This is a genomic window from Thalassobacterium sedimentorum, assembly GCF_031127905.1.
In the GTDB taxonomy this organism is placed as follows: Bacteria; Verrucomicrobiota; Verrucomicrobiia; order Opitutales; family Coraliomargaritaceae; genus Thalassobacterium; species Thalassobacterium sedimentorum.
The window spans coordinates 1-57671 of record NZ_JARXIC010000017.1; the positions used below are offsets into that span (position 1 = coordinate 1).

The window sequence follows — 57671 nt, forward strand, 5'->3', positions numbered from 1 at the left end:
AAACTTTGTTTCGGGGAGCGATCGGCATCGCCCCGGTTCCTAGAACCGAGGTTACAAAAGATATATCTATTAGGACCAAACTTTTTTCGAATTGGTATTAGATTATAGTATTTTTGCAAGATCAGCACTTTGAACATCAAGATGCCATCCAGTGGCTTGCGCCCTCCCTTCGAACGATCCTTGAAGTTTAAATGCTCCTTGAGCACTGACTTAAAGCATGACCAGTCAATGCTCTCGTTGAGTTCATCAAGAGCCGTTGGCCGCTGTTTCAACTTATTCACGCGATCAAGATATCCGAACGAACCTACTTCATTATGCATGACAGAATATATAGTAACGCAATAAAGACTAGACAATTAGAGTTTCAAATAGTTTTTAAATGCCCCCATACCAATTCTAAGAATGCATGATCTCGTAGACAGTCCGAAAGGTAGCCTAATATCCTAACGGTTATTTGTTTTTAGCCTCTATCCAACGGCTCATGAATTCGGTGCTACGATGCTGATGATGACACAGCATCTGCCCAACGAAATTGCGCGCTCGTCGTGCTGTTTTTTGATCGTATGCCTGTAAAAGAATATCCATTAAACGAGGCTGCCAATAGGGTAGATAAAAACGCTCATTGCAGAGCAAATATTGCTCCTGTTGACAACTGGCCCACGCCTGCGAATCAAGGTTCAGCTTGATCGCGGCCTTAGCGAAAGCAACCGCCTCATCCTGAGCTCCATTCGGGACCGCACAAATACCCTCCGCTGCGATCGCCGTCATCACTGTCGGTGTCCCCGACTGAAAGCCATCAAATACCTTCCCCTTCAAGCCGGCACCATAACGCAGCGGAGCAAGATTCACACGATACTCTGCCATCGTAGCGAGTGCATCAATGGCTCGACCTTTATAATGAAAACCATCCTTAGGCGCGTGAAGCTCAGGACCATAACGCTCACCATATGAACCGTAAAAGTGTAACTCTGCAGCAGGTAGAGCCGTACGAATCAACGGCCAGATCGCCTGTCGACACCAGCGTAGCGCATCCACATTGGGTGCATGTAAGAAACTACCAATCATTATGAAGTTTGAACGAGCTTCAAAATTGGGCACAGGTCTGGATAATGATAATGCAAAAGGCCAATACCCAAGCTGATAATCAGCAACTGAAAATTCTTGGCTCAACAACTCCATTTCATACTCAGAGATCATCAATGTCAGATCTGAGCGATAAATCGCCGCAATTTCGCGCAAAGCAGTTTCATTCCTAAGCTGTATGCTTTCGCCAGTTTTAAGTGCCCGCTCACGAGCCACACGTAAACAATGTAAATCACTGGTATCCAAAACGCGCAAGGTATTAGGGCAACACCGGGCAACCCTCCAACCGAACTGTTCCTCCGTCATAAAACGGTCAAATATCACCACATCAGGGGCCAAGGCCTGAATCCATGTATCGAAGCCAGCATCATTGACTGCGATACGATGTGCCTGAACCCCAAGCTGCTCAAGATCCAAAGCATGTGCCCCCGGCTGTGCGGCCGAAGCGAAATGCACCTGCCATCCCCCAAGCTGCAAGGCATTCATTAAATCCTGAGTGCGACGCCCAGCAGCGGTCGAACTAGGCTCCGGCCAAACTTTACCAACGATGAGACAGTCCACAATCTATGATTTAGCGGACGATGCCGCCACTGCTGAGGAAAATTCCCTTCAAATTCATTTCCAACTGACTCGGGTTCGGAGAATGACTCATAGCGTTCGCCTTAGTGACTTTCCCCTCTTTGACCAAACGATATAAATCCTGATTAAAGGTCTTCGAACCAGTATCCTCGCTGGCTTCAATTACTGCTTCGATTTTTGTAAAATCCCCATCAATAATGATCTTACGTGCCAGGGTATCGAGAATGAAAGACTCAGACACTGGATAACGCCCGCCACCTTCAAGAGCGGGTAACAACTTTTGCGTGATTGTACCCAGCAGCGACGAAGCAATCTGTCGCTGCAAGGCAACCTTGCGCTCTTGCGGAAAAAACTCAAATAGACGCTGAATCGCCTGCTGTGCACTGGACGCATGCAAAGTGCCAAACACCAAGTGCCCGGTCTCCGCAGCTTGCAAAGCAGTTTCAAAAGTGGACTTATCCCGCATCTCACCCACCAGTATCACATCCGGATCCTGACGTAGTACGGCACGCATACCATCCGCAAAACTGGGACAATCAATGCCAACTTCACGCTGATTAATAATCGATTTGATATCGGTATATGTATACTCAATAGGGTCTTCGAGTGTCACGATGTGCTTATCAAAGTTCATATTGATATAATTCACCATGGCTGCCAGCGTGGAACTCTTCCCCGACCCCGTCGCCCCACACAAGATCACAATGCCATTCTTCTCGCGACACAGTTTCGACAGGACATCGCCATCAATATTCAACTCTGCAAAAGTCGGCGGATGGTCACTTACGTGACGCATCACAATACTCGGCAGACCACGCTGTAGAAATCCATTCACCCGAAAACGGCCAATATTCTCAACTCGATAAGAGTAGTCAACCTGTCGATCACTCGACCAATTACCAAAAAATTGCTCAGGCACACTCTGCTCGATGAACTCACGGATGTCCTCAGGCGGAATGGGGTCCATCTCCACTGATTCCAAGCGGCCACTTAAACGTAAAAAAGCCGGCTTATTTGATTTGATATGTATATCACTGGCGCCATTTTCGACTGCGAGATTAAGAAGACCGTGAATTGTTTCGAGAACTGCCATATTATTTTATCTGGTAGGGAATAATTTTTCTGTTGAATATACAGAACCTTATGCACGTGCTAGAGTGAATCAGCCGCTTGCTGTCGATTTACATTATTTTTTGAAGCCTCTATGAAGACAAATCAATTCTCAGGTGTTTTTACTGCACTCGCCACGCCTATGCTAGCGGGCAAGGTCGCTTATGCTGACTTGGAAAAACTCATCGCCCATCAACTCGCCGGTGGTATCGACGGACTGGTCTCCGTTGGCACGACTGGAGAGTCACCCACACTTGATCACGCTGAGCACATCGAAGTGATTCAGGCCACCGTGCAAGCGGCGGCAGGCAAGGTACCTGTATATGCGGGAACTGGCTCCAACTCAACCAGTGAAGCCGTCATGCTCACCCAACGTGCCGACAAAGCCGGCGCCGATGGTTTTCTAGTTGTGGCTCCCTATTATAACAAGCCAAGTCAGGCGGGTCTGCTACAGCATTTTAGCAAAATTGCTGAATCCACAGAGAAGCCCATCATTCTCTACTCAATTCCATCTCGCTGCGGCATTGAAATATCTGTCGATGTAACGGCACGCCTATATGAAAAATATCCTCATGTCTGCTGCATGAAAGCCGCTGAAGGCTCTTGTGACAAGGTCACCGAGTACGTGCGTGCCCTGGGACCGGACTACGCGGTGATGAGTGGTGACGATGCATTGACCCTCCCCTTCATGTCAGCAGGAGCCACCGGAGTGATCAGTGTCGCCTCTAACCTAATCGTATCTCCACTGGTGGAAATGGTCAAAGCGGCGAACAAGAATGATTACATCAGCGCACGCGAAACTTTCCTAAAATACTATCCTTTCTTCAAAGCAATTTTTACAGAGCCCAACCCCGTGCCGATCAAGTATGCCCTCAAGCAAGCAGGCATCATCGAATCCGACGAAGTCCGACTCCCACTGAGCCAAATCACCAATGAGACCTGCGCATTACTTCAACCTTTACTCGCCGAACTAGCTCTTCTCAACGCATAAACAATCATGCCACTCAAACTACTTCTAAACGGCTCACGCGGACGCATGGGTATCGCCATCACCGCAGTTGCGAAAGATAACAACGCAGAAATCGCCGCTGCGTGCGACGCAGGCGACGACCCACGCTCAAACATCGACGCCTGCGAAGCGATCATCGAATTCAGCTTTCACGAAGTCACTGCAGGCATCGCCCAGCTTGCGGTCGAAAAAAAACTGCCACTGGTCATCGGGACCACCGGACACACAGCGGAAGAAAAAGCACAGATCTTAGACACTGTCAGCGGCAAGATTCCCGTCGTCTGGGCAGGCAACTACTCTGTTGGCGTGAATACCCTCAACTACTTAACACGCAAAGCAGCAGCCATTCTCGGCGAACAGTACGAACCCGAGGTATTGGAGATGCACCACCATCACAAAAAAGATGCCCCCAGCGGCACCGCAGAACGACTCATCGAAATCCTTAAAGATAGCTACGCGCTCAACAACGATCAAGTCGTGCATGGGCGCGAAGGCTTGGTCGGTGCACGTCCTCGCAAGGAGATCGGCGTGCATGCCATTCGCGGTGGCGACATTGTAGGCGAGCACACGGTCTATTTCTGCGGCGACGGCGAGCGTATCGAGCTCACTCACCGCGCAACAGATCGCAAAATCTTTGCCCAGGGCGCTGTTCGCGCAGCTCAGTGGGCAGTGGGCAAAGCTCCCGGAGTTTATAATATGGAAGATGTGCTGGGCCTGAACGACTAGCGCCGTTGGCGCAGAGATCCATGGCTCCCCCTTGAGTTGCAATACGAACAAATACACTATTCCCGGCCTCAAAGTTGGCGTTCAAAGTTGGGCGTTCAACCTTCAACATCATGATCGCACGACTCAAAGGCACCCTACTTGAATCCACTCCACTGCTAGTCGTTCTAGAAGCAGGTGGTGTTGGCTACGAAGTTCACATCCCAATCACCACCGCAGAGAAATTGCCCAATATCGGTGGCGAATGCAGCCTATTTATTCACTGTGTCTACCGCGAAGACAGTGCTACACTGTATGGCTTCGCCACACGTGAGGATAGAGACTTCTACCGCTTACTCATTGAAAAAGTATCCGGAATTGGCCCCAAGATTGGCATCAGTATGCTAAGCCGCATGTCCACCGACTTATTACGCAGTGCCATCGCCAGTTCTGACGTTGCACTGCTATCGAAGTGCCCCGGTATCGGTAAGAAAACAGCCGAACGACTAGTCATTGAACTCAAAGATAAAGTTAGACTCGTGGCCTCTGCGACGTCAGCAGCAAGGGATGCCCCCATTGCAACAACAGAACCCAGCGCTTTTCAAGACGCCGTTGGCAGCTTAATGACCCTCGGTTATAAAGCCGCAGACGCCGATAAACTCGTGCGCAAAGCAGTTTCAAAGCTTGATAGCAATGCCACAACAGAAGCTCTGCTAAAAGAAGCACTCAAGTAAGCACAATAGAAGCACTCATGTAAGCACAATCAACAGCTGATTAGCTGCTCCGAAATTAGAATGCCCCCCGATATGATTTAAAAATAATTTTTGCACGAATTGAGTGCCTCGCTCACTTTCGGTTCGCCAGCGAGGTCACAGGACTCACAGTAAGAACGACTGTGATGACACTTACGGCAAACTCATTTAAACGCAGGCTCGGGCTTTTTCTAATCATCGGGCTAGGCCTACTCTGCGTGGCGACTGTGAGCCTATGCATGGGGAGCATACATTTCACACTCCCGGAGGTCTTTAAGGCAATCCTTGGTAGCGACAGTATGCCTCCAGTACATCGCCAGATCATTCTAGACTTTCGCCTGCCCCAAATACTCACAGCATTACTTGCAGGTGCTGCACTCGGAACGGCTGGATTACTCATGCAAACAGTGTTCCGCAATCCGCTCGCAGACCCATTTGTGCTTGGTGTCAATTCAGGGGCCAGCCTCGGCGTTGCCATCGTATTGCTCGCAATTGGTCCGGTTGGCCTAAGCCTTACCGACGGTCTTGGCAACTCAGGACAAATGATTCTCATCCTGGCCTCCAGTGGAGGCGCCGCCCTCACCTTGTTTGTTGTCTTACTGCTCTCAAGACGGGTTGACATCATGTCGGTCTTAATCATCGGATTAATGATCAGCTACACAATCGGAGCACTCGTCAGTATACTGATGTTCTTCAGCATGGCTGAGCGCTTACAATCCTTTATTAATTGGTCATTCGGTGACTATGGAAATGTCAGCTGGGTACAGATGCGATTCTTTGCTCCGGCTATTGTCGGCAGTATTGCGCTCACTTTACTATTCATCAAACCCTTGGACGCGCTGCTACTTGGTGAGCGTTATGCCGAAAGTATTGGTACCCGAGCGAAGCAGGTGCGTTTTTTTGTTCTACTCGGCGCTTCAGTCCTAGCAGGCACAGTTACAGGATTTTGTGGTCCGATCGGCTTTCTTGGAATCGCAGCGCCACATCTAAGTCGCTACCTATTTCAATCCAGTCAACACCACATACTTATCCCTGCTTCTATCCTGATAGGTGCGCTGCTCTCAGTATCAGCCGACTTTCTGGCGCGTGGACCTGGACTGGACTTCGTGCTACCCCTCAATGCGATTACCGCCTTGGTAGGAGCTCCGGTCATTATCATGGCACTGGTCAAACAACGTAAATTGAAACGCCTATTTTAAATGAAATCAAAGGCACAACTTATCGCCCAAGAACTTAGTATTGGCTACTATCAAGGAAGCGAAGCCACCACTGTGGCAGCCAGCCTCAACTGTTCTCTACGCGGAGGCGAGTTCGTCTGCCTCCTCGGCCCCAACGGCGCCGGCAAGTCGACTTTGATTCGAACACTCGCAGGAATGCAAGCCCCGCTGGCTGGTGACTTAAACCTATCCGGCATCGCCTTGAAAAATATTTCCCCACGTGAGCGCGCCCGCGCCGTGAGCGTAGTGCTCACGGAAACTCTCGCCACGGGTATGATGGATGTTTACTCAATGGTGTCCCTAGGACGCCATCCCTACTCGGGCTGGTTTGGAGGCCTCTCTCAACGAGATCACGAACGCATAAAATGGGCACTCACAGCAGTCGGTGCACTGCCTCTGGCTCAGCGACAAGTCGCCGAATTGAGCGATGGTGAACGACAAAAAGTATCTATTGCACGGGCCTTAGCTCAAGAAGCTAAATTGATGCTACTAGATGAGCCCACCGCCTTCCTGGATCTACCACGGCGTGTAGAGTTGATGTCGATCCTGCGCAATTTAGCGCAGCGTGAGAATTTAGCCTTACTCCTATCAACCCACGATCTAGACCTAGCGCTTCGCTTCGCCGATAGACTGTGGTTGATGACGCCAGCGGGGGAACTCATACAAGGAGCACCGGAAGCGCTCGCTCTGAATGGTCAATTTGCCCAGGTATTTGCAAATGACAACTTAGACTGGGATGCGGGATCAGGCAGTTTTCGCACCCACCCAATCGCCTGCCTGAACGTTTGGCTCGAAGGTGAAGGTTTAATACGCACCTGGACACAGCGCGCGCTGGAACGACTCGGATTTGGCATCGCGAAAGAACGCACTGAAGCTGTCTTTAGCCTCAGAGTTCATCCTCAATGTTGGGAAGTGACCTTTCAGGATGAAATGCAGACATTTTCCGACATTGAGTTACTGATCGAATGGATATGTACTCAAGACTGGCTCGAATCAAAGCCAGCGCTATGTGGCTAAGGATTTGCTGGCGTTATATTATACCGCCAAAATTGTTGTTCACTTTCCAGAATGGGAACACGTAAACGCAACTCCTGTACGGCACCATCCTCACTGGGGAGGTCGATGCTCGACATCAATTCAGGTATCACATTCTGCCATGCGGTCGTATTTGAGAGCTCCGTGTTTGTTTCAACCTTCAGCTCAATTAAAGCACGCCGATCCACTTGCACAGTGAGCAGGTATGACTCACCTGATGCATCGATTTCAAATCCATTTCGACGAACGGAATCCGCACGGTTCGGATCCGTGCCTGCAGCATATTCTGCTAGATCGCTGGCACCGTCCCGGTCACTATCAGAAGAACCATCTCCTACGAGGTTATGCAAGGCTTGCCATTCAACGAAATCAAGAGCTGCCAAACGATCTCCGTCGTTCACAACTTCAAAACGTATGCTGACATCCGTAGCGGGTGCATAGGTCACACCAGCGCTTTCACCACCGGTTTGGCTGGCACGCAGGGTAACTGTTCCAACTTCAGAACCACTGGAAAAAAGATGCGTCCATTCCGTCACTAGCGAATTTTCCGGCCCATCATCGATGTATAAACGAACTGGCATTCCACTGCTGGCATATGCATTCACTTGAACATTCAAGGCTCCTACCAATTGATTTGCTAGAGGCATCATATAAATATGCTGTAACTCGTCCGCGACTGTAAAAGCGCGACTCACTGGTGTTGCGGCAGCATAAGTCGCATCCCCACTCTGCTCAGCCTTCACGACCACTGGCCCTAAGCCTGTCATCGTCAAAATAGAGCCAGCTAGTGTCGCATTTCCAGAGACAACTGTATATACCACCGGCAAGCCACTACTTGCCGTCGCAGCCAATTCAAGTGTTCCCTTGGCTAACCGCTGATTCGCAATCTCAGGAAAATCAATACTCTGCACTAAACCAGCGGGATCAACTTGGTTAAATACCGCAACCGCATCTAGATCAAAACCAGCACTACCGACTGTCGGAAAGGGATCGTATAGTACAAATCCAGCACCAGTCGACGGATCTCGTAGAGCGGAAACCTGACTGCCATCCCCCACGACATCGACAATACGTACATACTGAATCTGATTAAAATCAACAAACTCGTAATTCGCCACTAAAGCATCGCTATAGGATATAGGAAAAATACTATCATCGTTCACTGCGGTCGTATAGGCCGCCTTAATTTCAGCTAAATCAAATGGAGTGCCATAGCCTGCTCGATATTTTCCAGCAAAGCCATGCACCTTATTTGCATCGACGATGCCAAAGCCTCCCACCGCACTCGGCGTTTGAGAAAAATTGGGAAACCTGACAAAGTGGACTCCATCCGATGAGATTTCCACCCAGGCCAATTCTAAAAAACTATCACTAAAACTATTCTCAAATACAGCAAAGTCAGCTCCGCTACCGTCCATTATAGGCTGTTGAAATTCAAGCGTAATACTCCCCCCACGTCCCAGGCATACAATCTCATAGGATGTCCCCTGAGCCGCCCCCAGGCCTTTGGTGCTATCTTGCCAAACTGCATCCACATTCGTCCCTGGAGAATAATCGTAGACGCCAGTGGCCCACGCGACAATCGATACATCGTCTTTGGATACTGCGGTGGTTGTCTCTGTTCCAACAGCTCCAGGATAAGGATAATCTGGTGGAAAATCAAAAACAAGTGCATCAGCGTAGCCAGATGGAACGGCGACATACACCAGTAAGGCAAATATAAGATACAATTCTTTCATATTAAAAATGAACATTCATCCCCACAACAAAGCTTCTACCCGCAGCTGGATAATAACCGCCTTGGTAAGCAGACGACACATACTGATGATCCAACAGATTGTTGACGCGTAGGAATAGCTTACAGAATTGCTTCAACTCGTAAGCAATTTGCGTATCATAGGTCACATAGGCGGGTAGCCGTTCACCTGAATTCTCGTAGTCGTTACCGACATAGCGATCGCCCATATAGTTCATCACGAGTGAAACACGTAAAGGTTTAAATGGCTGAAACCATGCTTGCGACACGCTATTAAATTTAGCCACGAGAGGCACCCGATTGCCGGCCACATCGCCATAATCCAAGCGTGCATCCACCCACGACCACTGCGTCGAAGCTCCCCAATTCTCACCTGTGTAGCGTAGCATCCAATCAGCCCCTACGCGACGGGTGGCTCCAATGTTTGTATTCAGATTCACCACATCGTCATACACGATCTCGTTATCTATGCTAAGGTGGAAGAGTGTCACTGAAGCCTCCCAACGATCTGTGAAATATTTTAGACCACTTTCAAAATTATCACCGACTTCCGGCTCGAGATCATCATTGAGTGGTTTACTCAGTGGGAAGCCTTGATAGGCTGCAACTTCATCCAAGACCGGATAGCGATACACACGATCGTAGCCCAACCACAGGCTGAGTGTTTCACTTACTCGATAGTTCAACGAAAGTTCAGCAGCCCAACCATCTTTAGTCAGTTCATCCCGATACGATTCCTCCTCCACAAGATCTGCAGGATACTTAAAATTGGGATTCGGGTTGAAAGGATCCGTTAAAATGGGATCGTAGGGGCTAAGCTGCGACTCATCGAATTTACGATAGTCATAATCAGTGGTGGCACGTTCATAGCGCAGGCCACCACTCATTTGCAATGGAGAGCTCAATTCATGCTGAGCAAAAAGATACGCGCCACTAGTCCACCGGGACAGAGCTGCATCCGCTTTCACATACTGACGCGAGTCATCCGTAAAACTGAGAAAATCAATCGTATCATATAGGACATCGAAACCTAACACAATAAAGCTAGTCGCATTTCCCAGCTTAAATTTAGGTGTCAAGCTGAAGCCTTGTTGATCGTTATCCCCATAAATACCGTCAAGCTCCCAAACGAGATCGCGACGATTATAGCCTCCATGTGTTTCCAATTCCCCCCAATCGCGTTGAGCCAACCAACTGAAGGTGTATCGATAATTTTCGGATTCACTGTATTGTTCCCCTCCTTGTGATTGAGTGGGATCATCTTCAAACTCAGTCAGCGTCAAGGGCCCCGGAAATTCGACATAGCCTTCATTATAAGCAAAACTGGAACTCAACTCATCGTTTTCACCTAAAAAATAACCGAAGCTAAGCTTCCCACCACGCGAGCGGCTGAGCGATTGATCGCGATAGCCCTCGTCGCGCTGATCATTCACATTTAAACGATAATAGAAATCTCCCACACTCCCAGCCTGTGAAGCATCCAAATTCTGATAACCAAAACTTCCGGTAAATGCGGATAAGGAAGCGCGATCGTCTCCACCTTTGCGGGTAGTAATCTTAATGACACCTGACAGGGCATGATTCCCGTAGAGCACATTCTGCCCACCTCGCAGGACTTCGACTGACTCAATATCACGTAAAGAAAGTTGCTGCCACTCGATATTGCCCATGTCTGCCCGGTTGACCTTAATACCATCTACCAGGATCAGCACCCGCATACCACTGCCCTCACCAAACCCTCGCATCGCCACTTCTCCTTCGTTGCCCTTACCATTGAAGCTGCGAAAAACTAAATTTGCTTCGCTTTGTAAAAGATCAGGCAAGCTACGTGCCGCAGAATTTTCAATCGCCTCACGATCGACTGTAACAACGTCGGCCGGCACACTCAGGCTGCCGGAATCAAAGTGCCAGGCAGTAACCGTATATTCGGGCAAAGAGTACACGGAGCTAGGCTCCAGCGAAGACTCAGCAAGCGTATAAAGGCAGCCCAGACAGGCCGCTAAAATATATTTAATTAAAGACACAGTTCCAGCGACAAAGCCGCCGCTAGTGTAACCAGCGGCGACTGCTGCCCAATAAATGTCAACTAGCGACGATTACGTCGGCAAATTACGAAGAGAGCCAGTACTCCTGCAAACAATGCAAAGCGACTTGGTTCAGGTACCGCATAGAAATCATCCATTGCAAAATACGCAGGTGTATTCATGCCATATGTGCCCACATCAGACGAAGTCAGTTCAAACTGTAACGAGGCCACATTGCTGCCCAGGCTAGTTAAATCAACGAGATCCCAATCATCTAAGATGTAATCCTGAGAATTATCTTCAAAACGATAATCTGCTAAATAATGATCTACGGTACCGACCTCATTCATATCCGAATCAAAACCTCGAATCGTCAGTAAAAACCAATCCTCATCGTCCCCACTGACACCACCAAATGCTTTAGCAAATTGATCGCCATCGATCATCGACAGCGCTGCATAGGTGGTATTCGTCACCCGCATATACTGTGGGGCGCGACTACTGGCATCCAACTCCATCGTCGGCGCATTATTAAACGGCTGAAAGTATATACCGTAAGCAGCATCGCCGTACCCACTGCCGGAATACGCACTATATTGATTTGTAAAGCCCGACGTCGTGGTGTCACTCGTCGTCGAATACGACCACCCTTCCCAATAGCCACCAGGATTGGTATTAATAAATGTCACGCCTCCACTGGTAAAAGACCCAGCGCCGTCACTACCATTATAATAAACGCCACCTTCGGCATAGCTTGTAGCTGGTGGCGTCGTTAGCGCCACGTCGCTAAAGTCCACATTAATATTTGCGAGTCCATGCGATACTCCCAGCATCGTAAGGCCACTCAGTACAATCGTATTTATTTTCATCTGTCTTCTAATTTGATATGATTTTCAACGCCGACGTCCTCGTGGCAAAAACCGCACCTCGACGTTCGTCTCTAGTAGCTTTCTAGCTAAAACAACGATCTAGCAATCACTAATTGATTATCGAGAATCAATCTCAACACGTATTAGAAAAGCGCGACGATTAAATTCGCAATGCTAATACCAATTCGTAAAAAGTTTGAAGCTCATCGAGGTATTCTTCGCAACTTCGGTTCTCAGAGCCGGGGAGATGCTGATCGCCCCCGAAACTTAGTTTCGAGGCTGTCTTTCAGATCGTCTACTCGAGCATGTATTCTTAGAATTGGTATATTAGAGGCTTAACAACAGTTGGGGCACTTGCCCGAGTAGATAATTTCCCCTCCGCTGATCTTAAAGCCAGCGGGTGCCTGAATCTTGGGTAATTGCATTTTAACTGGTAAATCATAAACACGCTCACACACGCGACAAATGAAATGTGGGTGCTCAGAGGCAGCCGGTAGTTCATAACGTTTAGGCTGACCTGGAAATTCAACGCCGATTACGTAAAAATCGGCAGTCATCTCACGAATCGCGCGATCCACAGTCGCAGAGCCAAGACGATCAATCTGCTGTCGGCCTAGACGCAAAATTTCGTCACGCGTTAAAGGACGTCCTGCTTCTCTTAAGACGTCCAAAATGACTTCGCGTTGGCGGGTATGAATCATGCTAATTAAAATTTCCAAAGCATACCGAGCTTAGCGCTACGGCCAGCTCCCGGATAAAGTACATCCACATCAAATGCAGTGGAAACATATTTTTTATCAAGAAGATTATCGACGGTAACAAAAAGCTCCATCTGCTCATTCACTCGAATTCGTGCACTCAAATCAACAAGAATGTAATCGGACAACGCACCTGAGGTATTTGCAAAATCCCCTCCAATATACAGATCATGGGTATAGGTGGCTCCTGCACTCAGCCGTATACTCTCATTCGCTTGGTAGTGTAGCCAATAACGTATCTTATGTTCAGGAACGAGTGGAATGGCAGACCCATCAAATACGCCGTCACCAATCTCTGCATTCACCCAACTATAATCAAAACGCGCACTCAGCGCCTCATTGATTTGCCAGTTCAAGTAAAGGTCGGCCCCCAAACGGTTTGTTTCGTCTAGGTTCATATTCGTGTAATTGGCATAAATAATCTCATCCTGCATCCATTGCTGATAAACACGTCCACCAACGCTCACGTCACGAATCGACCAGTCGGCTCCCAACTCCAATTCATAACCATTTTCTGCATTCAACTCTGGGTTAAAAGAGAGCGAGGGAAAATACACCAAGATCTCGTCAGTCGCTGGATAACGATAGAAACGCCGCACAGTGCCATATATCCGGCCCGTTGCTTCATATTGTCTGATCGCTCCCAAAGACCATGCATATTGATCGTCCTCGACTTGCGCGAGGTCCACTCCACCATTTACACCATCCGTTGCGACCTCCTCATAACGCGCACTCGCAGTTAGCATCCAGTTCTCGGTCAGTGAGTAGCTGACCGAACCAAAGCCAGCAAAAGTTTCACGCGCATACTCAGAGTCCCCATAAGTTGTGCTCACATCCACGGCATCATCATAGTAGTCCACACCGACCACGGCAGTCACTGAATCCATCGAAAAAGTGAGGCTCGGACTAATAGAAAATATGCTATACTCCGAAGTGAGTTCAAAAGGAAAACTGGGAGTCGGCCCCGAATAATCGTAATAAATCGCATACACCTCCCGATCAGTGTAGCCGCTATCTACTGCAAATGACAAGGTGTCCGTCAGATACAAATCAAGTCCTGCGCGATAATAGACAATTTGTTCCTCACCGAAATTTTCGTATTCTTTGGAAAAAGTAGGATCGGCTGAAAACTCGGCACGTGTCAGTGGCCCCGGTAAACCGTACTCACTGTCTACGGCATTCACAGCAACATAAGCGTCCAACCAATCACTGCCCATCCAGGACAGCTTCACTCCTCCAGCATTCGCTTCGTATTGGCTATTATCTCGATACCCATCGGTCTCGTCATGTTGAGCATGAACCGAATAACCAAGCCCTCCAGTGCGACCTGAATAAGACATTTGAGCATTATAACTATCAAAGCTTCCCCCACTCACCTGAAACTGCCCGGAAGCATTCTCAGTTGGGCGGCGTGTGTTAATTTTAATCACACCCCCCACAGCATTATTGCCGTATAGCGCAGATTGCCCCCCATGTATCACTTCCACCGATTCCACCAATCCCAAGGGAATCGAGAGCCAATTTATTTGCGCGAGATCAGCAGTATTGAGACGTTGCCCGTCCAGTATAATCAGCACCCGTTGGCCACTGTTCTCACCAAAGCCTCCCATGGAAACTTCAGATTGGGCCGAATTTCCCGATGTCGAACGAAAGTGAATATTCGCTTCATGACGAAGCAGTTGCACAAGGTCCGTCGCCCCTGAATTTGCAATAGTTTCGGCATCGATCAATTGTACTCGTGACGCGATATTCGTGTCGACATCCATAAATCGTGGAGCTGAGACCAAAGTGCTTGCCAAAATATCCACTGGCTCGGGCGATGCCAACTCCTCTGCTATTAGTAGTGGCGACAGCAGAGAACTCGAAACAGTCGACAGCACTGCAATAGGTAAAAATATTTTTCGGGTCAGGGTGTATTCCATACACCTGTTGAAAAACCAATAAATCGGCTCTGCAAGATATTTTAATTACAGAGAATCAATCTCAATAAGTAGTTTTGTCAAAACCAAGTCAATCTTAGCAACAGCGTGCTGAGCGCATTGATCGCGACTGATTCTCTATCGCCGCATAAAAGTAGCTAAATCTACCCGAGCACCAGATGCATCCCCCAAAAAGCGCCTAATTCTGGGGCAAATTATGTAGTGGCCACAAAAACATCTTTGGCCACCTGAACGTTATCAGCGCGCACCACACGCTTATTGCCATCAGCCAACACTAAAACCTTAGGCTTCCATGTTTTAGCTTCCGCCTGGTCAAACTGCGCAAATGACATGATCACCAGCAAATCCCCCAACTCTCCCTTGTGAGCGGCAGCACCATTTAAGGAGATCGTATGCGAGCCTTTGGGCGCCTCAATCGCATAGGTCTCTAAGCGTTCACCATTGGCAATATTCGCAACCAGGATCTTTTCATAGGGAACGAGGCCGATCTGTTCCATCAATGCCGAGTCAATAGCAAGGCTGCCTTCATAGTGAAGGGCTCTGTCGGTAACTTCTGCACGGAGCAGTTTGGACTTTAATAGCGTGACTTGCATGTAAATAGTATGTTGGCGATTGATCGGATTGTCAAAAAGTTCGGCACATTGGAGGGTTTGAGAGCATTTGACAATTTCATTTTTAGCGACTCACCGCGAAACAGAACCTCCGATTCTCCCCTCCCTCAGAACAAGGTTCCCGGCAACAAAGATTCAGTCATTCTACCTTAGTGGCGAGCAGCACAACTAAAACTCAAACTACAGCTATAGCGCCACGCGAGTGAGATCCGGATAACTACCAAGCCATTTAACCAACGGACAGTGTCCCTCGAGATCGGCCAAGGCAGCCTGCACATTAGCATCCTGATAATGACCGATAAAATCTATAAAGAAAAAGTAATCCCATGCCTTTTTCCGACTCGGACGCGACTCAATTTTACTCAGATTAATACCTCGAGAGGCAAACGCGCGTAATGTTTTTTCCAATGCTCCGCATTCATCCCGCAGAGAAATCACCAAACTGGTCTTGTCATGCCCGTCCCCCAGCGGCTTAGCCCGCGTCTTTCCAACAACCAGAAACCGCGTCACATTTCCATCACGATCTTGAATGCCACGCGCCTGAATTTTAACGTCATAACGCTGTGCAGACAACGCGCTACCAACTGCAGCTACATGCTTATTCGCCTTCGCCGCTCGAACAGCTTCGGCAGTACTCACAAAATCAACTAACTCCGCATCGGGCAAGTTACGTCGCAACCACTCACGACACTGCCCTAAAGCCTGATCTTTCGAACGCACCTCCTTAATCTGCTCCAAGGGCGACTGTGAAATCAAGCAATGCTCGATCGGCATATAAACTTGTGAGCAAATATGCAGATCAGATTCAACCAACATATCCATCGAATGAAAAACGGCGCCCTCAGTCGAATTCTCTATTGGTACCACACCATAATCTGCCGCACCACACTCAACTTCGGCAAAGACATCATGAATCGTCTTCATAGCTCGATAATCCAAACTCACTCCGAAATTACTAATCGCCGCCTGATGCGTATAGGTCGCCTCCGGGCCGAGATAGGCAATCACCAACTTTTTTTCTAAAGCAATAGAGCCAGAGATCACTTCGCGATAGACCGCCCTCAAAGTATCATTCTTAATCGGCCCTGGATTGAGCGCCGACACCTTGGCCATGACCTGTGCCTCACGTGTGGGATCATAATAATCCGCACCGTTGGCATGCTTTATTTTCCCAATTTCGCTGGCATGCTTCACACGTTGACTCAATAATTCTACAATCCGTAAATCAAGTGTATCAACTTGCGCAGCCTCTGCAGCTTGCGCGGCGGGATCCAGACCAGCCAGCATCAGCGCATTATAAATCGCCTGCAACGTCGCATCAGACAAGGGCCCCGGATTAAATTTAGCCACCTTCGCAAGCACCGTTGCCTCGTCGGCCCCGCCATCTATCAGCACTCGCTGATTAAGTAACTCCACAACCTGGCGGTCGATCGTATCAATCGCATCGCGATTTTGTAGTAATTTAGCACTGATATCTTCAGACATTATAATGACGGTTTTTCACCCAAATCGGGCTGTGACAGCAATTCTGATTCAGACGCTGCATCGCTTTCAACATTTTCTTTTTGCCAGTCCAGTTCCACAAATTTCTCATCCAACGGCAGTTCGTCCGACTTAGGCTCCTTCGAAAGCCCGACATGTTCATCAGAAATCACCTCTGGCTCCGCCTCACTGCGACGCATCCATTCGTCAATCTGATGATTACTTAAAACATCCGACGCCGGCAAGGCACTCAATTCACGAATCCCGGTAAACTCTAAAAATTTATCGGTGGTGCCATACTGAATCGGACGCCCGGGTAATTCCGCACGTCCAGTCACCAACACCAGTTCCAGCTCAATTAACTTATGTAGCGCGCTGTCTACCGAAACCCCACGGATCGCCTCCATCTCGGCACGGGTCACAGGTTGCCGATAGGCGATAATAGACAAGGTTTCAAGTGCAGCCGGACTCAGGCGCATCGGGCGGGGCGCCCCACGTAAAAGACGCACAAACTCAGCAAACTGAGGTGCAGTCACAATCTGATAGCCATTGGGCCCCTCCAGCAATCGGTAGGCCTTATCTTCTAGCTCCGCCTCTTTGCTTAACGAAGTTAAAGCCTCTTTTACCTGTGCTTGCGTCACTAAACCAGGCCCAGCGGGCATCGTTAACAAATCTTCTGTATCTCCCTGCCCCGCTGCCAAGCTCTCGTTGGCCTCTGTCATTTCCTGATGATAACGAACAAATACCTTAACAATATCCTTAAGTGTAATCGCTTCTGCAGTCGAAAGCAGCAAGGCCTCGAGGGTCTTTTTCAGGTTGAAATCCATATAATGAGTGCAACTAGATTGGATAATATCGTCAGTTTAAAGTAAAAAGGGTATTGTCGTTTGTTCGGCTATTCATTGAATTCTCCACTTTTCTGCAACGAGAAAGACCTTACATCTACATTTAATTTGAAATTTTATTATGGCTGACACAACAAATCGCCCACACTCATCCATCGTCGTTGACGGTCACGACCGTGCACCTGCTCGCTCAATGCTTCGTGCAGTCGGCTTTAAAGATGATGACTTTAAGAAGCCTCAAATTGGTATCGCAGGTTCCCCCAGCGACTTGACGCCTTGCAATATGCACCTTGGCGAACTTGCGGAACACGCAACAGTCGGCGTCAATAATGCCGGCGGCAAAGCCGTGAACTTCAGCACCATCACCGTTTCGGATGGCATCAGCATGGGCACCAAGGGCATGCGTTATAGCCTAGTCTCGCGGGATGTGATCGCTGACTCAATCGAAACAGTCGTCGCCGCAGAAGGCTTCGACGGTCTGGTGGCAATTGGCGGCTGCGATAAAAATATGCCGGGCTGCATGATCGCGATCGCCCGCCTGAATCGCCCCGCCGTCTTTGTTTACGGGGGCACCATTCTTCCTGGTCTGATGCCACACGATGAGGAAGAACAGCGTAACCCGATGGATATCGTTTCCGTCTTCGAGGCTGTCGGCAAACACGCCAAAGGTGAACTGACAGACGAAGAGCTCAAAGAGGTCGAAAAGTATGCCATCCCGGGAGCGGGTTCTTGTGGTGGTATGTATACCGCCAATACCATGGCCAGTGCCATCGAAGCGCTGGGCATGAGCCTTCCCGGCAGTAGCGCTCAAGTCGCCATCGGCGAGCCCAAGCGCAAGGACTGCGAAATGGCGGGTGCTGCCGTGCTTAAGCTACTCGAAAATGGCATCAAGCCACGTGACATCATGACGCGCAAGGCCTTCGAGAATGCCATCACCACCTGCTTGGCTCTTGGCGGCTCAACAAATCTGATCCTACACATGCTTGCCATCGCACACTCAGCAGATGTCAAACTCAGCATCGATGATTTCAAAGAAATCGGCGAGCGCGTGCCCTTGCTCGCCGATTTAAAACCATTTGGTAAGTATAATATGAGTCACCTGGTCCGTATCGGCGGCATCCGCCCCATGATGAAAATGCTACTCGACCGAGGCATGCTTCATGGTGACTGCCTGACGGTGACCGGCGAGACCATCGCAGAGTCTCTCAAAGACGTGCAACCTTACGCCAGCTACCCTGACGAGCAAGATATCATCCGCCCCTTCGATCAACCAATCAAAGAAACCACGCACCTGCGCATCCTGCGCGGCAACCTCGCCCCCGGAGGTGCCGTCGGCAAAATCACTGGTAAGGAAGGTCTCTACTTCAAGGGTGTCGCCAAAGTGTATGAAGGTGAAGAAGAGGCTCTCATTGGCATCTTACGCGGCGATGTAGTCGCGGGTGATGTCGTTGTGATTCGTAACGAAGGCCCCGTCGGTGGCCCCGGCATGCGCGAGATGCTCTCGCCCACAAGCGCTGTCGCAGGGCGTGGCCTGATCAAGGAAGTCGCACTCATCACCGATGGTCGCTTCTCCGGAGGCAGCCATGGCTTTGACGTCGGTCACATCACGCCCGAAGCCGCGAAGGGCGGCCCCATCGGTATCGTCAAGAGCGGTGACCTCATCGAAATCGACGCCGTTAAGAATACAATGGATCTACTGATTGACGACGCTGAATACGAAGCTCGCATGGCGGCCTTCGAGCCCACTGGTGCAGGCTCGAAGCGCGGCGTCCTGGGGAAATATGCTGCCACCGTTGCCACCGCATCCGATGGTGCTGTCACCGATAAAGATTTGTAAGCACCCGCAGAACGCTTAATTTCCAATTCAAAATTCAAAATTAACAAAGCCATGTCCTGGGATCGATTCACACAACACTATCTAAACATCAACGAGCTCGATTTTGCGATCGATATTAGCCGCATCGATTTCGGCGACAACTTTCTCACGGAGATGGAGCCACGCATGCAAGCGGCTTTCACCGCCATGCAAGAGCTGGAAGCCGGTGCGATCGCAAACCCCGACGAAGGTCGCATGGTGGGGCACTACTGGCTACGCAACCCGGCACTGGCCCCGCAAGCGGAATTAACCGCCGAGATTGAAGCCTGCGTTAGCAAAATTAAGAAGATCGCAGCCGACGTGCACAGCGGTGCGATTCAAGGCGCCTCAGGTGCATTCAAAAATCTACTGGTCATCGGGATCGGCGGCTCCGCGCTCGGCCCACAATTCGTAGCCGACGCTCTCGGAGGCCCGAAGACTGATAAGGTCAAACTCTACTTCTTCGACAACACCGATCCCAATGGCTTGGACCGCACACTCGACGCGCTAGAGGGCCAACTTGGCGAAACCCTCTCCGTCGTCATCTCCAAGTCCGGCGGCACTCCCGAGACACGTAACGGCATGCTCGAAGCCACCGCCGCCTACACAGCAGCCGGCCTGGATTTCGGCCGACACGCCATCGCCATCACCGGTGAAGGTAGCAAGCTACACCAAGTTTCCAAAGACAATAACTGGCTCGACTTCCTGCCCATGTGGGACTGGGTCGGCGGGCGCACTTCGGAGCTCGCCGCCGTGGGACTCTTCCCCGCGGCGATTCAAGGCCTCGACATCGACCGTATGCTCGCAGGTGCCAAGGCCATGGATGAAGTCACACGCTCCACCGACACCGCTAGCAACCCCGCCGCCCTACTCGCGCTGATGTGGTATTTTGCCACCGACGCCAAAGGTGCCAAGGATATGGTCGTGCTTCCTTACAAAGATCGCCTGATGCTATTTTCGAAATATTTGCAGCAACTTGTCATGGAGTCGCTCGGCAAAGAACTCGACCTCGATGGCAAAGTCGTGCACCAGGGTATCGCCGTTTATGGCAACAAAGGTTCCACCGACCAACACGCCTATGTGCAGCAACTGCGTGAGGGCGTACATAACTTCTTTGCCACTTTCATCGAAGTACTTAAAGATCGCGACGGCGATTCCATCGAAGTCGAATCCGGCACGACATCGGGCGACTTCCTACAAGGCTTTTTCCTAGGCACTCGTGATGCGCTCTATGACAATGGTCGTCAGTCGATCACAATCACCATTCGCGAAGTTACCCCCGAAGCCGTCGGTCAATTGATCGCCCTGTTTGAACGTGCAGTTGGGCTCTACGCCAGCCTGATCAATATCAACGCATACCACCAACCCGGCGTCGAAGCTGGCAAGAAAGCTGCTGCCACCGTTCTCGAGATTGAGCAACAAGTCATCGCTTACCTCCAAAAGCATGCTGGCAACAAATTCGATGCGGTTACAATTGCGCAAAACTTGAACCTTGAAGCACAGACTGAATTAATCTTTAAACTCCTCAATCGTCTTGCCGCTAACCAGCGCGGACTCTCCATCGAGACCAAGACCCCGATTGATCAGTCACTTTTTTATTCTGAATAATCTACCAAACATCCCCACACAAACAAATGAATAGTCTATCCATGATACTTCGCATTCTCGCTATCGTTGCCGCACTTGCAGCTGGTGCCCTCTTCTACTTGGGCAAAGGCAAGCTCGCAGAACAACAAATTTCTCTGAATGAAGCAGAACAAGCAACTGCAGCTGCACAAGCCGAATTAACGACCGTCAACCAACAAATCGGCAAACTTGAAGGCAGCCTAAAAAGTGAGCGCGAAGCATTAGCGGAAGAAAAACGCAAGCTCGAGAGCATTCGCTCTGAAATGTATACGGCCAGGCAAGAAGTCAGCCGCACGCAACAACAACTCAATGAAAATAAAAAGGCTATTCAAGCCTTGGAAGACACCAGTAAAAGCCTACGTGCCGAACTCCTAAACTCTGAAAAGACCTTAACTGCAACCAACAAGGAAGGTGAACTCGCACAATTGAACCAACGCATTGCCGAGCTGGAAAAGGCAAATGCTGAGCTCAAAGAATCTCTGGCCAAGGCAGAAGCCCGCGTAACTGAAGTGACCAGTCAAGAAGTATCCTCTAAGGCCGCAACGATCAGCAACAGTGTATCTTCCGTCACAGAAAGTGGCAGCGGCTATACCAGCACATTTCAACCAAGTCCCTCGCAACCACTACCGACAGCTTCACTCGGCGCTCAAACCGCCATTCAATCCTTAAGCTCTAAAAATGGTTTAATCGTATTGAGCAACAGCCCGGAACTAGGCCTCAGCCCAGGTATAACAGTGAGCGTTATTAAAGACATGAAGGATCTAGGTCAAATTCAGGTCATTCAGCTTTCTAAAGATTTAGTCATCGCCAATATCCTGCCAGGAGCTAAAACGCGACAAATGGCCGAAGGTACTATCGTCAGCCTGCTCCACTAATATAACGACAACACAATATAACTAAATAGAGAACCTAAAGCCTTCTAAGCGCTTGTAACTAATTATCGAATGTATCGCCGCATTACAATCCTCCTCGCACTGGCCTTTTGGGCACTTTCTATGACTGGCTGCTTCGACAGCAACCCAGACGAACAATCCGTACCTTGGAGTCGTCCAGCAGACTGGGAGCAAGGCGCACCCGGCTTCGGCGGAGGTTACTAGATAGTCGCCCCCTCAAATTTCAAAAAAAACTCCATCCATAACGGATGGAGTTTTTTTTAGGCAGTGCCTTCCGGGGCAGGCACTGCCTGTCCCGGAAGCAATCACGATACGATCTCACACGTACGATCTCACTAGGCCGAATTAAGCCGAATTAGGCCTCCATTGCAGCAGAATCAGCATATTCACCCAAATTACGGAATCGCTGATACCGATCCTCAAGAAGTTTTTCAGTGCTCTTCTTCTGCAGCTTAGCAAGTGAATCAACAATCGCTGTCTTTAAATTTTGGGCTGCTACTGCATAATCACGATGCGCCCCCCCCATTGGTTCATCAATCACACGATCAACCACTCCAAATTTTGCGAGATACTCAGGGCTAAATTTAAGGGCATCCGCCGCCTGCGGTGCCGCAGCGCGGTCTTTCCATAGAATCGCCGCACAACCCTCCGGAGAAATCACTGAATAGTAACCATTCTCCAGAATCATAACCTCATCGGCCACCGCCATGCCTAAGGCACCGCCACTGCCACCTTCACCAATCACAATAGTCACTATCGGTACTTTTAAGGCACTCATATCACGGATGTTCACAGCAATCGCCTCAGCTACATGTCGTTCTTCAGCTCCAATACCAGGATAGGCGCCAGGTGTATCCACAAACGTCACCACTGGCATCCCAAACTTTTCCGCCATCTCCATCAAGCGCATGGCTTTGCGATAGCCTTCCGGATGCGGACAACCAAAATTCCGTTTCAAATTCTCGCGTGTATTGCGCCCCTTCTGCTGGCCTAAGACCATGACAGATTCCCCATTCAGAAAAGCGGGTCCCCCCACAATTGCCGCATCCTCACGAAAGCGACGATCCCCGTGCAACTCCTCGAAATCAGTAAAGATCATGTCAATATAATCGAGCGAATACGGACGCTTCGGATGGCGCGAAAGTTGCACGCGCTGCCAAGGCGTTAAGTTGGAGTAAATCTCCATCTTGGTTTTATCGATCTTGGCCTCAATAGCCTCAATCTCACTCGTCACATCCACCTTGGACTCCTTCGAGACCTGGTTGAGTGTGATCAATTGTTTTTCAAGCTCGCGCAGCGGCTTTTCAAATTCCAGCGTATAAGTAACGTCTTCCATGTGTATCAGGATTTAGGTGTTAAGATTCCGAGCTGTCAATGCCTCTAAATATCATCCTGCTGTGGCGGCGACTTCAACTCATCCTTCCACCCAAGCATGCGTGCCTGTGCTCCAAAGTGCTCCGCTCGATCCTTATCTCCACGCTCGACCCAAATGCGGGAGAGACTGGTATTAATATGAATATCATCTGGACATAGCGCGTGCGCCCGTTCGCCTGCTTGTAATGCGGCATCATAATCCCCTTCCGCGAAATAAATCTCGGTTAAGGCATGCCAGACGCCAAAACAATCGGCATGCGCCTCAGACAGTGCTGTCAGCTTGGAAATCGCTCCCACACCGTCACCCAAGGTGAAATCCAGTGTGGCGTCATCTATTTGATCTTGAAGAGAAGTGTCGCTCATAGTCGCTTTTGTGTTGCTCTAGTAGTGAGCCTGTTTTGTCTAGCGAAGAGAGATACCGCACTTATGGCCGACCCGCAAATCGAAAAGCTTCTAATTGTTCAAGACCGCGACGTCGCGGTGCAAAAAATTGAACAAGAACTCGCCCGCATCCCTCAAGAGCGTAGTGCTCTTGAGGCGAACATAACCGCTGAAACAGCCAATATTGAAGCAGCAAAACAGGCGCTCAAAGAAAAAGAGGTTGAACGCAACGAGCTGGATACTGAAGTCAAGGCCAAGGAAAGCGCCATTGCCAGATTCCGCACTCAGCAACTGGAGGTTAAAAAGAACGATGAATATCGCGCCCTGACCACCCAGATTGAGCAAGCTGAAAACGAGATTTTAGAACTCGAAGAACGTGAAATTGAACTCATGCTAGAGATTGACACCACTCGTGAAACTTTTGAAAAGGAAAAGGCCACGATTGAAGCCCGTATTGCCGAGCAAAGAGTGCAAATTTCTCAACTAGGTGATCGAGAAACCAATTTAAAAGCCTCGGTCAAAGAGGCTCAAGCTGCGGAGCAAATTGCACGCAAGGACACATCAGAGCAGTACCTCGCTCACTACGACAGAGTCAAAAAACTCTGCAAGCGCCCCCCTTACGTCGCACGCATCGAGGCTCACAAATGTGGCGGCTGCCACCTACGGGTATCCAATGAAGTGTCCAGTGGTGCACTCGTCGCCGGTGAGCCACACTTCTGCGATCAATGCGCCCGAATCGTGTACGCTTAAAGAGCCTCATTGTCTTAGCGGTGATTTCAGCTTAGACAAGCTGCTGCTGGTTCTTAGTGTATCAGGAATTTAATCAAACAAGACACCATATCCGTAGTGCCGAAGCCTCGGCCACTCCCCTGAAACTCAAAATACGCATTGAGACTATAGATATAATCACCTCAGCCTGTCAGCAGACTAGCCAGCGTCAACCAAACGCCGATGCCGATTAACAAGGCTGCTGTGACCCAGAGCAATTTCTTCTGCACGGCTTGTAAGCCGCCCAGCAGTGCGCTGGCCTTGCGGGTGCTGAAGACGATGACCAGCGCGATGATCCCGACCGGGAGCGAAGTGCCCAAACCGTAAAGCAAGACCGGCACGGGAGGCAGGGACGATTCCAGTGACAGTGGAATGAGTGAGCCGAAAAACAGGGCTGCGGAGACGGGGCAAAATGAAAGGGCAAAGATCGCACCGATCATGAATTCGCCCAGCAGTCCCCAGCGGGACAAGCGTTCGGTGGTGGCGGCACTGCCGAGCTTTAATTCGAAGGGCAAGGGCAACCAACCGACTATCGCCATCCCCGTCAAGATGAGTAAGGGACCGATAAAGGGGCCGATTCCGTTACGCAGAAACGCCGACAGCCCGGGCATGGAGCTGAGCCCTCCCAAGAGGATAAGCGCCAAGGCCAGATAAACAATCATCCTGCCGAGGGTATAAGCAAGCGCGCCCAGCACTGCGTATCTTTGATTACCGACCTTTCGGCTGAGCATTGAGATGGCGGCCACATTGGTCGCCAAAGGACAGGGGCTGACCGAGGTCACGATCCCGAGCCAAAGCGCGGTGAAGCTGGATATCAATAAAGCCATAACCTTGGATTAGATTGTTTTCGGTAGCACTTCGCGGATACCGGCATCGAGATAATCCTTAAAACTCTCGGGCTCATTTAAGTAGGTCCACACATCGTCCATGCGCTGCCAGCGGACTTGTTTCGAATCGGCTGATTCTTTGGCGATGACCACGGTTTTAAAGGAGAGCTCATAGTCTTCGACGTAGTGCTTGTTTTCCGGGCGGTCGATGTTGTGCGTTTCAAACACCAGTGCGCCGTCAGCGAGCGCATCGGCAAAGCGCTCGTTTAAGGTTTCACGCGTGAGGGCTTCGATCTTTTTACAGGAGATGCAACGCACGTCGGAGGTAAAATAAGTGACCGTAATGCGTTCGGATCGCACCGGCGCTGAAGCGACTGCATCCTCGGCGGCCGTGACTGTCGGCTCAGGGCTGACAGACGGCGCCGGCTGCAGTTTTTGGTAAATACCCGCGCCTATGCCCAGGAGAACCAGCAATAAAAGTAAGCTTTGTAGAATACGTTTCATGGCAGCACTATTGGAGCATTTGTTTTAAATCTTCCGCAGACGGAACCTTGCCTGCGACTTTGACCACTCCGTCCACTACCATGGCAGGGGTGATCATGACGCCGAAATCAGCAAAGCGCATCATATCGGTGACCTTCTCGATGGTATACTCGATACCGAGTTCGCTGGCAGCCGCTTCGGCCGCTACGGTGAGTTGATTGCATTTGGCACATCCCGTGCCGAGGATTTGTATTTGTTTCATAATATGTCCTGTTTGAGTTGCGGATGACTAAGAAAAAAGGAAGCCGTAGATCCAGCCGCTGAGGGTGGCCATGGTCACCACCAAGCTAACGTAGACGGTGGTCTTCTTGGGCCCGATGATGGAGTTGATCACCAGCATGTTGGGCAGACTCAGCGCGGGGCCCGCCAGTAGCAGCGCCAACGCAGGACCGCTGCCCATACCGTTGCCAAGCAGGCCTTGCAGAATCGGGATTTCAGTGAGCGTTGCGAAATACATGAAGGCGCCCGCTAAGGAGGCAAACAGGTTGGCTCCCAGTGAGTTGCCTCCGACCGACTGGCTGATCCACTCCGAAGGGATCAATCCCTCCGCGCCTGGCCGACCGAGTAAGAGTCCTGCCACCAACACCCCACCCAGTAAGAGCGGCATGATTTGTTTGGTATAAGACCAGGTCTGCTCAAACCATTCCCCCGTCTCACCTTTTTGGCCCGCAGTCATCCAAACCAGTCCCAGCACCCCGGTGAACACCGCCCAAGTCGCATGTCCCTGCGTGAGTATCGCAACCAGAGCGACCGCAGCAATAGTAAGGCAGACACGGAGACCCGAGACATGCATCCAACGCCAGAGCATCCACATAAACAGCAAGGCAAAGGCCGAACTCAACCACCACTTGATCGCATAGACCGCGCCAAAGAAGCCGGCATCGTTCGCGCCTCCCCAATTGGCAAAAACCAAAATGGCCACCATACTGGCAAAGAAGGCAGCCGTCTGCCAGAGCGGGCGCGCCGCCTCGTCGTCCGGCATGGCTACTGCCGCGGCCGCTTTTTGCTGCTCCTCCTTGCGAAAGAAGAAAGCCATCAATAAACCGATCAGCACACTAAAGCTCACCGCGCCAATCGCCCGGGCCAATCCAATCTGTGCGCCCAATACCTTGGCAGTGAGGATGATGGCCAGCGCGTTGATCGCAGGCCCGGAATAAAGAAAGGCCGTGGCTGGCCCCAGCCCCGCGCCCATACGATAAATCCCCGCAAACAAGGGAAGCACCGTACAGGAACAAACCGCAAGGATGGTGCCCGAAATCGCACCGAAGCCATAAGCCAGCGGTTTGGGGGCCTTCGGCCCCAAGTAGCGCATCACTGATGACTGCGAGACAAAGGCCGCGATGCCGCCCGCTATCCAAAATGCCGGCAAAAGACAAAGCACGACGTGCTCACGCGCATACCACTTGGTCAAAGCCAAGGCTTCCGTGACGGAGTGATCAAAGCGAGCACTACCCACCGGAAGAAAGTAAAAGACCAGAAAGATCGCGCCCAAATAGGCGGCGATTTTATATTCAGTTTTAGCATTCATATTACTATTACGCGAAATAGCGAAATAATGGATTAAAAAAAGTTTCAGTTCTCCATGCTGTGGCAAGCGCAGTCCGGTTGGACCCTTTCGGCATCCTGCTCCAGGCAAGCGATGAACTGACTCACGCAGGGCAGACTCAGTCTGTAGAAAACCTGCAGGCCGCGTTTTTCATCGGTCACAATGCCCGCCTCCTTGAGCACCGAGAGATGACGCGATACTGTCGACCAGCCCAGGTCCACACTTTCGACCAAATCGCAGACACATTTCTCGCCCTCGCCTAAGAGTTTGACGAACTGCACCCGAGCCGGATGGCCTAAAGCTTTGAACACATCTGAGGTGGAATTTGACATTGCACTACATTAATTTCGCAAGAATGCGAAATAGTCAAGTTACATTTTAAATTTTGCGAGTAATCTCAGAATTTTATTAGATGATCCGAAAGGCTAGCCTCCTGCTTTGCTCTGCAAGCGATGTCGGAGCAATCGAAACTAAGTTGCGGGGCCTATGAGCCTCTCCCCGGTTCTGAGAACCGAGGCCACCCAAGAGAGCTCTAAATCTCAGCATCACTAAAAAAGGCCGCCCTTGCGGACGGCCTTTAAAGTGGTGGTGAGAGCCGGATTGGTTTTGCGACGCAAAATCTCTGCGAGATCCCCCTCCGGGGGCCCCATCTCCAGTCGCTGCGCTCCTTTCGTCGAACCAGCGCTGGTTCTTCATCCGTTCTCACCACTAAAAAAGGCCGCCCTTGCGGACGGCCTTTAAAGTGGTGGTGAGAGCCGGATTCGAACCATCTCGCAGAATAAGACAAACACTTGTAAGTCAACGAATAGCAAAACAATCGAACCCCCTCGGACTGATATAGGGACTGATTATGCCTTAAACCGCGTTGTCAGTGCATGGGATAGCCTGCCTCATTCGCTGAAGGCTGCAATTCTGCTTATCGTTGAATCATCGGAACAGAAAGGCTCCGATGTCTAACCTCGAAAATGAAACAGGTGTGCAGGTCCGTCCCTACACTGCGCCCTCTTGGGTAACGCCTCGCGGTGTGATTCTGAAGCAACGAGAAATCGAGCGTAAAGGCCTGCCAGTGTTTAAGCACTGCCTATTCATCACGCTAACAATCCCCGACTCTGTATCATCGCCGAAGAAAGCTTACGAGATCGGCAAAGACCGTTTGCGGCGTTTCCTCGCTCGGTTCCGCAAGGCAATCGGGCATGACTTCCCTTGGGCTTGGAAACTGGAATTTCAAGAAAACGGCTATCCGCATTGGCATCTAATAATCGGTTACAAGAAACGGATTCCTAAGAACGTCTTCCGCGATGTCTGCGGCTCAATCTCTCAATGGTGGGGATTAGGCATGACTAACATTCAAAGGCTCCGTCGCAAAGAATTCAGCTACCTATTCAAATACGTGTCAAAAATCGCCTCGGGCGATGGCGACGAAGAAGCGGGTGTTTGCCTGCCTGCGTGGGTGCTTGACTACAAGACAGTCAGAAAGGACGGGCGCCCTTCTGCTGGTATTCGCTTTTGGCAAACTGGCGGCGGTTTCTACACGAAGCAAAAAGAGCCGAAGAAGCAGGAACAGACAGAGCAACAAAGCTCACGCGTTCCCTACACTCTGCGCGAACAAATTCAACTCTGGTCACGAAAGGCTGTCGCCTACCGAAAGGATTTTTTCGGCAACTATGCCGCCTCGAAATATTTCTACTTCAAGCGCCCTTTTGGGCAATCCGCGCAAGCGATCATTTTACAGCTTCTCAATGCCCAGGTGGCACCCATTGAGAATGCTTTAGTATTCAGGTGCCATCTAAACCAACTAAAGAAAGAGATACCAGAATGGACACTAAACAAGATAAGGCAGCTACTGCCACCACAACACTACCAGTTAAACCAACAGACGGTTTGTTTCTCCGTGGACTAGTCGTCGCTGTCGAAAAGCTCGAGCGAAAATGGGAAAATGAAGAATACAAACAGCTGAAAGTAACCATCGTTGACGGCACCAACACTTTCTTCTTCATTGCCACCGACAAGAAAGCCCCTCTGCCCCCTGTGCTAGCATTTACGCGTGTTTGCGTGCGTGTGGACTGGGCGAGTAAGGAAAAGGGTGTAATGACGGTGCGCGGCGATCTCAGCGACGAATAGCTGCTAGCAAGGTGCGCAGCACCGTCCAAAGGCCATCGCGCCCAGCGATATAGAGCGAAGCTCGTAGCCCCGTAAGTGAATGCTCATTCGCAAAGCGATGCTGAAACGTCTGTTCGCTTCGGCCTGCTAACCTGATCCCCCTTCTAAAGCCAATACAGTAATTAGCAGAGAATCCGTTTGGCCGTAGGCCATCAAAAGAATCAATGCAGTAAAGGGCACTTCGACTGATAGAGCAGTTTGAGGTGCCTTTTTTTGTGCAAGTAGATGCAGAGAATCGAAAGCGTGGCATAGGCGGAGGCTCCGCGAGGAGCCCCGCCTATGCCACGCTTTCCTTTCCTTGATTAAGATTAATATAAGTGACAGCTTAGCTCATTCACATAGTTAGTAGCTATAATATGAAAGATTACTTAAGTGGCGTTTAACTGAATTCACTAAATCAATACTATCGATGAAACAACCGCTAACAGATGAACAAGAAAAGCTAATCAGAAAGATTTATTCATTAGCCTGTGAATCGGGGATTTCAGTATTGGGCGAAGCTCCTGATATTGAAAAATTCCGAAACTCTCCATTGATGATGAAAGATTACACACGAGCGAAACACAAAGGTTTCCAGAAAGCTCAGCTTATCATCGGTGAGGAGCTAATCAAGATTGAGAAAGCTGGAAAAGCCGAGAAATACTACGAATGCTTGTTACGTAAATTAGCAGACACTATAGCATGGCAGCTAATTAGTTATCATGGCCACATCGCCAGAAGATTATACAAAAAACAAAAGTCTCCCACGTTATCCACCTCAAACTATGAATCCTTAGTAAAGGCATCTAAATACGTCATAAAAGAGAATCTCAAGTTTGCGTTAATCTCAGACTTAACGTCTTTCATACAAGTTGGTGATTTATTAATAGTAGATCCTTTAAATGGCAAAGGGTTATCATTTGCAGAAGTAAAAGAAGGACAGGTTAATGATGAAATCATCAATCTGATACATGACACTGATGGTGACTCAAATGATAAACTAAAGGCGTTTATCTCAAAACGTGGAAAAAGTGGCCTCAGCCAACTTAACAGAGTTATGCGCCAAGCACAAAGGATGGATTCTACAAAAAATATTATAAACGATGATCACGGCGTAGATTCTGATACCGGTATGGAAATACGAATTAATGCCAAAGAAATTGAAGTTGAGAATCTCTCTCAAAAGATTGAGCATTCGACGGAAATAGCAAGAACCAGAGGCTGGGCGACAGACATCATTGATGATTGTATGTTTATTGGAAGCTACACAGGTAAAATGCGACATTTGAGTAAATCAGTTTTTGATGTATGGTTTCATGGTTCAGGAGGCAACCAGGAGGATCCGAATTACCACTTAGCTTTATCAATATCTAGCCCGACCAGCACACCAATTTTTGCTCACTTAGGATTTAAGAATGAGACGAAATTTGACCTTATTCAGCATCGGACAATTACTCGTGTAGCTTTACACATTGACAGCTTTATGGAGCTAAGCGAAAGCATCGGACTTAAGATGAGATGGGGAACGAGGAGAGAAATCGGAAAATTCGCCCCCTATATTGGGAATATGAAACGGAATGGACGCCCACTGGTTGCAGAAATTGGTGATACCAGAATCCCAATAAGCGATGCCCTATTAACGCGTATAACATTTGACCTGATGACGCCTCGCTCATTTCTCACAAGTCTACTCTCAGTACACAAAGAAGTCCGCAAAGATAGTTAACCTACAATTATATCTACTCAGACCTCCTCTAAGGAGGTTTTTTTTGTGCCTGGACGCGACTGTAAATGCCAACTGTAAAACCATTCAGTAATAAATTGACAAGTTCATCCGTAAAACTAGTATGTAAATCATGAGTAACTACAACGCACACGAAGACCCAAACAATAATGTTCCTACAGAGATCGAGGACGAAGAAACAGAGGCAACACCTCTTAGCCCAGCTGAGCTTCTAGACAAAGCGATGGATTTAATGCCTGGAAGAGAGCTACTTCCTTACTTATCGACGATAATTTACCTACGAAAATACAGAGATTACAGCTGGCGAGGAATCGCTTCATGGCTAGCCGTCAATGGTAACATTAAATCTAGTCACACAACCGTGTGCAACTTCTACAAGCACATAATGGAAAGCCACTTACAAGGACAAGACGAAGCTTACGCTCGGGAGTGCTTTGAAGAAGTAGAAGCACGCTATCACACCCAAGACCAATAGAAGCCATGACTGAACAACTCCACAGTATGAAAAGCGTAGCTAATCGTATCAGTCTTTCGGTTCGTGAGGTTTATCGTCTAATCGCAAAAGGCGAACTTCCAAAACCCGTAAAAGTTGGTAGAGCTTCACGCCTATTTGAGAGCGACATTCAAACATACCTTGAACGCTTAAAAGCTAATCGAAATTGATACTATGAGAGTCGACAAACGCAAACGCCGCAAGGCTGGGAAACTCGTTGAAGACCCCTGCTACAGTGGATTCTTTCGGCTACCTTGGGAATTCAAAGAGCGAAGCGTTTCGTTACAGACTCCCGACAAGCAGACCGCCGAAAAATGGCTAAAGGAATACATCACGGTTCAACACCGTATCCATGCAGGTGAGGAAGTGCCCTCTTACCTCTGGGGCGCTCCAAAGAAAGAACTCCCTGCCCTACTCGCGGAATACCTCGAAAGCCTGCAATCAAAAGAGCGTGGGCAAAAACACATTGACGGCGTGCGCGTCCATATCGAACGACTCATAGACGAATGCGACTGGCGAACAGCTGACGCAATCTCACAGCGTTCATTTGAGAACTGGCTCGCAAGCGATCCTAAAGCCATGCGCACAGGCCAAGCTCTTTCAGCGAAGACCAAAAAGGAATACCAGAGCGACGCCCAAGCCTTCACAACTTGGCTTGTGCATTGCCGCGTGCTGAAAGACAATCCACTTGAATTCCTCAAGCCTATCACGACGAAGGGTAAAGAAACAAAACGGCGCGGCTACTGGTCGCCCGAAATCCTGCGCAAATTCTTAGCGGTTCCACCTGGTGGCGCTGTAGATTATCGCTCTGCGGTCTTCTTACTATTCAAGACGTCTATTCGCAAAAGCTCTTTGCAGCATCTTCAATGGTCTGACGTGCATATAGACATAGAGCGCCCCTACATCGAGTTACAAGCCAGCAACAACAAGACGAAAGAGCGCTTGATTCGTCACATCGACAAGGAAACTCAAAGCTTCCTGCTTTCGATGCGTCCTACAGGCTTCAAAGCCTCCGATACGGTCTTAGACTACAAGATCCCAAACTCTACACGCTTACGCAAAGACCTTGAAGCCTTAGGCATCGTATATCGGACTGAAATAGGTGATTTAGACTTCCACGCTTTGCGCCATACCTCGGCAACAATGTTTGCGGCGAATGGTGCACCTGTCGCCATACGTCAAAAGCTGCTAGGCCACAAGACAAGCGCCATGACAGACCGTTACACGATTGATAACGGCATCAATGTTGCGGCTGAATTGGACAAAATGCCGCCTCTATATGAGGGCAAATCGTGGACTGGTATTTGGACTGGTTTTACAGACTTTTCGGGTCATTTGGAGTCACAAGCAGACACAAACGCCAACAAAGCTCAATCGGCCGCTAGCCCGCTTCCTGTCACGTCTAGACACGAAGAAGCCCCCCCGTTCCCGGAGGGGCTTGCTTGTAATAATGGTGGTGAGAGCCGGATTCGAACCAGCGAACTCAAAGAGAACAGATTTACAGTCTGCGTGCTTTAGCCACTTGCATATCTCACCAAAAGTGAAGAAGTGGTGGACAGTAGGACTAAGTTTCACTTTGCCAAGTATTTTTTTAAAAAATTTATTCGCGCATCTCTATGAGTTTTTTATAGATCTGATTCACGCTGTGCAGAACTCTTTGCACGGCTTTTTCTTTTTCAGAAATCATACCGATGCCACGCGAATCATTCAGCCTTAACAATCTTCCTAATTGGATGCGCGGTCGTTTTAATGACGGCCAACGATTCCTAATGCTATGTATCTGCGCCGGAGTCCTTTGTGGCTTGGTGGGAGTCAGCTTTCACTTGGCCATCACCTTTACTTTTGAGCATATGTTCGCCCTGTATGAGGGCCTAGGCTTCTGGACGATTCCAGCGATGATCTTCTCGCCAGCTCTGGCGGGACTGTTGGTGGGCTTGATGATCCGCTACGTCTCCCCCACTGCAAGTGGCTCGGGGATTCCACAAACGAAGGCGGCTTATTACCAAAATTTCGGCATCATTAAAACGCCGGAGGCTTTCTGGCGTTTTATTATCGGCACGATCTCTGTTGGTTTCGGAAATAGTCTGGGGCGTGAAGGACCGACGGTTCATATTTGTAGCGCGATCTCATCCAAATTAGGCCGCATCTTCGGTTTGGGTAAACTGCGCATCCAATCCATGGTGCCCGTGGGAATGGGCGCAGGCATTTCAGCGGCGTTTAACGCCCCGATCTCGGCGATCACTTTTGTGTTTGAGGAGCTCTTTGATAATAACTTCAGCAGCAAGGCGCTGGGCGGCATTCTGATTGCCGTGGTGGTCGCAGCGGTGGTGGAACGCAGCTTGATCGGCGACCACAGCGCCCTACATGCCACGCGTGAAGTATTTGAAACGTCTTGGTGGATGCTGGTCTGCTTAGCGATCGGGCCAGCGGCCGGCTTATTAGGCCACTTGTTCGTATCGCTGCTACTGGGACTACGGGCACAGTTTAAACAAGCCACAAAGATTCCCTCATGGGCACGCCCTGCTCTGGGTGGCCTGAGCGTGGGGCTGATTGGGGTAACTGTTTGGCAATTCAGCGGCGGCCACAATGGAGTGTTTAGCATTGGATATGATGATCTAAACTCCACGCTCCACGGTCACCTGATCTGGCAAGTGCTGCTGCTCTTGCTGGTGGGTAAGTTTTTGGCGACTGCGGTTTGCTATGCCTCCGGCGCTAGTGGCGGTATTTTCGCCCCAGTACTATTTATCGGTAGCATGCTCGGTGGCTTGTTCGGTGTGCTAATGGTCAAATTTCTAGGCGTGGACCAATCGGTGGCGGCCGCCACGGCTCTACTGGGCACAGGCGCTTTTTTCGCAGCAGTCATTCGCTGTCCATTGACTTCAGTGCTCATCATCTTTGAGATGACACAAAACTACTCGCTGATCCTCCCATTGATGATCGGCAATCTAATCGCCTACATAATTGCAGGCAAGCTGCGAAGTATTCCCATTTATGACGCCCTACTCCTGCAAGATGGCATCAGCTTAAAAAAGTTACCAGCTTACCGGGGCGATCGTGACTGGCGCAATCTGCCGGTGAGTACAATTATGACGCACGATTGCCGCAGTGCTTACGGCGAGCTGGATGCAACAGCCAACTTAGAACGCATTCAAAAGGACGGCCACAAGCACCACGGCTATACCATCGTCTCAAAGGAAAATCAACAGGAACTACTGGGTGTAATCACCCATCACGAACTTGAAGAACTCCATGCTGCCAAGGACACTCGCAGAATTTCCGAATGGTCTGAAGGACAAAACATCATTGAAATTCACCCTGACGACTCGATCCGTGATGCCGCCAACACATTAGTGGTCAAAGATGTGCTGCAAGCACCCGTGGTCAGTCGCAAGGATACCCGGAAATTACTGGGCATCGTGACACTGCACGATATAGCCCGGCAGCAAAATGCGATCGAAGACTCGATGGATTAACTGGTCAGCTGCATTCCGCGAACAAACTCCCGCGCAAAACCAGTCAGATCATCTGCATAGCGCTCACAGAAATTTATAACATTCTGACGATCAACTTTCTGAGCATCAACAAGCAAACGGTAAGCCAGCTCATGAGCGTCGTAGGACTCACCTACCATGATTAAGCACAAATCTGCGACGTCTAACTGTGTTTGCTCTGTATAACTACCAATCTGTGCCAATCGATTACACCATTCCTGGATTTCGTCGGAGCTGTCAAACGTCATCATTTGCCCCAATGCAGCCGCCACCGTCAATAAGATACGCGTCTGTTTGTTATTTCTATTTTTGGGTGCACGATGCCAATAGCGACGAAACGCTTCCAGAAAATAGGGGAACTCAATAAATTGCAAAAAATCAGCTTCACGAGCTGCCAATGTAGGTGGTGCTGACGCAGCTAATGGTAAAGGAGCAGGACGAAAGCCTTTTATATTACGCTCAGCCAACCAAGTCCGCAGCGGACCGTAGCCCCTAGGCACCGTCAAAGGATTCATTAGTCGATGCTTAGCAGCTAAATCGACTATACTCTCTGGCAGCAGTTGAAGTACCTCCTGGCGAAATTTCAGTACCACGCGCGGATTGTGCAAGCGTAGATTCATTCGATACAGTACCGAGCGTTCTTCCTGGGCAGTGGGACTCGATTCTTCGTACAGTTCACATATCCAGCGTTCAGTTTCCGATAGAGTGTTGCTCTGCTCAATGTAGTTATGAATTTTAGCCCAATGCTGATTCGCACGTGCGCCCGCAATCTCCCAAGACAAGCAATAGGCCAAAGCAATCACCAAAACTTCGTCAGATTCCGTCATAAAGTGAACGTATACAATTTACAGCAAAGTGCCAGTTAGGGGGTAAAAAAGTAACCTACAAATTCTAAAAAATAGGCATCTACATAAACGTGAAAGCCCAAAAAGTAAATCAAACCAGCCGCTGCCAACATAGGACCAAAAGGTACCTGAGCGCCAAATTGCACTTCCTCCACAGTATCATTGCTTGCATCAGTGCCCTCAGAGGCCTCTGCCACGGCAACCTCAGAGTCATTTTTCTTCAGTGCTGCGAGAATTCGTCCCACTAAGAGACAGGGCAAAAGCACTGCCGATCCAACCAGAGCCCCTCCAAACATTGAAAATACAGCCCCCTGCCAGCCACAAAAGGCTCCGATAAAGCCAACAAATTTAACATCCCCCTCACCCATCGCTGGCTTGCGAAAAACAATTTCTCCCAATACGGCAATCCAGTAAACCAAGCCCGCCCCGACCAGCGCTCCCACAATCGCAGTGATGCCGGACTGGATATTTGAAATCATTGGCAAACCGTGCACTCCATGCAGTGACGGAAACATAAAAGATAAAACAACACCAATCACCATGCCTCCAATAGAGAAACGATCTGGAATAATCATATGATCTAGATCAATGAATGTTGCACAAATTAAGAAGGCAATATATAGCATGCCAATCGCAGCAACAACTGGCGGATAAACCATCCAAACCCACAAAAAAAGACCTGCAGTCAACAACTCAATTGCAGGGTAACGAATACTAAAAGGCGCACCGCAACAACTGGCCTTACCACGTAGAATCAGCCAACTGAATATGGGTATGTTGTGATAAAATGGAATGGGGCGACCACAGGCACAAGTGGACCCCGGAAAAACAATCGAGCGGCCTGCAGGAATACGGTAAATACAGACATTCAGAAAACTTCCAGTCAGCGCTCCAAAGATTGCAGCAAGCGCGCTGAAAAACCATGGAAAGTCCTCATTAATAAATTCAAAAGTTTCGAACATAAGTAAGTCGTCGGCAGGTGGGGAGTGAAAAGGGTCTAAACAAGCGACATCTGAATAGATTTGAAAGCTTAAAGCATAGTATAGACGCTCGAATCTGCGCATCCCCAAGCCCACAAAAGTCCGAATCACTTCTACTAAAAAAATACGTGCAAGTCAGACATTCATCAATTAGATATCTTTTATTATGCCATCAGAAGTTATGCGCAGACCGGGCGATTTCCAACCGGTCATTCAATTCTCGATCCATGCCGATAACAAAGTCGGACGGCTCAATGAAATAATAGGCCTGCTTTCTGTGCATCAGGTACATGTAATTGCGCTCTCGATCTTAGACACAACAGACAGTTCCATCATTCGAATCATTGTCGATTACCCTGAGGACGCACAAAAACTACTGATCGAGCATCAGTTTTCCTACGTCCAAAGCGAGCTCATCGCAGTTGAGCTAACCAGCGAAGAAGAGATTAAGACAGTGACCTGTGCCTTGGTTCAGGCAGAAATAAACATCCACTATATCTATCCCTTTCTCATACGTCCGAATGGACGTTATGCCTTGGCAATTAGCCTGGAAGATAATGAACTGGCCGCCGAAACATTAAAGCGCAATCAACTCAACGTCCTCGGCCAAGAAGACATCGCGCGTTAGCTCAGCCTCTTGCCAGAGATAGCGCCGCCCCGGTTTAATTTTACGCAAGCACGCGCGAGGCTTGCCGCGCCTGCTAAAACTGCTCTACACTATAGCTCATGCCACGTACTCGTTCACGACCCAAAACCGAAGAGAAATTTCAAAACGCCGTGTTGAAACTGGTGGCCAAGGAAGGATGCAGCGCACTGGGAATCAACGCAGTTTCGCAGCTTGCAGGAGCAGATAAAGTATTAATATATCGTTACTTTGGAGATTTTAACGGCCTCCTGCAGCAAGTCGCCGAAAGTCGGCAGTGGTTACCCAATAACCAGGAAGTACTGCAATCACTTGGCGAAAACTGGAGTGATCCACTCTCACTGCTGCGAAGAATCGCCACATTTCTCAGTCAGCACATTCGCAACGACGCGAGCACTCATCAGCTCGTGCGCTGGCGCCGTAGCAGTGCCTGCCCACTCTGTCGTCAATTCACAGAAGAATGGCGAGAACTCTGGCGCCACCTACCAGCAGCGCTCTCGAGCAAATGTAACAGCCAGCAAAGACAGGCATGGAAACACGCGTGCACTTTATTGGCATTAACAATCGAAGCAGAGCTTTGCGACGAAACAATTGATAATCAATGCCTTGAACACATCGCCAAGGACCTTCAATCGCTGCAAGATACGAATGCTCAGCTTCGATACACTGCCAGTGAGGAAAGCCTGCCCACGAATTTATTATAATCCTCTGCACAAATTCTGATTACAGTCTACTGAAACTTTTCTGAGTGAGTCTCGATATTGATACTAAGCAGCACGCTTCGCTGCGAAATTAACAATCAAATATTACAGACCATGAAGACAAAATCACTATTACTGATCACACTCTCCTCCTCGCTCTTCGTTTTTGCGGCTCAGGCTAAGCCCAACGGCCAAGGCGGTGAAGCACAAGGCGAGCGCCCCTCACCCCAAGAGCTGTTTGAGCAGTTTGATACCGATGCAAGTGGCACACTCTCCCTCGAAGAGGTCAAAGGCCCACTCGCAGAACACTTCGACAAGATTGACGCAGACGATAATGGCGAGATCAGCAAAAAAGAACTCATTGCCGCCAAAAAGAAAATGCATACCCGCGCCGGGAATGGTCCCCGTGGTCAATTACCGAACTTGAAAGAGGCAGATACGGACGAGAATGGTGCTATTTCCAAAGCAGAAGCCACTGAAGCCGGAATGGAACGCCTACTAGAGCACTTCGATAAAATCGATGCCAACGGTGACGGTGAAATCACAAAAGAAGAAATGAAAGCGATGCGCAAGGGACGCCAAGGTCCTCCTGAGGACGAATAATTCAGCCTGAATTTCAACGACAACCAATCATAACAGCCCGAGAGCTTCAAAGCTCTCGGGCTTTTTCTTTGCATTTGCTGCAATGCCTTGTTTCATTCCCGCACTTTCCCGCTTGCGTGGGAATATTGGTAATAGCGGAAGTGAACAGGATAGTTGACCCAAGCATTGTACCTCACTGATAAACAACAAACACTCAATCACTCTGACTCGGCGCAGCGCGCCTCCCCCCGGCAATGATCACGATTAATCAAGTCTCTCATAATTTCGGTAAGAAAGTACTCTTCAACCGAATCAACAACGTCATCAACGCACACGACCGAATTGCCTTAGTCGGTTCTAATGGTTCAGGGAAGACCACCCTATTACGCATGCTCATGGGCGAAATTGATTGTGATAGTGGCAGCATCGATAAAGCGGACTACGTCAGTGTTGGCTACCTTCCCCAAGATGGTATCTCTGTTTCTGGAAAAACCCTATTTGCTGAAGCTCAAAGTGCATTTGGCGACATCTTAGAACTTCAGAAAAATCTGGAGAAAGCGGAAGAGGAGATGTTGGAAATGGATACCTCGACCGATGAGTATTACGATTTAATCGACCTGATGGGAGAATGGGAGCAGCAACTCGAGGATCATGAACCTGCCAAAATGAAGTCACGAATTGAGCGCATCCTGCTAGGCATGGGCTTCAAAGAAAGCGACTTCGAGCGCGACACTGGCGAATTTTCAGGCGGTTGGCAAATGCGCATTGCCCTAGCCAAACTGCTCTTGCAAAACCCATCCCTGATCATTTTGGACGAACCGACCAATCACCTGGACATCGTCTCCCAGCATTGGGTCGAGCAATACCTAAAGCATTACCAAGGAGCTTTAATCGTCATTTCTCACGACCGGGCCTTCCTAGACGAAGTCACCAATCGTACCTTAGAGCTTAAACTTGGTAATCTCACTAGCTTCAAAGGCAATTACAGTTACTATGTAGCCGAAAGCGAGAAACGCCTCGAAACTCTTCGCAAAGCTTACGCCAATCAGCAAAAGGAAATCAAGGAGGTCAAAGATTGGATCAACCGCTTCCGCTCCAATGTGAAGAAAGCCAGCATGGTGCAAAGCCGAATCAAAGCACTTGAAAAGATGGAACTCATCACCATTCCCCGTGATGAGAAAAAGATGTTTTTCCGTTTCCCCAAAGCACCTCCAGCAAGCGCTAAGGTAATCACAATCAAAAATTTACATAAATCCTACGGAGACAATGTCATCTTTGATGGACTTGACTTACGTATCGACAAGGGAGATCGCATCGCGGTCGTCGGGGTCAACGGTGCAGGTAAATCGACGCTTGCCCGTATTATGGCTGGGACAGAGCCCTATCAAAGTGGTGAAGTCGAGAAGGGCATTAATACTGTACTAGGATATTTCGCCCAATCACAGGCCGATGAACTTGATCCTAATAATACGGTGTTGGAAGAAGTTGAAAAAGCAGCCATCGGAAACGACGACGCCAACCCACGCGGTGCCCTCGGCGCCCTGCTCTTTTCAGGCGACGAAGCACTCAAAAAGACATCTGTGCTTTCAGGTGGTGAGAAAAATCGAGTCGCTTTAGCCAAAATGTTGATGCATCCGGCCAACTGCATGATTTTGGACGAACCGACCAATCACTTGGACATCAAGTCGAAGGAAGTGCTGCAAGAAGCCATCAATCTTTATGAGGGCACCGTCATCCTAGTCAGTCACGACCGCGCCTTTCTTGATGGAGTCGTTAATAAGGTGCTGGAAGTCTCTCCAGGCAGCACCCGCATGCTAACCTGCAACGTGTCCGAATACATTGAGCGCTTGGAACAAGAGACTGCAGAAAAGCTCAATCGCTAGCCGATTCTGCGAGGAATTGACTCGTGCTTCAGTAGTGATTCTGGCCATGCCTGTGTCTAATCCTCCACGCGTTTTAATTTATAAAGTCATTCTGGCTTTTCGGTAAAAATGCGTTAAATATAGGTATGGGGAGCCAGTCACGCGATGAAATCAGAACCACAGCCTATAGCCCGGAAAGTCTTAATCGTCGATGATGAGCCTCAAAACTTAAAACTAGTGGGTGAAATACTGCGCCGGGCCAATATTTCATTCATTCTGGCACTCAATGGTCGCGAAGCACTGGAAGCAGTGCTCACCGAGCAACCCGATCTAATTCTACTGGATGTAATGATGCCCGAATTAGATGGCTTTGATGTCTGCGCGAAACTAAAAAGCCTACCAGAAACAGCCAGCATCCCGGTCATTTTCTTGAGTGCAGCAAGTAGTCCAGCTGAAATAGTGAGCGGATTCACAGCTGGAGCAGTCGATTATATAAAAAAGCCATTTGTAAGAGAAGAACTCCTCGCACGTGTATTTACACACCTCAATTTGAGCGCGACCCAAAAGAAGATAAAGGCAGAGGCAGAGGCAAAAGCCGAACTGCTGGCACGTTTGGCACATGATATAAAAAATCCATCCGGAGCGATCAAAGGCCTGACCCAGTACATCGCTGAAGAGCTAAAATCCAGTCAGTATGAAAATTTGGAAGAAATGCTCTCAATGACTGAACTCATACGAGATTCAGCAGAGGGGATGAGCGACTTGGTCATCGGGATCCTGAACGAGGCCCAAGCAGATGCTGATGCAAGTCAGCGAGTAGTGACCGAAGCCATTCAAGTCATCGATGTGATCGATTATCTACTCCAGCTCAACTACTTGCAGGCCAAAGAAAAGGATGTCCACTTGAAATTTAATAAAGCATTCACACCGGAGCTTGCGATCAGTCGCCGCATCCTAGTTGAAATGTTTGATAATTTAATTAATAATGCGATCAAATATTCCAAGCCAGAAAGCACCGTACAAATTAGGCTGATTCATTCCTTAATACTCCCGCATGGTATGCGTTTTGAAGTTATCGATCAGGCGCAAACCATTGCTCCGGAGCGGCGTGCCACACTCTTTGAAGCTTTTGTGCGAGCAGACACCTCAGAACTCAGCACCTCACAGTCACATGGTGTTGGCCTGTCCATTGTTCGGCGGCTGGTTACGATGAACAATGGGAAAGTGGGTGTCGAGCCGCGCGCGAATGATGCCGGTAATCGGTTTTATATTGAACTGCCTCTCTAACCAAGTGAATCTAATGCTTTTCTTACTTCCGTGAGCATCGCTTCCATTTCTCTCTTCTGTCACCGATTCTATCGTTGCTTATGTGCTGGAGTCTTAATGGGAATGGCAATAACAGAGGCCGAAGTCGCAGCGCCCCCTCCCCTTGAAGACTATCTCATCAAAAACCTCACGACCGATGAGGGACTTCCGATGGATCAGCTCAATTATATTGATGTATCGCAAGAAGGTTTTCTATGGATTGCATCTTTTGAGGGGCTAATACGTTACGACGGAGTCGATTTTGAGAATCTAAACTATCACGACTATCCACCATTGCGTGGAGGTGCATTTGATCTCTGTGTTGATGACGCAAATATTCTCTGGGCCTTCGACACTAACCACCGCTACTTACTTCGATATGCTCAGGGAAGCTTCCAGCACTGGAAAACAGACAAACTAACTGAAGTTGTTGATTATACACTATTTAAAGATTGGAAAGGTGATGTTGTATTACTCGCCGATAGTGAATTCTATAAAATCCAAGACAATCAGTTAAAGAAGCAAGCGATTCCGGGTCTGAAAGACATTTCTATTCATTACGCGATTTTTGCAGAAGATGGCAGCCTTTGGATCGCCGGCAAATCCAGCCAAATACATCACTTGGTGCAGGGGCAAATGACAGATTTTGATCCTAGAGATCTGGGAGCAAAATCTGGCCGCATCGTAGTGATGGAAACCGGCAACAATGGCTCAATTTGGGCCATATCAGCTGAAAATGATCTCTTACATTATATAAATGACAAATGGCAGTTAATTCAGGACCCCGCGCTCCAGCAAGCCGGCCTCACACGCGCCATGCATAGTGAAGGCAACGGGACCCTGTGGATTGGCACTCAAAATGGAATGTTTCGCTACAGCAGCGGCACTGTATCGAAACTCCCTAAGAGCATTCATCAGGACGACGATCAAGTATTCTCCATTGCAGCGACAGCTGACGGCAGTATCGCATACAGCACTTTCAACAACGGATTAAAGCTAATACAGAGACGTGTGTTTAAAACTTACACAGGGATGTATGGCTTCAAGTACGGTGTGGTTCGTTGTATCACTCCGATAAATAATACCCATTATTTAATCGGTAGCAGTAATGGTGTCAGTTGCATTAAACAAAACGAGCGAAATGTCGAAACAGTTTACCCGGAATTGAATGGCATTGATGTGACCGACATTGAAGTCATTTCTGACAATCATATTTTCTTCTCAACATACGGACAGGGGCTCTATGAGTACCATGACGGGGAAATGAGGCGCTATACACAGGAGAACGGATTGAGCTCAGATACTTTGTATCAATTAGAAAGTATGCCCGACGGTAAACTGGCGATCGGTTCCTACAATGGACTCATGTTCTACGACGGAGATCAATTTGAATGGGCGATTAAAAATAGCGAGCTGCCTTCAGCACTCATACTCTCACTCTTTCAAGATAATGAAACACTCTGGCTGTCGATGGCATCCGGTGGTATCTATGCGTATAAAGCCGGCGAAGTCATTCCTGTCAGCCAAGGCACACAACTTGAATCAGCCACCGTATTTCACATCACTAAAGATACCGAAGGAACTCTCTGGGGGGGCTTTAGTGGTGGTATTTTCCGAATTAAAAATGGCCAAGTCCAAACATTTCAGCTGCCTGCCAATTTCCCTTACAGCAACATTTTTCACGTATGGCGCGATCGCTTTGAAAGCCTGTGGCTCACGACTAATACAGGACTCTATCGAGTGGGCCTGAATGATATCATCAGTCCCCAGCCCACCCAGGAATTTCGCTTTCAGAGCTACTATAAAGCCGATGGTCTCCCTTCAAATAACATTACCGCCCTGTCTGAAGTGTATACGAGTCAAGACACATTATGGGTCCCCTTTAGTGGTGGGGTGGTTGAACTCGACCCCATGCGCCTGCATAATAATCATTTCACGCCAACGCTCTTAATCGATCATGTCAGAGTCAATGGAATCGAAGTATCGCCGCACAATCTCAGCAATAATATAACTCTAGAATTTGCACCCGACCTGCGTAACCTACGTATCGGCTATACAGCTCCTCTCTTTCAAGGAGGTGAGGATGCCATCTTCCGTTATCGCCTAAAAGGTTTCGAAGAATGGCAGGAAAGTTCTCAGCGTGAAGCGGTTTACAGCAGTCTTCCTCCGGGACACTATACCTTTGAAGTCACCTGCCTGACGGACCCCAATGCCTCAGAGCTCACCACTCAGCGCGCTCACTTCAGTTTTGAAATACTGCCCCACTTTCACCAAACACTTTGGTTTTATAGTTTGATCGCAGGTATTTTTCTATTAGCCGCCTATTTAATACACAATCTACGCATCGAATCCACACGTCGACATAATGAACAGCTGGAATCACTGGTCGCACAGCGCACACAAGAACTCAAGCATCGCAGCGAAGAACTTTTAATGGCCAAAGAACACGCAGAATCGGCCAACCGTCTTAAAAGTGAATTTACGGCTAACATCAGTCATGAAATTCGAACTCCCATGAATTCGATAATTGGTTTCACTGACATCCTGCGTGCCGAACTTAAAGATCCTCCCCATCAGGACTATCTCAATATAGTTTATAAATCAGCCAGCATGCTCATGGCCATGATCAACGATCTACTTGATCTGTCCAAAATAGAAGCCAATAAGCTAAAAATGCATCCAGAGGCCTCAAACCTAGTCAAGGAATGCAATGAAACAATTCAAATGCTCAGTCCTAAATGGAAGCAAAAAGGCCTGATTCTCTCATTCCAATCAACACCCGACTTCCCGCAACATTTATTAATAGATGTGACACGCTTTCGACAAGTCTTGCTAAACCTAATCGGCAATGCGATCAAATTCACCGACCATGGGACAATTGACATTGAGTTAAAATCCACTCGCGCTTCAAAGACTCACGCAAGCATTTCCTTACAAGTCAGGGATTCTGGAATCGGCATTCCTCCAGAAATGCAGACACGTATTTTCAATGCTTTTGAACAGGCAAATAGAGATTATACCCGCAATGGCACAGGCTCGGGGCTAGGTCTAGCCATCTCACAAAGGCTGGTTGAAATGATGAATGGAAGCATTTCACTCGCCAGCGAGGAAGGACGCGGCAGCAGCTTCACAATCGAACTGCCCAATTTAGTGATCTGTAACAAAGCAACCGCCCCCAACGTTGCCGTGCAAGCGAGTGAGACGCTGACGCCCGAAGCTTCGACGGTGCTGACTAAAATAAACTCACAGTGGTTACAAAAAGTCATATGCCCACAAAGATTAGGAAAACAGGACTACGAATTCCTCATCCACACATTACAGAACCAGCTAATGCCTGCACTGACAAAAATGGACAGCGAGCAATTACTCGCTGCCATTCATGCCATTCAAACGATAAATCAAACGCACAGCCTCGATGAACTCGATGCACTCTGCCATTTGGTTAGTGAATATGGTGAACGGATCGATATTTCAGGCAGTCGCCATCTGCGTAATATATTGGCCGAAACCATTCAACAGCAGACAGACGCACTGCGCGCACGCCCATCCTAATCAAACTGATTCACACGTGAATTCCGCCAAGCTCCAGCCCTGCTCTCCACATTCCTGAGCAATCTCATTAAAGGCCTGAATCTCTGCTTCGGAAAAAAGTAAGCCCCCCGCCTTCACAACACGTTCCGCCCAACGTGCTTCAAGTTGTCCTGGCAATAAACAGTTCTCATTACCATGTCCGAGAATGTCCTCAATCACAGCCTTCACATTCCCAGCCTGATCGCGCCCCTGCGCGAATGCTCCTCCATTGATCGCATCGGGATGAATCACCTGGAAATAGAACGCGGGTGTACGCTTCTCTCCTGCAGGAATTTCCCGGCTACGCAGAGTAGGCAGACTTCCGCCGATAAAGGCCCCCACAATCTCATTAATCAGACTCAAGCCATAGCCTTTATGCGCTCCAAATGGGACAAGCGCTTTCACTAAATTCGCATCGGTAGTTGGGTTGCCCTCAGCATCGACTGCCGCATTCGCTGGCAGCGGCGTGCCCTCGCGTTGAAACTGCTGCACACGCCCCATCGCAATCACAGAAGTCGCCCAGTCGATAACAATAGGAAAGCCAACAGCATCGGTCGTGGGAAAGCCCCAACTGTGAGGGTTCGTACCTAATGTGGGATACTTTCCCATAAATGGCACCACTTCTGCCAGCGCAGCTGTGCAGTTAGTATATGCAATGTAACCACGCTTGGCAGCTTCCATTACATATCCGCCGCCCCATAAATAGTGGAATGCATTGTCCACCGAAACCTGGCCAATACCATATTCATCCGCCAACTCACAAGCGCGGTCGATCGCCTCATATGCAGTGGCCTGCCCCAACTTCTTGTTGGCGTTCCAAATTTCGCTCGCCGCGAAGCGACACGGTAACTTCTCGACTTCCACCGCTGGTGTGCATCCCCCTGTAGCACTTCCAAACAAATGATCTAAGTGGAGTGCCTTGATCGCATTGTGCGTACGAATACCATGATGCGAGGCAAAAGCAGAAAAACGAGCCGCTTGCGCAGCTTCATCCTCCGTATAACCGCGGTGCTGATATGCAGCTGAGACAAGCGCATCGTGTTTCTGTTGTGGTACAATATAAAATTTTTCAGACATACTTAAATGTGATAAGAGTAAGGGAAAGATATAACAGGTGTTAAGAGAACGAACGGATCTTTAAAATAATTAAATTAATGCAGCTGGCGGTTGCACATCATTGACTTGCGCAAGGGCTTTCTCTCCCTTGAGCAGGTTAACCAAATTTTGAGTCGCCATACCTGCTTGACGCTGAACACTCTCATATGTGCGTGAACCTACGTGCGGGGTGATAATACAATTTTTAGCACCAAGAAGTGGATGGTCCGCGGGAGGTGGCTCTTGATCCAAAACATCCGCTCCATAACCACCTAGTTTGCCGCTCTCGAGTGCCGCCGCGATATCAGCCGTATCCGTCAACTCACCACGCCCACAATTAATCAGAATGGCTCCGTCTTTCATGTTCTTGATCGTTGACGCACAAATCATGTCGCGCGTCTCCTCAGTCAGATTGGTATGCAAGGACACGATATCACTTTGCCGTAACAACTGAGTAACTCCATCCGCACGAACAACATTCTGCTCTTTGGCAAATTGCTCTGGCCAGTATAAATCATAGCCAACACATTGCATTCCAAAGGCATTCGCACGAATCACAACTTCACGCCCAATACGGCCCAAACCGATAATCCCGATGGTCTTACCCATAATTTCGTGACCAGTCATCCGTTTCCACTGTCCAGATGCGGTGGCATTGGCCTGTTCCATCAGATTTTTGTTCAGTGCCAGCAATAACATGAACACATGCTCCGCGACTGTAGTATGATTTACGCCCGGACAAAAACTAACCGGAATGTTCTTTTCCGTGGCATATTTCACATCAATTTTATCTACACCGATGCCATATTTAGCTATAATCTTAAGCTTAGGCAGAGACTTATCGATCACCGCCTGGCTAATCTCATCATCACCACAGAGAAAGGCATCAAAATCACCAGCAAGCTCTAACATACGAGCCTCCGAAAGTGGCCCTCGTTCACGGACAATTTCAGCGCCTGTACTTTCAAGTAATGCATGATGATCGCCGGGACAATCTTGATACGAAGTAGTGGTCAGTAGGATTTTCATAATTTATATATCTGGAGCTCCCAACGATAGAACACTCGAAATTAAATCGATAGTCTGTGTCTAGGCCAGATGCAGTTATTGGAAGTTAGTTTTTGAAAGGATGTTCGACATCCGCATGAATGTGCTAGACGCCAGGAAAATTAAAATAGTTCTTAGCATTGCCGTAACATATATCGGCAACCAGTTTATCGAGCAGTTCCGAATCATCAGGAATCAGGCCAGCTTCGACATCCACACCGATAATGGAACAAACAAGACGGCGGAAATATTCATGACGTGGGAAGCTCAAAAAACTTCGTGAATCAGTCAACATCCCCACGAATTTACTGAGCAAGCCCACACTCGATAAGACATCAATCTGGGTGCGCATACCATCCAGTGTATCCACATGCCACCAGCCTGAACCAAGCTGCATTTTGCCAGCCGTCTGACCATCTTGATAGCTTCCCATCAAGGTTGCGAGTGGGTATAGTTCGGCTGGATTTAAATGATAGAAAATACATTTCGGCATCGCATCCTCAGTCGCCACGCTATCTAGAAAGCCCGCGAGGCGACGGATGATCGGCTCATCGAACATCGAATCGTACCCTGTATCCGGCCCCAGCTTCTTGAACATGAGCCCATTAGTATTACGAATCGCGCCAAGGTGAAACTGCATCGTCCAACCACGTGCCGCATTCCAACGCGCAACATATTGCATCAAATATGTCATCCATTGGTCAGATTCCTCAGCGGAGGGCGCTTCACCGGCGCGTAGTTTTTTAAAGATCACTTCGGCCTGCTCTGCGCTACAAGGGCTGAAAGGACAGTATTCCAACCCATGATCAGTCAAACGACAGCCTGCTGCATGGAAATAATCATGCCGCGCTTTGAGAGCAGCGACAAAATCACTCGCCGAATTCAGCGACCTGTCACACACAGCTGCCAGTTGATCAGTCCACACGTTCCAAGCCTGCACATTGACAGTAATCATCGCCTTATCTGGGCGATATGTAGGAAACATCTTGGTCTTCAACTCCCCTGCATTATGCGCAGTGTGATGCTCCAGTGAATCAATTGGATCATCCGTGGTACCAATCGCACGTATGTCGAATTGCTCACAGATATTGTGCACATTAAAACTATCTTCCGCCAGTTTGGCATTCGCCAACTCCCAGATCTCGTCGGCCGTCTTCGGCCCCAATACTAGATCTGTATCAAAATAGCGCTTGAGCTCTAAATGCGCCCAATGATGCAAGGGATTACGCACGGTATCGGGCATGGTTCGTGCCCACGCATCAAATTTCTCCTTAGGTGATGCATCGCCGGTGATAAACGCTTCCGAAATCCCTGCGGCTCGCATGGCACGCCACTTATAGTGATCGCCCCCTAACCAAACTTGAGCCAGATCAGGAAAACGTGCATTCCCAGCAATATCCTCCGGCGGCAGGTGACAATGATAGTCCATGATGGGCTGCTCCGCAGCCACTTCGTGATACAGACGCTGTGCTGTTTTATTGGGAAGAAGGAAATTTTCGTGCAAGTACATAAATGATATAAGTGGATCAATGAGACTGGTCTATTTTTGACTAGCTAGTTGAAACGGAAACAAGCGGCATCCAATTCGAGCCTAAATCGTCATAGAGGCATAGCCACCATCAACAACGATCTCAGAACCATTCATAAAGCTGCCAGCATCACTGGCCAGCAACAAAGTCGCTCCAATCAATTCCTGCGCCTCGCCAAAGCGTTTGGCGGGCGTATGCCCCATAATTGATGACACACGCTCAGGCGTCAGCACTTTCTTATTTTGCTCTGCAGGAAAAAAGCCAGGGACAATAGTATTAACCCGCACTTTATATGGTGCCCACTCACGCGCGAGGTTCTTGGACAAATTATGCACAGCCGCCTTAGTCGCAGAATAGGTAAACACGCGTGAGAGTGGAATAATCCCACTCATCGAACCAATATTAATCATACTACCGCCCTCACCGCGCTCCAGCATGTACTTACCGAATACCTGTGATGCAAACAGCACGGCCTTCAGATTGGTGTCCAAAATACTATCAAATTCCGCCTCCTCGATATCCAAAACAGGTGTCGGCGAATTGACACCTGCACCATTGACCAAAATATCAATCTGCCCTGATTTTTCCAACACTCGATCCAATAAAGCTTGTATCGATGCCTTCGAGTTCACATCCACCTTTTCAAAGTAAGCCCGGCCCCCGGCTGCTTCAATTTTGGCCAATCGCGCTGCAGCTTTTTCTTCACTGCGACCAACCAGAACTGTTTCTGCGCCTGCAGCAGCAAGCCCTTCGGCCATCGCTCCACAGAGCTCGCCAGTGCCGCCAATAACAACGGCCACTTTTTGTTTCAGTCCAAAGAGAGTATCTAGGTAATTTTCGGGATTCGACATCCCAGCAGAATAGCAGAATCACCCTGTAATTAAAATGGATTGCTCTCTCATAAATTTGCACTATTTCCTCATACTGAACTTCAATTAATTTTGCTCACGCCACCTACAGTCAGAATCGAAAAGATAGTCGTCCTAGTCACAGCATTAAAAAGAAACAAACAATGACATCCAGCATCAACCATTGCAGCTATTCATCTATCGAGGTAGTGGATCGCCCATGGTTTCCTTATCTATGCACTGAGGTTGAGCATTGGGAATGGAGAACCTCCGGCGATGGACATTACAACTTTTGGATGGCACTCTCCGGTGAGGGCTACTTGCGCTGCGAAACGCAAACATTCCGTATATTTCCTGGCGCCTTTTTCATTTTCTCGCCGAAGCAAAACATCTCTGCAGCCCATTACTCCGGTCCAAGAATCACCCGTTTTTCCGCACATTTTCACCCTTTATGCAACGGAGAGAGAACGAGTCAAATAACTGACTTACCTCAATTGGGAGGTCAGGTCCAATCGCTGAGCCAGGCTCAACGCCAAATCGACGTAATTATGCGAATCGCCCTGCGCAGAGACAACGATACGGTGCTAGCTCACAAGCTCTATAATTTTATCGCACAATGCACGGGACAAAACCATGTAAACACAGAAGCCGCCCTCAATGAACGCGTATCGGAAGCACTCCGAATTTTTCGTGAAGCTCCAGCCTCGGTGGAATCTATCGCCCAAATCGCACAACAACTGGGCGTCTCACGCTCCCACTTCGACCGTGAATTCACGCGGCAAACTGGACAGGCCCCAAAACATTTTCTTATAAACTGCAAGATGATTGAAGCACGTCGCTACCTAGAGAGTAGCCATCTCAGAGTGGGCGAAATTGCTGAGGCGCTGGGGTACAAAGACATTTATTTTTTTAGCCGCCAATTCAAGCAGCTCGTCGGAAAATCCCCCTTACAATACAGAAAAGAGCTACAGTAAGTCCCCCAAGAAAGCTCACAGTGGTTACTCCTTACGGCTTGCTTCATGGGCAATATATCCAATGATCGGAATCGTTCAGTCTCCCACTCTAATAATAGCACTTCTATGGAACTTATACTCCTCCTATTCATCTTCGTGCTGGCGGCATTCTTAGGCTTTGAGCTCATCGCAAAAGTGCCCTCTCAGCTACATACGCCCTTAATGTCCGGGTCCAATGCAATTTCGGGCATCACGGTCGTAGGCGCGATACTCGCGTTACATAGCGATTCCAGCGGTTTCTCAATTTGGTTAGGCTTTGCCGCAATTATACTCGCCACCATTAACGTGGTCGGCGGCTATCTAGTCACCGACCGCATGCTAAGCATGTTTAAGAAAAAGGCCAAATAATGCATGCTGAAACGATTCTAAATCTATCGTATATTGTTGCCGCAATTTTATTTATACTCGGCATCAAAATGCTAGGCAAAGCGGATACCGCGAAACGCGGGAACCAGCTCTCGTCGCTGGGCATGCTAGTGGCCATTGTAGTGACTTTACTCAGCAAAGGGCTCGATTACCCGCTCGTCCTCAGCGCATTAGCCATAGGCACAGTCATTGGCATCTACGCGGCAAAGCGAGTAAAAATGACAGGCATGCCTGAGTTAGTCGCGCTTTTTAACGGTTTCGGCGGCCTCGCATCACTGCTTGTCGGCTGGGCCGAGTATCACCGTGTTGCCACCTTGTCAGGAGAGATCCACACACCGGCCCCCATTGTTCATTTCAGTTCCTTCTCCGCCACAGTCACTGTGTTGGCCATTTTCATAGGAGGGATCACATTTACCGGCTCCATATATGCCTGGGGCAAACTCTCAGGCCAGTTCGGTGGTCGCGCCTTGACCTTCTCCGGGCAGAAAACCTGCAATGGCTTTGTCGCGCTGGCGATTCTGGTCAGCAGTGTCATTTTCAGCTCCGCCCCGTCTGGAGAGATGGCGTATCCCATGCTGATTATTATTATTTTACTATCCCTGCTCTTAGGCGTTTTTGCTGTAATGCCAATCGGTGGAGGTGACATGCCTGTAGTGATCTCACTATTAAACTCTTGTTCCGGCCTCGCGGCTTGCGCCGCTGGCTTTGTCATCAATAATAATGTACTCGTCGTCGCAGGCTGTTTAGTTGGTGCGTCCGGACTCATTCTCACAGTGATTATGTGCAAGGCAATGAATCGAACTCTGAAAAACGTACTCTTTTCTGGTTTTGGCGCCACCAAACAGGCCGCCAGTACTGAAAGCAGTGGCGAGCTCAAACCCATTTCAGCCGAAGATGCCTATTACATACTAGAAGCCGCCAAAAACGTAATCATTATCCCTGGCTACGGTATGGCCGTGGCTCAGGCACAGCACGCAGTTAAAGAACTCGGCGAATTACTGGAAGCAAACGATTGCGAGGTCCGCTTTGCCATCCATCCGGTCGCGGGTCGCATGCCAGGCCACATGAATGTTCTACTGGCCGAAGCCGACGTGCCCTACGAGCAACTGGTTGAAATGGATGACGTCAATCCGACCATCGAAATGGTCGATGTTGCAATCGTCATAGGTGCCAACGATGTAGTGAACCCTGCGGCAGCCAATGATGAGAGCAGTCCGATTTATGGTATGCCAATTATTGAAGCGCATAAGGCCAAAACCACATTCTGCCTTAAACGTGGCAAGGGCGCAGGCTTCTCTGGCCTAGAGAACCAACTATTCACGGCACCAAATACACGGATGATTTATGGCGATGCCAAAGCTACCGTGACCAGTATGGTGGCTCAATTTAAAGAGAGTTAATAGAATAAACGCTGGCACCTCTAGATGCAGGTGCTAAGACAGCCATATGCAACAAAAACAAATCTCACTCGTCATTGACGGCTCTGGTAGCGCCGTCTTTGCAGGGCTGTTGAATGAACAGGATCAGTGGTTGGCGAAAATCGACCGTGCGGGCACTCCCCTGGAGGAGCTGTTTCCTGCCATACAACAGGTCTTACATGAGGCAGATCTGTCACTCGCGCATATTGGCAACTACATCTACTGCGAAGGACCGGGCTCCGTCTTGGGCTTGAGACTTTGCGCCATGGCGATCGAGACTTGGTCGCGTCTATATCCGGGTTCGCCACAATTCTATAAATACAATAGCTTACACTTAGTCGCGTATAGTTTGTTGCAAGCAGAGTCGGAACTACAACGAGCTCTGATCGTGGCCGATTGGAAAAAAGGGGCCTGGAACGCCCTCTACATTCGTAATGGGGAGGTAGGCGCCGCAGAAGTCATTGACGATGCACAGCTCGCAACCTGGAAGGGCCCACTCTACCACTTACCACAGCGTAAAGGCTGGCAAAGCCCGCCCGCCCAAGCAAACACAATCCGCTACCAACCTGCTCAGTTAAGTGCCCTTCGAAACCACAGCTCAATCTTGAACGCCACTTCAGGAGTGGAACTATATAGTAATGGTATCAACACCTTTCAAAAATGGACCCCGGAGCGCCATCGCGCATAAACCAGCTTTCAACCCAATCTGACCATTCGCACTCAACACAATACTTCATCACTGCGTTGCTGGGCCGAAATTGATCTGGCCGCCTTTGAGCGCAACTTAAAGCGCATCCAAGCCGCGCTACCAGCTCACATGCGCTATGTTGCCGTGGTCAAGGCAGACGCTTATGGGCATGGGATGCCCCAAATCGTCCGCCGACTGATGCAAAGCGGAGTGGACTGCTTCGCTGTAGCCAATGTTTCTGAAGCTGCTGACATTCGCCATATGGGTGCCGGGTGGCCCATACTCGTGCTCAGCCCGCTGTTACCTCAAGAGGACTACTTTTTGATCCAACATGATCTGACAGCGACCGTCAGCACTTTGGACGAATGCGAACGACTCAACAGCTTAGCGCTAGCCCACAGCACAATTATCAAAGTTCACTTAAAAATAGACACCGGTATGGGGCGCTTAGGTGTTTGGCATGACAGCGCAACTGAGCTACTGGCTAAAATCAGCACCTACCCGGCACTAAAACTCGAAGGCGTATACACCCATTTTTCAAGTGCAGATAGTGATCCTAGCTTCACTCAAATACAACGTAAACGCTTCCTCGACGTCATCGCAACAACCACGGCCCTCCCCCCCGAGCTGCTTATTCATGCCGACAACTCCGCCGGCATTGATACGCTGAGCAGCCCTAGCCCCTTTAACGCTGTCCGTATTGGCCTGCTGCAGTTCGGAATTCCACCATATCCAGAATCTGCACTCGGCCGCGTCGCAGTCGAACCAGTCTTTAGTTTTCATACTCGAATCGGGCTGATCAAAGAGCTCCCCGCCCATACCGACATCAGCTATGCACGCACCCATAGACTCTCCCGCGACTCTCGCATTGCGATCCTTACCGCAGGCTATGGCGATGGCGTACCGCTCAAATTAAGTAATCAAGGCTCGGTTCTCATCCGCGGCCAACGATGTGCCATCCTAGGCCGGGTGACTATGGATCAGACAATAGTGGATGTCACCGACTGCCCGGAAGCTAAGATCGGCGACCATGTGGTGCTCATCGGAAAAAATGCACCCAATGAAATCACGGCAACGGAGTTTAGCCACACCGCACAAACCATCCCTTGGGAAACACTTTGCTCAGTAACAAAGCGCGTTACACGCGTCTATGTAGGTTCGCGAGAGGTTTAAAAGTACCTCTCCGCACTTGGGATATAACGCCCATTCAGGATAAAAGACTTGTCCACTGAAAATAGGCTGATCATAGTCCCGCCCCGTGCTAGTAAACGCTCGGAACACCTCATTTCTATTCTCACTGACGCTTTCAATTTCCCTGAATGCGGCTCTGCCTGAACTCAGCTCTCTGGAACCATTAGAGTTCGATGAAGACGCACAACGCCTCGTCGCGCGCGGTGACGCCCGTTTGGACTTTGATAATACTCGTATTCGTGCAGATCGAATTACATACTATCAAGATTATGCACTGGCCGATGCAGATGGAAACGTGGTCATTTCCCGCGACGGGGGGCGACTCATCACAGAGCGACTGAGTTTCGATGCCAACGACAGCATTTTTTCGGTCGACTATCTACGAACCGGCCAGTGGCCTTACTATGTTACAGGTGTGAGTGCCGGCGGCACCACGCAAAACACCACCGTTCAAGGCGCCACCGTCTACTACGGCAACCCAAGCAAATTTGGACTTAGTGTAAGTTCCGACGAAATTCGCTATGTCAACGACGAGAATGAAGGCGAATACGTATCCATGGATGGAGCCACTTTTCGGGTCGGCAGCGTACCGGTGTTCTACCTGCCCGGCTATCGTCACTACCTAAGCAGCGCTCCGTATATGGTCGATGCCAATGCTGGCTCCGATGGCGAACTTGGCTATTACCTACAAACCACCACCTTGTTTCCCGTTGCATCATGGCTACGAGCTGGAGTGAATCTCGACTACTACAGCCAACGCGGAGTTCTAGCAGGCCCCACCGCACAGTATGCCTACAACTCTGCGCAGCAAAGTATCGTCGGCGCACTCTCTACAGGTGCCATCAATGACACTGGCAGTGACTCAGAGCGTGACCTGGACAGTTTGGGTAATCAAATCGAATCTCAACGCGGTTTTGCAGAATGGCGCCATAAGCACCATATCGGCGAACGCTTTACCGCGACTGCTTCAGTCAGTTACTGGTCCGACTCAGAAGTGACGCGCGATTTTCGTGACGACATTTTCGACGACAACGAACGGCCCGACACCTTTGCAGAGGCTGTGTACGCTGGCGACAACTACCTGCTCTCTGCATTCGGACGCTTTCGCCCCAACGACTTCCAACTCGTTCAAGAGCGCAGCCCGGAAGTACGCTTAGATATTCTACCCATCCCAATATTTAATACAGGCGCTTACCAGCGCGCATCATTCAGCTATGCGCAACTACGTGAAGACTTCGACCAAAATGCCCCAACAATCGGAGTCGAAAGCGAAGCGGACCGCTTTGACCTGACTTACCGCATCGAACGCCCGATTCTACTCAGTGACTGGCTCACCCTGACACCTCTCGCCGGAGCACGCCTGACTCAGTACGACAACCAACAAATCGATAATTACTTTCGCCCAAGTGCACTCTCTCCACTCGAAGACAGTTTCAATCGAGAGATCTATGAGCTTGGCTTTGACTTGGAAGCACGTGCATACGCCAGCTATCCCACAACGAATAAAACCTGGGATATCGACGGCCTGCGCCATTTGGTACGTCCGATCCTACGTTACCGCTACTACTCCGACCCCGATGACGTGAATGAAATCGCCACCATCGACCGAGAAGTTTTCGACCTGCAACGTCCACTGCTCGACCTGAGTGATCTTCGTAATGTTGATCAGATCAATGAAACACATTTAGTCCGACTGGGCGTTGAAAATTTGTTCCAAACCCGTGCCAAAGGTTATGGATCTCGCACTTTAGCCGCCCTTAATTTCTATCAAGATATCCTGTTCGAAAAGGAACTTCGTTACGATGGGGACGAAGAGGACACTTTCAATGCAACATGGGTGGAACTGGTATTAACCCCCGCACCTTGGCTTAAATTCGATCTAGCTAGCCGCTTTAAAACCGAAACACTCAGCTTGGAGGAGTTGCGCACCCGCACCACACTCAAAAGCGGTGAGATCTGGGAGATTGGTTTATCAACCGATCTGCTCAATCAACAAATCGACCAGTATCGCCTGGACTTCATCTACCGGATTAACGAGCGTTATTCTTTCCTATCGGACGTCGATTTCGACGCAGACACCGGCGATTTCACCAAAATCCGCGTGGGCTTACGCACCCGAATTGGCAATACTTGGGAATTGGTGTATGCGCTTACTTTTCGCGAAGGAGCACAACGTGAAAGCGATGTTGAATTCCAAATTCAGCTCAGTCTAGCAGGAGACGAATAACCCCCTCCTCCCACATACGCACGGCATGGAAGAAGCCCTCATACCAGATCATGACTTTGCGATTCGGCTACCGGCATTCGAAGGACCACTCGACCTACTGCTCTATTTGATTCGGCGCAGCGAAGTGGATATCTACGATATCCCGATTGCACGCGTGACAGAACAATACATCGAAATACTTGGTTCGATGGAAATACTGGATCTCGAACTGGCTGGAGAGTTTTTCGTAATGGCCTCCACCCTGATGTATATCAAGAGCCGCATGCTCTTACCCAAAAAAGATCAAGGCACGAACGAAGATGTCGAAGA

53 protein-coding genes, 1 tRNA gene and 1 pseudogene (1 of these 55 running past the window's edge) are annotated in these 57671 nt (G+C 49.1%); 30 read left to right on the forward strand and 25 right to left on the reverse strand.

Going from position 1 to position 57671, the window contains the following annotated elements; all coding sequences use genetic code 11:
* From QEH59_RS11175 to QEH59_RS11185, 3 genes are all read right to left on the reverse strand, one after another.
* On the reverse strand, positions 1–320 hold a 320-nt coding region (locus QEH59_RS11175), incomplete at its 3' end, for a transposase (protein ID WP_486679435.1).
* Positions 321–450: 130 nt separating this feature from the next.
* The gene (locus QEH59_RS11180; RefSeq protein WP_308985457.1) at positions 451–1644 is read right to left on the reverse strand and encodes a glycosyltransferase; all 1194 of its coding nucleotides are present in this window, start codon (positions 1642–1644) and stop codon (positions 451–453) included.
* Between the two features lie 10 nt (positions 1645–1654).
* Positions 1655–2755, reverse strand: a complete 1101-nt coding sequence (locus QEH59_RS11185; protein WP_308985458.1) for a type IV pilus twitching motility protein PilT — start codon at positions 2753–2755, stop codon at positions 1655–1657.
* Between the two features lie 111 nt (positions 2756–2866).
* Between QEH59_RS11185 and dapA the strand changes: the two genes are divergently transcribed.
* The 5 genes from dapA (at position 2867) to QEH59_RS11210 (ending at position 7469) form a co-directional block, all read left to right on the forward strand.
* Entirely contained in the window at positions 2867–3763 is an 897-nt protein-coding gene (gene dapA / locus QEH59_RS11190; RefSeq protein ID WP_308985459.1) for a 4-hydroxy-tetrahydrodipicolinate synthase, read from the forward strand.
* 6 nt (positions 3764–3769) lie between these two features.
* A complete protein-coding gene (gene dapB / locus QEH59_RS11195) occupies positions 3770–4507 on the forward strand; it encodes a 4-hydroxy-tetrahydrodipicolinate reductase (RefSeq protein WP_308985460.1) in 738 nt (245 codons plus the stop codon).
* Positions 4508–4617: 110 nt separating this feature from the next.
* Entirely contained in the window at positions 4618–5217 is a 600-nt protein-coding gene (ruvA, locus tag QEH59_RS11200) for a Holliday junction branch migration protein RuvA (RefSeq protein WP_308985461.1), read from the forward strand.
* A 164-nt stretch (positions 5218–5381) separates the two neighbouring features.
* The gene (locus QEH59_RS11205; RefSeq protein WP_308985462.1) at positions 5382–6434 is read left to right on the forward strand and encodes a FecCD family ABC transporter permease; all 1053 of its coding nucleotides are present in this window, start codon (positions 5382–5384) and stop codon (positions 6432–6434) included.
* Positions 6435–7469, forward strand: coding sequence for an ABC transporter ATP-binding protein (locus QEH59_RS11210; protein ID WP_308985463.1), 1035 nt, complete (start codon positions 6435–6437; stop codon positions 7467–7469). It abuts the gene before it with no gap.
* Here QEH59_RS11210 and QEH59_RS11215 read toward each other — a convergent pair.
* From QEH59_RS11215 to scpB, 8 genes are all read right to left on the reverse strand, one after another.
* On the reverse strand, positions 7466–9226 hold the full coding sequence (locus QEH59_RS11215) for a thrombospondin type 3 repeat-containing protein (RefSeq protein ID WP_308985464.1): 1761 nt from the start codon (positions 9224–9226) through the stop codon (positions 7466–7468). The genes QEH59_RS11210 and QEH59_RS11215 overlap by 4 nt on opposite strands.
* A 1-nt stretch (position 9227) precedes the next feature.
* Positions 9228–11267, reverse strand: coding sequence for a TonB-dependent receptor (locus QEH59_RS11220; protein WP_308985465.1), 2040 nt, complete (start codon positions 11265–11267; stop codon positions 9228–9230).
* A gap of 62 nt (positions 11268–11329) precedes the next feature.
* The gene (locus QEH59_RS11225; RefSeq protein ID WP_308985466.1) at positions 11330–12136 is read right to left on the reverse strand and encodes a DUF4465 domain-containing protein; all 807 of its coding nucleotides are present in this window, start codon (positions 12134–12136) and stop codon (positions 11330–11332) included.
* 335 nt (positions 12137–12471) lie between these two features.
* The gene (locus tag QEH59_RS11230) at positions 12472–12837 is read right to left on the reverse strand and encodes a Fur family transcriptional regulator (protein ID WP_308985467.1); all 366 of its coding nucleotides are present in this window, start codon (positions 12835–12837) and stop codon (positions 12472–12474) included.
* A gap of 5 nt (positions 12838–12842) precedes the next feature.
* Positions 12843–14816, reverse strand: coding sequence for a TonB-dependent receptor (locus QEH59_RS11235; protein WP_308985468.1), 1974 nt, complete (start codon positions 14814–14816; stop codon positions 12843–12845).
* Between the two features lie 212 nt (positions 14817–15028).
* Positions 15029–15427, reverse strand: a complete 399-nt coding sequence (panD, locus tag QEH59_RS11240; RefSeq protein WP_308985469.1) for an aspartate 1-decarboxylase — start codon at positions 15425–15427, stop codon at positions 15029–15031.
* 204 nt (positions 15428–15631) lie between these two features.
* Complete coding sequence (gene pheA, locus QEH59_RS11245; RefSeq protein ID WP_308985470.1) at positions 15632–16930, reverse strand: prephenate dehydratase; 1299 nt, start codon at positions 16928–16930, stop codon at positions 15632–15634.
* Entirely contained in the window at positions 16930–17754 is an 825-nt protein-coding gene (gene scpB, locus QEH59_RS11250; protein ID WP_308985471.1) for an SMC-Scp complex subunit ScpB, read from the reverse strand. Before scpB ends, pheA begins: the two co-directional genes overlap by 1 nt.
* Before the next feature lie 139 nt (positions 17755–17893).
* On the opposite strand from scpB, the gene ilvD reads away from it, so the two are divergent.
* From ilvD to QEH59_RS11270, 4 genes are all read left to right on the forward strand, one after another.
* Entirely contained in the window at positions 17894–19609 is a 1716-nt protein-coding gene (gene ilvD, locus QEH59_RS11255; RefSeq protein WP_308985472.1) for a dihydroxy-acid dehydratase, read from the forward strand.
* 51 nt (positions 19610–19660) lie between these two features.
* A complete protein-coding gene (locus QEH59_RS11260) occupies positions 19661–21235 on the forward strand; it encodes a glucose-6-phosphate isomerase (protein ID WP_308985473.1) in 1575 nt (524 codons plus the stop codon).
* A 26-nt stretch (positions 21236–21261) separates the two neighbouring features.
* Complete coding sequence (locus QEH59_RS11265; RefSeq protein WP_308985474.1) at positions 21262–22128, forward strand: hypothetical protein; 867 nt, start codon at positions 21262–21264, stop codon at positions 22126–22128.
* 69 nt (positions 22129–22197) lie between these two features.
* Positions 22198–22350: a hypothetical protein gene (locus QEH59_RS11270; protein WP_308985475.1), complete on the forward strand. Its 153-nt coding sequence runs from the start codon at positions 22198–22200 to the stop codon at positions 22348–22350.
* 151 nt (positions 22351–22501) lie between these two features.
* Here the strand turns inward: QEH59_RS11270 and QEH59_RS11275 are convergent, their stop codons facing one another.
* Both QEH59_RS11275 and QEH59_RS11280 read right to left on the reverse strand, forming a co-directional pair.
* Positions 22502–23482 (reverse strand): acetyl-CoA carboxylase carboxyltransferase subunit alpha, encoded by a 981-nt coding sequence (locus QEH59_RS11275; RefSeq protein WP_308985476.1) that lies wholly within the window; start codon positions 23480–23482, stop codon positions 22502–22504.
* Between the two features lie 44 nt (positions 23483–23526).
* Complete coding sequence (locus QEH59_RS11280) at positions 23527–23883, reverse strand: tetratricopeptide repeat protein (RefSeq protein ID WP_308985477.1); 357 nt, start codon at positions 23881–23883, stop codon at positions 23527–23529.
* A gap of 63 nt (positions 23884–23946) precedes the next feature.
* Here QEH59_RS11280 and QEH59_RS11285 point away from each other — a divergent pair, with 63 nt between their 5' ends.
* Entirely contained in the window at positions 23947–24651 is a 705-nt protein-coding gene (locus QEH59_RS11285) for a zinc ribbon domain-containing protein (RefSeq protein ID WP_308985478.1), read from the forward strand.
* Between the two features lie 161 nt (positions 24652–24812).
* Here QEH59_RS11285 and QEH59_RS11290 read toward each other — a convergent pair whose 3' ends face one another.
* The 5 genes from QEH59_RS11290 to QEH59_RS11310 are packed head-to-tail and all read right to left on the reverse strand — an operon-like array spanning position 24813 to position 27917.
* On the reverse strand, positions 24813–25496 hold the full coding sequence (locus QEH59_RS11290; protein ID WP_308985479.1) for an aromatic aminobenezylarsenical efflux permease ArsG family transporter: 684 nt from the start codon (positions 25494–25496) through the stop codon (positions 24813–24815).
* Between the two features lie 9 nt (positions 25497–25505).
* The gene (locus QEH59_RS11295; RefSeq protein ID WP_308985480.1) at positions 25506–26000 is read right to left on the reverse strand and encodes a nitrophenyl compound nitroreductase subunit ArsF family protein; all 495 of its coding nucleotides are present in this window, start codon (positions 25998–26000) and stop codon (positions 25506–25508) included.
* A 7-nt stretch (positions 26001–26007) separates the two neighbouring features.
* Positions 26008–26241, reverse strand: a complete 234-nt coding sequence (locus QEH59_RS11300; RefSeq protein WP_308985481.1) for a thioredoxin family protein — start codon at positions 26239–26241, stop codon at positions 26008–26010.
* Positions 26242–26268: 27 nt separating this feature from the next.
* Positions 26269–27567, reverse strand: a complete 1299-nt coding sequence (locus QEH59_RS11305; RefSeq protein ID WP_308985482.1) for a permease — start codon at positions 27565–27567, stop codon at positions 26269–26271.
* Between the two features lie 44 nt (positions 27568–27611).
* On the reverse strand, positions 27612–27917 hold the full coding sequence (locus tag QEH59_RS11310; RefSeq protein WP_308985483.1) for an ArsR/SmtB family transcription factor: 306 nt from the start codon (positions 27915–27917) through the stop codon (positions 27612–27614).
* Positions 27918–28534: 617 nt separating this feature from the next.
* Here QEH59_RS11310 and QEH59_RS11315 point away from each other — a divergent pair.
* The 6 genes and pseudogenes from QEH59_RS11315 to QEH59_RS18995 form a co-directional block, all read left to right on the forward strand.
* On the forward strand, positions 28535–29485 hold the full coding sequence (locus tag QEH59_RS11315; protein ID WP_308985484.1) for a rolling circle replication-associated protein: 951 nt from the start codon (positions 28535–28537) through the stop codon (positions 29483–29485).
* A complete protein-coding gene (locus QEH59_RS11320; RefSeq protein ID WP_308985485.1) occupies positions 29467–29706 on the forward strand; it encodes a hypothetical protein in 240 nt (79 codons plus the stop codon). The genes QEH59_RS11315 and QEH59_RS11320 overlap by 19 nt, the downstream gene beginning before the upstream one ends.
* A 448-nt stretch (positions 29707–30154) precedes the next feature.
* The gene (locus QEH59_RS11325; RefSeq protein ID WP_308985486.1) at positions 30155–31450 is read left to right on the forward strand and encodes a hypothetical protein; all 1296 of its coding nucleotides are present in this window, start codon (positions 30155–30157) and stop codon (positions 31448–31450) included.
* 130 nt (positions 31451–31580) lie between these two features.
* Positions 31581–31943 (forward strand): hypothetical protein, encoded by a 363-nt coding sequence (locus tag QEH59_RS11330; protein ID WP_308985487.1) that lies wholly within the window; start codon positions 31581–31583, stop codon positions 31941–31943.
* Between the two features lie 26 nt (positions 31944–31969).
* Positions 31970–32131, forward strand: coding sequence for a helix-turn-helix transcriptional regulator (locus QEH59_RS18990; RefSeq protein WP_425609242.1), 162 nt, complete (start codon positions 31970–31972; stop codon positions 32129–32131).
* Between the two features lie 409 nt (positions 32132–32540).
* Positions 32541–33176: pseudogene (locus QEH59_RS18995) on the forward strand (tyrosine-type recombinase/integrase); the annotation flags it as partial.
* Positions 33177–33412: 236 nt separating this feature from the next.
* Here the strand turns inward: QEH59_RS18995 and QEH59_RS11335 are convergent.
* Positions 33413–33497 (reverse strand) — tRNA-Tyr (locus tag QEH59_RS11335).
* A 155-nt stretch (positions 33498–33652) separates the two neighbouring features.
* Between QEH59_RS11335 and QEH59_RS11340 the strand changes: the two genes are divergently transcribed.
* Complete coding sequence (locus QEH59_RS11340; protein ID WP_308985488.1) at positions 33653–35434, forward strand: chloride channel protein; 1782 nt, start codon at positions 33653–33655, stop codon at positions 35432–35434.
* Here QEH59_RS11340 and QEH59_RS11345 read toward each other — a convergent pair.
* Together QEH59_RS11345 and QEH59_RS11350 are read right to left on the reverse strand one after the other, a co-directional pair.
* Positions 35431–36279: a hypothetical protein gene (locus QEH59_RS11345; protein ID WP_308985489.1), complete on the reverse strand. Its 849-nt coding sequence runs from the start codon at positions 36277–36279 to the stop codon at positions 35431–35433. The genes QEH59_RS11340 and QEH59_RS11345 overlap by 4 nt on opposite strands.
* 35 nt (positions 36280–36314) lie before the next feature.
* A complete protein-coding gene (locus QEH59_RS11350) occupies positions 36315–37259 on the reverse strand; it encodes a prepilin peptidase (protein ID WP_308985490.1) in 945 nt (314 codons plus the stop codon).
* Between the two features lie 184 nt (positions 37260–37443).
* Between QEH59_RS11350 and QEH59_RS11355 the strand changes: the two genes are divergently transcribed.
* The 6 genes from QEH59_RS11355 to QEH59_RS11380 all read left to right on the forward strand — a co-directional run bounded on the left by QEH59_RS11355 (position 37444) and on the right by QEH59_RS11380 (position 45922).
* On the forward strand, positions 37444–37905 hold the full coding sequence (locus tag QEH59_RS11355) for an acetolactate synthase (protein WP_308985491.1): 462 nt from the start codon (positions 37444–37446) through the stop codon (positions 37903–37905).
* A gap of 98 nt (positions 37906–38003) precedes the next feature.
* Positions 38004–38624 carry a TetR/AcrR family transcriptional regulator gene (locus QEH59_RS11360; RefSeq protein ID WP_308985492.1) on the forward strand — a complete coding sequence of 207 codons (621 nt, stop codon included), beginning with the start codon at positions 38004–38006 and terminating at the stop codon, positions 38622–38624.
* 111 nt (positions 38625–38735) lie between these two features.
* Complete coding sequence (locus QEH59_RS11365) at positions 38736–39224, forward strand: hypothetical protein (RefSeq protein WP_308985493.1); 489 nt, start codon at positions 38736–38738, stop codon at positions 39222–39224.
* A 233-nt stretch (positions 39225–39457) separates the two neighbouring features.
* Positions 39458–41086: an ABC-F family ATP-binding cassette domain-containing protein gene (locus QEH59_RS11370; RefSeq protein ID WP_308985494.1), complete on the forward strand. Its 1629-nt coding sequence runs from the start codon at positions 39458–39460 to the stop codon at positions 41084–41086.
* Between the two features lie 144 nt (positions 41087–41230).
* The gene (locus QEH59_RS11375) at positions 41231–42352 is read left to right on the forward strand and encodes a hybrid sensor histidine kinase/response regulator (protein WP_308985495.1); all 1122 of its coding nucleotides are present in this window, start codon (positions 41231–41233) and stop codon (positions 42350–42352) included.
* A gap of 102 nt (positions 42353–42454) precedes the next feature.
* Positions 42455–45922, forward strand: coding sequence for a sensor histidine kinase (locus QEH59_RS11380; RefSeq protein WP_308985496.1), 3468 nt, complete (start codon positions 42455–42457; stop codon positions 45920–45922).
* Here the strand turns inward: QEH59_RS11380 and QEH59_RS11385 are convergent, their stop codons facing one another.
* The 4 genes from QEH59_RS11385 to QEH59_RS11400 all read right to left on the reverse strand — a co-directional run bounded on the left by QEH59_RS11385 (position 45923) and on the right by QEH59_RS11400 (position 50462).
* Positions 45923–47017 (reverse strand): Ldh family oxidoreductase, encoded by a 1095-nt coding sequence (locus QEH59_RS11385; RefSeq protein ID WP_308985497.1) that lies wholly within the window; start codon positions 47015–47017, stop codon positions 45923–45925.
* A 69-nt stretch (positions 47018–47086) separates the two neighbouring features.
* Positions 47087–48064 carry a phosphoglycerate dehydrogenase gene (locus QEH59_RS11390; protein WP_308985498.1) on the reverse strand — a complete coding sequence of 326 codons (978 nt, stop codon included), beginning with the start codon at positions 48062–48064 and terminating at the stop codon, positions 47087–47089.
* 124 nt (positions 48065–48188) lie between these two features.
* Positions 48189–49592, reverse strand: coding sequence for a glucuronate isomerase (gene uxaC, locus QEH59_RS11395; protein WP_308985499.1), 1404 nt, complete (start codon positions 49590–49592; stop codon positions 48189–48191).
* 81 nt (positions 49593–49673) lie between these two features.
* Positions 49674–50462: an SDR family oxidoreductase gene (locus tag QEH59_RS11400; RefSeq protein ID WP_308985500.1), complete on the reverse strand. Its 789-nt coding sequence runs from the start codon at positions 50460–50462 to the stop codon at positions 49674–49676.
* Between the two features lie 161 nt (positions 50463–50623).
* On the opposite strand from QEH59_RS11400, the gene QEH59_RS11405 reads away from it, so the two are divergent.
* The 7 genes from QEH59_RS11405 to QEH59_RS11435 all read left to right on the forward strand — a co-directional run.
* Positions 50624–51433 (forward strand): helix-turn-helix domain-containing protein, encoded by an 810-nt coding sequence (locus QEH59_RS11405; protein WP_308985501.1) that lies wholly within the window; start codon positions 50624–50626, stop codon positions 51431–51433.
* 105 nt (positions 51434–51538) lie between these two features.
* Positions 51539–51820, forward strand: a complete 282-nt coding sequence (locus QEH59_RS11410) for an NAD(P) transhydrogenase subunit alpha part 2 (RefSeq protein WP_308985502.1) — start codon at positions 51539–51541, stop codon at positions 51818–51820.
* Positions 51820–53238, forward strand: a complete 1419-nt coding sequence (locus QEH59_RS11415) for an NAD(P)(+) transhydrogenase (Re/Si-specific) subunit beta (protein WP_308985503.1) — start codon at positions 51820–51822, stop codon at positions 53236–53238. The genes QEH59_RS11410 and QEH59_RS11415 overlap by 1 nt, the downstream gene beginning before the upstream one ends.
* A gap of 46 nt (positions 53239–53284) precedes the next feature.
* Complete coding sequence (locus QEH59_RS11420) at positions 53285–53944, forward strand: hypothetical protein (RefSeq protein WP_308985504.1); 660 nt, start codon at positions 53285–53287, stop codon at positions 53942–53944.
* A 69-nt stretch (positions 53945–54013) separates the two neighbouring features.
* Positions 54014–55117 (forward strand): alanine racemase, encoded by a 1104-nt coding sequence (alr, locus tag QEH59_RS11425; RefSeq protein ID WP_308985545.1) that lies wholly within the window; start codon positions 54014–54016, stop codon positions 55115–55117.
* Positions 55118–55202: 85 nt separating this feature from the next.
* Entirely contained in the window at positions 55203–57362 is a 2160-nt protein-coding gene (locus tag QEH59_RS11430) for an LPS-assembly protein LptD (RefSeq protein WP_308985505.1), read from the forward strand.
* A 25-nt stretch (positions 57363–57387) separates the two neighbouring features.
* On the forward strand, positions 57388–57671 hold the start of the coding sequence (locus tag QEH59_RS11435; protein WP_308985506.1) for a segregation and condensation protein A. It continues 493 nt past the right edge of the window; only the first 284 of its 777 coding nucleotides appear in the window; its start codon is at positions 57388–57390; the stop codon falls past the right edge of the window.

Excerpts from the sequence above, each read along its gene's own strand:
- QEH59_RS11360 (WP_308985492.1), top strand. The coding sequence starts at position 38,004 with ATGCCACGTACTCGTTCACGACCCAAAACCGAAGAGAAATTTCAAAAC.
- QEH59_RS11375 (WP_308985495.1), top strand. The coding sequence starts at position 41,231 with ATGAAATCAGAACCACAGCCTATAGCCCGGAAAGTCTTAATCGTCGAT.
- QEH59_RS11370 (WP_308985494.1), top strand. The coding sequence starts at position 39,458 with ATGATCACGATTAATCAAGTCTCTCATAATTTCGGTAAGAAAGTACTC.
- QEH59_RS11185 (WP_308985458.1), bottom strand. The coding sequence starts at position 2,755 with ATGGCAGTTCTCGAAACAATTCACGGTCTTCTTAATCTCGCAGTCGAA.
- QEH59_RS11365 (WP_308985493.1), top strand. The coding sequence starts at position 38,736 with ATGAAGACAAAATCACTATTACTGATCACACTCTCCTCCTCGCTCTTC.
- scpB (WP_308985471.1), bottom strand. The coding sequence starts at position 17,754 with ATGGATTTCAACCTGAAAAAGACCCTCGAGGCCTTGCTGCTTTCGACT.
- QEH59_RS11330 (WP_308985487.1), top strand. The coding sequence starts at position 31,581 with ATGAGTAACTACAACGCACACGAAGACCCAAACAATAATGTTCCTACA.
- QEH59_RS11350 (WP_308985490.1), bottom strand. The coding sequence starts at position 37,259 with ATGTTCGAAACTTTTGAATTTATTAATGAGGACTTTCCATGGTTTTTC.
- dapB (WP_308985460.1), top strand. The coding sequence starts at position 3,770 with ATGCCACTCAAACTACTTCTAAACGGCTCACGCGGACGCATGGGTATC.
- QEH59_RS11290 (WP_308985479.1), bottom strand. The coding sequence starts at position 25,496 with ATGGCTTTATTGATATCCAGCTTCACCGCGCTTTGGCTCGGGATCGTG.
- QEH59_RS11355 (WP_308985491.1), top strand. The coding sequence starts at position 37,444 with ATGCCATCAGAAGTTATGCGCAGACCGGGCGATTTCCAACCGGTCATT.
- QEH59_RS11410 (WP_308985502.1), top strand. The coding sequence starts at position 51,539 with ATGGAACTTATACTCCTCCTATTCATCTTCGTGCTGGCGGCATTCTTA.
- QEH59_RS11300 (WP_308985481.1), bottom strand. The coding sequence starts at position 26,241 with ATGAAACAAATACAAATCCTCGGCACGGGATGTGCCAAATGCAATCAA.
- QEH59_RS11235 (WP_308985468.1), bottom strand. The coding sequence starts at position 14,816 with ATGGAATACACCCTGACCCGAAAAATATTTTTACCTATTGCAGTGCTG.
- QEH59_RS11285 (WP_308985478.1), top strand. The coding sequence starts at position 23,947 with ATGGCCGACCCGCAAATCGAAAAGCTTCTAATTGTTCAAGACCGCGAC.
- QEH59_RS11205 (WP_308985462.1), top strand. The coding sequence starts at position 5,382 with ATGACACTTACGGCAAACTCATTTAAACGCAGGCTCGGGCTTTTTCTA.
- QEH59_RS11315 (WP_308985484.1), top strand. The coding sequence starts at position 28,535 with ATGTCTAACCTCGAAAATGAAACAGGTGTGCAGGTCCGTCCCTACACT.
- QEH59_RS11280 (WP_308985477.1), bottom strand. The coding sequence starts at position 23,883 with ATGAGCGACACTTCTCTTCAAGATCAAATAGATGACGCCACACTGGAT.
- QEH59_RS11265 (WP_308985474.1), top strand. The coding sequence starts at position 21,262 with ATGAATAGTCTATCCATGATACTTCGCATTCTCGCTATCGTTGCCGCA.
- QEH59_RS11305 (WP_308985482.1), bottom strand. The coding sequence starts at position 27,567 with ATGAATGCTAAAACTGAATATAAAATCGCCGCCTATTTGGGCGCGATC.
- pheA (WP_308985470.1), bottom strand. The coding sequence starts at position 16,930 with ATGTCTGAAGATATCAGTGCTAAATTACTACAAAATCGCGATGCGATT.
- QEH59_RS11415 (WP_308985503.1), top strand. The coding sequence starts at position 51,820 with ATGCATGCTGAAACGATTCTAAATCTATCGTATATTGTTGCCGCAATT.
- QEH59_RS11420 (WP_308985504.1), top strand. The coding sequence starts at position 53,285 with ATGCAACAAAAACAAATCTCACTCGTCATTGACGGCTCTGGTAGCGCC.
- QEH59_RS11380 (WP_308985496.1), top strand. The coding sequence starts at position 42,455 with ATGGCAATAACAGAGGCCGAAGTCGCAGCGCCCCCTCCCCTTGAAGAC.
- QEH59_RS11295 (WP_308985480.1), bottom strand. The coding sequence starts at position 26,000 with ATGAAACGTATTCTACAAAGCTTACTTTTATTGCTGGTTCTCCTGGGC.
- QEH59_RS11385 (WP_308985497.1), bottom strand. The coding sequence starts at position 47,017 with ATGTCTGAAAAATTTTATATTGTACCACAACAGAAACACGATGCGCTT.
- uxaC (WP_308985499.1), bottom strand. The coding sequence starts at position 49,592 with ATGTACTTGCACGAAAATTTCCTTCTTCCCAATAAAACAGCACAGCGT.
- ilvD (WP_308985472.1), top strand. The coding sequence starts at position 17,894 with ATGGCTGACACAACAAATCGCCCACACTCATCCATCGTCGTTGACGGT.
- QEH59_RS11405 (WP_308985501.1), top strand. The coding sequence starts at position 50,624 with ATGACATCCAGCATCAACCATTGCAGCTATTCATCTATCGAGGTAGTG.
- QEH59_RS11210 (WP_308985463.1), top strand. The coding sequence starts at position 6,435 with ATGAAATCAAAGGCACAACTTATCGCCCAAGAACTTAGTATTGGCTAC.
- QEH59_RS11325 (WP_308985486.1), top strand. The coding sequence starts at position 30,155 with ATGAAACAACCGCTAACAGATGAACAAGAAAAGCTAATCAGAAAGATT.
- QEH59_RS11345 (WP_308985489.1), bottom strand. The coding sequence starts at position 36,279 with ATGACGGAATCTGACGAAGTTTTGGTGATTGCTTTGGCCTATTGCTTG.
- panD (WP_308985469.1), bottom strand. The coding sequence starts at position 15,427 with ATGCAAGTCACGCTATTAAAGTCCAAACTGCTCCGTGCAGAAGTTACC.
- QEH59_RS11225 (WP_308985466.1), bottom strand. The coding sequence starts at position 12,136 with ATGAAAATAAATACGATTGTACTGAGTGGCCTTACGATGCTGGGAGTA.
- QEH59_RS11215 (WP_308985464.1), bottom strand. The coding sequence starts at position 9,226 with ATGAAAGAATTGTATCTTATATTTGCCTTACTGGTGTATGTCGCCGTT.
- QEH59_RS11260 (WP_308985473.1), top strand. The coding sequence starts at position 19,661 with ATGTCCTGGGATCGATTCACACAACACTATCTAAACATCAACGAGCTC.
- dapA (WP_308985459.1), top strand. The coding sequence starts at position 2,867 with ATGAAGACAAATCAATTCTCAGGTGTTTTTACTGCACTCGCCACGCCT.
- QEH59_RS11340 (WP_308985488.1), top strand. The coding sequence starts at position 33,653 with ATGCCACGCGAATCATTCAGCCTTAACAATCTTCCTAATTGGATGCGC.
- QEH59_RS11270 (WP_308985475.1), top strand. The coding sequence starts at position 22,198 with ATGTATCGCCGCATTACAATCCTCCTCGCACTGGCCTTTTGGGCACTT.
- QEH59_RS11390 (WP_308985498.1), bottom strand. The coding sequence starts at position 48,064 with ATGAAAATCCTACTGACCACTACTTCGTATCAAGATTGTCCCGGCGAT.
- QEH59_RS11400 (WP_308985500.1), bottom strand. The coding sequence starts at position 50,462 with ATGTCGAATCCCGAAAATTACCTAGATACTCTCTTTGGACTGAAACAA.
- QEH59_RS11275 (WP_308985476.1), bottom strand. The coding sequence starts at position 23,482 with ATGGAAGACGTTACTTATACGCTGGAATTTGAAAAGCCGCTGCGCGAG.
- QEH59_RS11310 (WP_308985483.1), bottom strand. The coding sequence starts at position 27,917 with ATGTCAAATTCCACCTCAGATGTGTTCAAAGCTTTAGGCCATCCGGCT.
- ruvA (WP_308985461.1), top strand. The coding sequence starts at position 4,618 with ATGATCGCACGACTCAAAGGCACCCTACTTGAATCCACTCCACTGCTA.
- QEH59_RS18990 (WP_425609242.1), top strand. The coding sequence starts at position 31,970 with ATGAAAAGCGTAGCTAATCGTATCAGTCTTTCGGTTCGTGAGGTTTAT.
- QEH59_RS11230 (WP_308985467.1), bottom strand. The coding sequence starts at position 12,837 with ATGATTCATACCCGCCAACGCGAAGTCATTTTGGACGTCTTAAGAGAA.